The sequence below is a fragment of the Rhodococcus sp. 66b genome (genome assembly GCF_002076325.1).
GTDB classification, from domain to species: domain Bacteria; phylum Actinomycetota; class Actinomycetes; order Mycobacteriales; family Mycobacteriaceae; genus Rhodococcus_F; species Rhodococcus_F erythropolis.
Window position 1 is genome coordinate 114279 of sequence record NZ_MUZB01000013.1, and the last position, 57527, is coordinate 171805.

The following is a 57527-nucleotide window of genomic DNA, read 5'->3' on the forward strand; positions in this document are numbered from 1 at the left end:
AAGACGCTGGTCGAAGAGCGCTTTCGACTGCTCAGATTCAAACCAGATGCCCAGACAGATACCAAGCCCGAAGCCCAGGAGGTAATCGCATGAGCGAGACTGGCTCCCGCCACACCGCGGTGCCGAGACTCACCGTCACCGACGACAACGATTTCTTCTTCTCCGCGGCCAAAGAGGGTCGCCTCGAGATCCAACGGTGTGCGGATTGCAAGACTCTGCGCCACCCGCCAGCGCCCGCCTGCCCGGAATGCCGCTCGTTCAGTTGGGACACAGTCGAATCCACGCGGCGATGCACGTTGCACAGCTTCACGGTCATTCATCACCCGAAGGATCCTGCCTTCGAGTACCCGCTCGCCGTCGGACTCGTCGATCTCGAAGAAGGCACGCGTCTGGTTGCCGACATCGCGGGCATCGATCACGAGGAACTCGAATTCGGTATGGAACTCGAAGTGGCGTTCTCCGAGCACGCTCACAGCGAGATGCTGCCGCAACTGAGGCGACGGGGATCGGTGCAATGACGAATCTTTCTGATTACGAGGTAGGTTCGACCCTTCCCAGCCTCGAACTGCCGTTGGACCGAACGCTCATCGTCGCCACGGCGATCGCTTCTCAGGATTTCGAGGACGTGCATCACGATCCGGGCAAGGCGCAGGATCGCGGAACTCCCGACATCTTCATGAGCATCAACACCACCAACGGGCTCATCGACCGCTACATCACCGACTGGTCAGGCCCGGGATCGCGAATCGTCAAAACATCACTACGGCTTGGTGTTCCGAACTTTCCCGGAGACGCCATGACATTGACCGGCAAGGTGATCGACTCCGACGGCCGGGCGCTCACCGTGACGGTTCTCGGCAAGAACGCTCGCGGAACGCACGTGACAGCCGACGTGACTCTCGAACCGGCGGAAAGGGTAATCGCATGACACGAGGATTTTCGAGGCAAGCCGCCATCGCCGGGATCGGCGCCACCGAGTTCTCCAAGAACTCCGGCCGCAGTGAATGGCAGTTGGCGTGCGAATCCGTGATCGCCGCGCTCGACGACGCTCACATCGAGGCAGAAGAGGTGAACGGATTTGCACTGTTCACCATGGAGAACAATCCCGAGATTGCGGTCGCACGCGCTCTCGGGATCCCGGAACTGACGTTCTTCAGTCGTATTCCACACGGCGGCGGCGGTGCCTGCGCACCGGTTCAACAAGCCGCGCTTGCCGTCGCCAGTGGTGTCGCCGACGTTGTGGTCGTCTACCGTGCCTTCAACGAAAGATCAGGTCACCGATTCGGCGCCGGGCCACCACCCTTTGCGTACAACGCGTCGACGGACCAGGAGTATCGGAACTGGATCAACCCGTACGGGCTTCTGACGCCGGCGCAGCAGGAAGCCTTCCTCGCCAAGCTCTACATGCACAAGTACGGGGCAACCAGCGCCGACTTCGGTCAGATCTCGGTTCTCTCACGCAAGCATGCCGCGAACAACCCGAAGGCCTGGTTCTACGAACGCCCGATCACTATCGAGGACCATCAGAACTCGCGCATGATCGCTGACCCCATCCGTCTGCTCGACTGCTGCCAGGAAAGTGACGGTGGACAGGCGCTGGTCATCGTCAGCGCAGAGCGCGCCCGCGACCTGCCGCACAAACCTGCGATCATCAGCGGTGCTGCGCAAGGTGTAGGTCCACAACAGATTTCGATGAGCAGCTACTACCGCGACGACATCGACAGCATGCCGGAAGTCGAACTCGTGGCGCGCCAACTGTGGGACCAGGCCGGTATCGGCCCGGACGACATCGATGCCGCAATTCTCTACGACGCCTTCACTCCGATGGTTCTGCTTCAACTCGAGGAGTACGGATTCTGCGGTCGAGGTGAGGCAAAAGACTTCATCGCCGACGGGAATCTCGAGCTGGACGGTCGCCTGCCGATCAACACCCACGGTGGCCAACTCGGTGAGGGATACATCCACGGCGTCAACGGCATTGCCGAAGGTGTACGCCTGATCCGCGGCACTTCCACCAATCAACCCACCAAAACTCTGGACAACGTGCTCGTGACCGGCGGCTCTCCCGTCCCGCACAGTGCGCTCGTCCTCTCGGCAGATCGCTGAATCTGCCGCCAATTCGAGAAAGCAGGAACCAGATGAGTGAGCGGATCACCTACGCCAGGGCTACGCACGGCGAGGAAGAAATACAGGCGGTTATCGACGTCTTGCGCAGCGGGCATCAAGGATTGCGCATCGGCAAGAACGTCTTCGAGATGGAAGAACGTATCGCGGCCTTGGCAGGCAAGAAGTTCGGCGTCATGTGCAACTCGGGATCCTCGGGTTTGTACTTGGCAGTCGAGCTGCTCGGACTGCCTGCGGGAAGCGAGATCATCACGTCGCCGTTGACGTTCTCCACCGATATCGCACCGATCGTGCGTGCCGGTCTGGTGCCGGTGTTCGTGGACGTGGAACCCAACACGTTCAACGTCGACGTCACCAAGATCGAGGCAATGGTCACCGAAAAGACCGGTGCCATCCTGATGCCGAACCTCGCCGGCAACTGCCCGGACTGGGACGTCATTCGTGATATCGCTGATCGCCATGGACTCAAGGTGATCGAGGATTCGTGTGACGCGATCGGCGCCACGCTCCGCGGTACTCCCACCGGGTCTCGCGCGGACATCGTCGTCACCAGTTTCTCGATGGCACACATCATCACGTGCGCGGGAACCGGCGGAATGGTGTGCGTCGACGATGAAGCCAGCCGCGACAAGGCTTTGCTGCTTCGCCGCTGGGGCCGTCGCAGCGAGCCGAATCTGTTCGGTAGTACCAAGTCCGGCCGAGTCTTCCGTGAAGAACTCGACGGCGTCGACTACGACAACGACTTCATCTTCGAGCTCATGTCATGGAACTTCGAGCCCTCCGAACTCGGCGCAGCCTACGGTGTCGTGCAGCTCGACAAGCTGGAAGAGAACTACAAGACGCGTAAGGCAACGTTTGCGGCCTTCACGGCGGCATACGGCGCCCATCCCGAATTCTTCACGACGCCGGTAGAACTCGACGGTCTCGATACGGCGTGGCTGTGTTACCCGGTGATGATCAACGAGAACGCCCCCTTCACGCGCAGCGACCTGCAGGAAGCCATCGAGGCCGACGGTATCGACACACGAACTGTGTGGAGCGGCAACGTCACTCGTCACCCGATGATGAACAACATCGAGTTCCGTCAGCCGGCCGAAGGATTGCCGGAAGCCGACGCGGTTTTCGCCCGAGGAATGACACTCGGCATGAGTCACGGCCTGCGTGAAGACGAAGTTGCACGGATCGCGGAGAGCATCAATCGCTTCGCCTCGAAGTTCAAATAGCATGACGAGGCGCTTTGACGGCCGCCGAGCGCTTGTCACCGGTTCCAGTCGCGGAATCGGTGCGGGCGTCGCAGAGCGACTGGCAGCCGAGGGTGCCGACGTCGCCCTCGTGGCTCGGACGCTCGGCACGCATGCAACCCTGCCGGGCAGTCTCGAAGAGACTGCGGCTCGAATTGCCAAGTACGGAAACAAAGTCGAGATAGTTGTCGCAGATCTGACGGACGAGCAGCAGCGCGACACGGTGGTGCCGCTGGCGATCGAGAAGCTTGGCGGGACGATCGACATCCTGGTGAACAACGCGGCAGCGGCGATCTATCAGCCGCTGTCGGATTACCCACTGCGGCGGCGACGTTTGATGTTCGAGGCAAATGTCCATGCACCGCTCGATCTGATGCAAGCCGTGGTGCCGGGGATGGTGGCAAACGGATACGGCTGGATCGTGAACGTGTCCAGTGGCACCGTCAAACCGTGGCATGGCCCGCCGTTCACGTGGGTCGAACCGGGAACTGCCATGACCGTGTACGGCGCGTCCAAAGCAGCGCTGAACAGGATGAGCAACGGCATGGGCGTGGAACTTTACGGCCAGGGGGTTCGCGTCAACACGGTTCAACCGCGGGCAGCGGTGCTCAGTGAGGGCGCCAGAGTCCTGGTCGGTGAGACTATCCGGCCGGATCAGGTCGAATCTATGGAAGAAATGGTGGAAGCGGTCACAGCGCTGTGTGATTGCGACACCGAGTTCACCGCGCGCTCGATCGTCAGCTTGGACCTGATCGACGAGTGGTCCCTGACCGTACGCGGTCTGGACGGAACGGCACTACGAACCGAGGAGTTGGCATGAAGCCCGTCATCGTGGACGCAGCACGAACGCCGTTCGGCAAGCGTGAGGGTTGGCTGTCCGGAGTCCACGCGGCGGAACTGTTGGGTTATGCGCAGAGAGGCGTGCTGGATCGGGTGGGCGTGGATCCTGACGCGGTCGACCAGGTCATCGGCGGCTGCGTGACGCCTCTCGGTGAGCAGTTCGGAAACATCGTGCGTACGTCCTGGATGCATGCGGGCCTTCCGTTGAAAGCGGGTTGCACCACGATCGACGCGCAGTGCGGCACAGCGCAGCAATCGGTGCAGTTGATTGCCGGGCAGATTGCCATCGGTGCAGTCGACGTGGGTGTGGCGTGCGGTGTCGAGTTGATGTCCCGCGCTCCGTTGACGTACAAGGTGGGTACCGGTCTGGGAACACCACGTCCGGAGTCGTGGTCACTCGATACCGTCGACCAGTACACCGCGGCCGATCGGATTGCTGTCAAGCGCGGTTTCAGCCGCGAGGATCTCGACGCCTTCGGGCTCCGCTCGCAGCAGCGGGCGGCGGCGGCGTGGGAGGCAGGACGCTTCGACTCGCACATCATCGATGTGGTCGCTCCGGGCTCTGACGTTCCGGTTCATCGGGATCAGGGTCTGCGCGAATCGAGTCTCGAAGGGCTCGCGAAGCTGCGCACCGTTCAAGAGGGCGGATTGCACACCGCTGGAACGTCTTCGCAGGTCTCGGACGGTGCGAGTGCAGCTCTGCTGATGTCAGAGGATCGAGCCGAGGCCCTCGGCGTGCGGCCGCGCGCAAAGATACTGGCGCAGTGCGTCATCGGCGGTGACACCGAGTTCATGCTCGACGGTCCCGTCGACGCGGCAAACATCGTGCTCGGACGCACCGGGCTGACAATCGACGACGTCGATCTGTTCGAGGTCAACGAGGCATTTGCTTCGGTACCGATGTCGTTCGCGCAGGTTCACGGCGTCGATCCCGAATTGCTGAACGTCAACGGTGGTGCAATCGCACTGGGCCACCCGGCCGGTGCAACCGGAATCAGACTGTTGGCCAATGTCATCGACGAATTGGAGCGCCGGAACAAGTCCATCGCACTGATCGCGATCTGCGCGTCCGCCGCAACCACCTGCCTGATTCTCGAACGCATCTGACAAGAACCGAAGATTGAGGAACCTGCCATGGCACTACCCCTGCTCGAAGATCACCGTGACCTGGCGGAAGCGGTAGCCGCATTCGCGAACCGCTTCGGTGGAATCGCCGATACGCGGAGCAACGTCAAGCGGTACGCCGCCGGTGATCGGCCGGACTCGTGGGATGGGTTGGTCCGTCAGGGCCTGCACGCAGTGCACCTGCCGGAGCAGTACGGCGGTGACGGGGCGGGTCTTGCCGAACTTGCAGTGGTAGTCGAGCAATTGGGTGATGCGCTCTATCCGGGACCGTACGTTCCGACGGTCATCGCCAGTGGGATTCTCGCAACAGCTGCGGGCCCGGCTGCGGAAACAATGCTGACCGAATTGGCCACCGGTGCAACCGGAGCAGTCTGTACAGGCGCGGGATTGCGCGCTGCTCGAAGCGACGCTGGGTGGACAGTGAGCGGTTCTGCCGACCCAGCTCTAGGTCTGCCCGGAGCTGATGTCGTTCTCGTGCGGGCGAACAGCGAAGACGGCGAGTTGTGGTTCCGACTCGAACCGTCGACTTCCGCTGCGGTGGTGATCGAAGACGGGGTGGATCTGACACGGTCGATCGGAACACTGACGTTGACCGATCACCAGGTCGAGGCTGGGCTGATCGTCGACGGCCTCCAGGCGCACCGAACCGAACTGATCGTCAACACGGTGTTGGCTGCGGAGGCGAGCGGTATCGCCGGGTGGGCGCTACGGACCGCAGTCGACTATGTGAAGTCCCGGCAGCAGTTCGGCCGTCCGGTCGGAAGCTTCCAGGCAGTTCAGCACAAGGCGGCCATGATGCTGGTCCGCTCCGAGATTGCCTGTGCCGCAGCGTGGGACGCCGGTCGATCCGAAGACCACGACGAGGATCAGCAGAAACTTGTCTCGGCTCAAGCTGCGTTGGCCGCTTTGCCCGTCGGCATCGAGAACGCCCTCGAATGTGTAACTTTGCTCGGCGGAATCGGATTCACCTGGGAGCATGACGCGCATCTGTACTGGCGCCGGGCGATCAGTATCGCGGCAGTGGCGGGTTCCGAGGTGAAGTGGGCACACACGTTGGGAGACCGGTCTGCCGATTCGGAACGGGATTTCTCCTTTGTCGACCCGGAAATGCTGCCGGAGTTACGAGAGCAGGTTCGTAGGGTTCTGGACGAGGTTGCGCTGCTGCCCGACGACGGAACCACTAGCGCCAGTTGGGCGCCGGCCAAGGGGAGCGCTCGACGCGCCCGATTTGCCGACGCCAAACTGGTTGCCCCGCACTATCGGGCGCCGTACGGGCTGGGAGCGGGACCGAGGGAACAGGCCGTCATCGCACATGAATTCGCGATGCGAGGTTGGGCTCAACCGTCCACGGTGATCGGGGAATGGGTGCTGCCCACGATTCTCGAACACGGCAACGCCGAGCAGCAGGACAGGTTCGTCGAGCCTTCGCTGCGCGCCGACATCATCTGGTGCCAGCTGTTCAGTGAGCCGGGCGCGGGATCAGACCTGGCCGGTCTGAGCACGAAAGCGCGCAAGGTCGACGGTGGCTGGGTCCTGTCTGGTCAGAAAGTGTGGAACTCGGGTGCGCACGAGGCAGATTGGGGAGTATGCCTGGCGCGTTCCGACGCGGACGCTCCGAAACATCGTGGGCTGTCGTACTTCCTGGTCGACATGACCTCGAAGGGCGTCGACGTACGTCCGCTGAAGCAAGCCACCGGCAAGTCGGAATTCAACGAGGTATTCCTCGACGACGTCTTCGTCCCGGACGACTGCCTGGTGGCCGAACCGGGGCAAGGGTGGAAACTTGCTGCGACAACGCTGTCCAACGAACGCTTGAGCATGGGCAGCACGCTGCACCACGGTTCGAGTCGGTTGTTCCGTCAGGTGATTGCCGACGCGAGCCACGACTGCCCCCGCGAAGATGCAGTGGAAGGCCTCGGCCGCAGTCTCTCTCGTGAGTTGGCACTGTCCGCGATGAATCTGCGTGGGGTGTCGGCGCGGCTGGCGGGTCAGGAACCGGGCGCCGAGATCAGCGTGTCGAAGGTGTACAACGCCCTGGCGCAGCGCGAGGGCTCGCGGGACCTGTTGCGACTGCTCGGACCGCGCGCCGCAGTTGTCGACCCGTCGGCGAATTACGCGATAGACCACATCGGACTTCCCTCGATTCTGTTCGGCGGCGGAACCGTCGAAATTCAACTCAACGTCATCGCGCAGCGCGTACTCGGCCTGCCGCGTTCGTAGATCTTAGGAGCTTCACCATGTACTTGGATTTGTCGGAGGAGTCGAAGACTCTGCGCAAGGAATTGCGCGCATACTTCGCAGAGATCATCAACGACGAAGACCGCCGTGCTCTCGTGGATCAGACCGAAGGCGGCCCCGTCTTCGATCGCATCCTGCGCCGGATGGGTAAAGACGGTTGGCTGGGCTTGGGGTGGCCGGAGGAATTCGGCGGTCGGGGTGAGAACCCCGAAGCTCTGTATGTGTTCTACGACGAAGTGATTCGCGCGAATGCGCCGCTGTCACTGGTCACGCTGAACACCGTCGGACCCGCTCTGATCAAGCACGGGACGCAAGCTCAGAAGGACTTCTTCCTGCGTCCGATCCTGGCGGGTGAATTGATCTTTGCCATCGGCTACACCGAACCCAATGCGGGCACCGATCTCGCGGCACTCGAAACACGCGCCCGCATCGAGGGCGACGAGCTTGTCATCAACGGCAACAAGATCTTCACCAGCGCCGGTGTGTTTGCCGACTGGGTCTGGCTTGCCGTTCGCACCGATCCTGACGCGCCGACGCATCAGGGCATTTCCGTGGTCCTGGTACCGACCAATTCGCCGGGGTTCTCGGTCACCGAAATTCACACCGTGGGCGGAATCAGCACTTCGGCAACCTATTACGAAGATGTTCGGGTGCCGATCAGCAATGTCGTCGGTGAGCTCAATCAGGGGTGGAAGCTCATCACCAACCAGCTCAACCACGAACGTGTTGCCCTGGCAGCACGCGGTGGCATCGCCAACGAGCTCTTCGCCGAGGTGGTCGAGTGGGCAAAGACAGAACCCGCCGGTGACGGCCACGTCTACGACATCGGCTGGGTACGTGAGAAATTGGCGGAAGTCTACGCGCTGCTCAGCGCCGCCGACCTGATGAACCTGCGACTGGTGGCGGACGTCGCCGCCAACACCTTGGGCGGCGGGGATTCGGCCGCGGCCAAGATCTTCGGTACCGAAGCCGTCGTCAGTGCGTACGGCATGCTGCAGGAAGTGCTGGGTGCCAAGGGCTTACTGCGCCCCGGTACACCCGGAGCGGTACTGGAAGGGCGGGTCGAGAACCTGGGTCGGCGCGCCCAGAACAACACCTTCGGTGGTGGTACCAACGAAGTGATGCGTGAAATTGTCGCCGCAAAATGCCTGGGCATGGCGCTTGCTGCGCGTCGCCGGCCCGCTGCACAGAACGAAAAGAGCTGACATGGAATTCGAATTCGACGACAACTTGTCCGCCGTGCGGGATCTGAGTGAATCGATCTTCTCGGCGAAGTCCGGAGTGGACCGACTGCGGGAAGTGGAGAGCACCAGCGGTTTCGACGCCGAACTGTGGAAGCTCCTCGCCGACTCCGACGTTCTGGGAATCGCTCTGCCGGAAGAGGTCGGGGGAGCAGGACTCGGAATGCTCGGCCTGGCTGCGGTGCTCGAACAACAGGGCCGCCGGGTCGCCCAGGTGCCGCTCTGGTCGGTGATTTCCACGGCGGCGCTGCCGATTTCCGAGTTCGGCAGCACGGAGCAGAAAGCGTCGTGGCTTCCGGGACTGCTCGACGGCTCGGTAATCGTCACCGGCGCATTCGACACCGGCTACAACGCCGAGAAAGCGGTTCGCGCCGAACCGGCGCCTGACGGTTGGGTTCTGTCAGGCCACGTCGACTCCGTGCCTGCCGCGGAGTTCGCGGCCGCGCTGGTCGTTCCGGTGACGATGCCGGACGGCAGTGCCAGCGTCATGATCGTGCCCACGGACCGGGACGCGCTGGTGCGTACACCGCTTGCGGTGACGAACCGCGAGAGCAACAGCGCTGTGCAGTTCGACGGGGTTGCGGTTACTGCAGCTGACGCACTTCCCGCAGACGGCGCGGTGGTTCGAGACTGGACGTTGCGGCGTGCACGGGTGGCTCTCGCGGCCCTGGCTACCGGCGTCTGCGAGGAAGCGCTGGGGATGACGGCGAAATACACCTCCGAGCGAGTGCAATTCGGTCGTCCACTCTCGACCAACCAGGCAGTTGCCGTCCGGGCCGCCGACGCGTACCTCGACACCGAGAGCACAAGGTTGACCACGCACCGCGCTGCCTGGCTGATGGACAGCGGAGTCGAGAGCGAAGCGGAAGCAGCGGCGCTGGTCGCCAAATGGTGGGCCTCGCGCGGCGGCCTGCGTGTGGTGCACGCGACCCAGCACCTGCACGGCGGAATCGGCGCGGACGTCGACTACCCGATTCACCGCTATTTCCTGTGGGGACGGCAGATCGCCTTCACCTTGGGGAGCGCGGGGGCGATAGGCGCCGAACTCGCCGATCAGTTGGAAATCCGAGCCCAGATCGGGGCGTCGGCGTGAATACCTGAGACGACAGGTTCCAGTCACGGGCAGCGCGTCGGCAATCATCGCGCTACTCTGCCCTTCGTGAATCGCACCAGTTCGTTCATCCGGCCGTTGGTTCCGCGGGATCCGCACGAGCCGCATCGGGTGGCGACGCCGCTCGAGCTGCTCACCGACCTCTGCTTCGTCGTGGCGGTCGCTCAAGCGGCCACCGGTCTGCACCACGCGATCAGCGAAGGGCACGCGGCTTCGGGCGTCGGGCACTTCGCGATGGCATTCTTCGCGATCTGGTGGACGTGGCTGAACTTCACGTGGTTCACCTCGGCGTACGACAACGACGACGGAATCGCCCGGCTGCTGACCATCTTCCAGATCCTCGGATCGCTGGTCCTTGCAGCCGGCATCGTCCGCTTCTTCAACGACGACGCCCTGCTCATCATCGTCGGCTACGTCATCATGCGAATAGCCCTGGTCATCCAATGGCTCAGGGTGTCGCGGAACGACCCCGAACATGCGCTCACGGCTCGTCGATACGCTCTCGGAATCGTGTTGGTCCAGATCGGTTGGATCGGTTTCTACTTCGTTCCATCCGCCATTTACGTCCCGACGTTCCTGGTGTTGGTTCTGTGCGAATTCGCGGTACCGATCTGGTCGGAGAAGCCGGGCATGACGCCGTGGCACCCGCATCACATCGCGGAGCGGTACTCGTTGTTCTTCATCATCGTTCTGGGCGAGACGATCCTCTCGACAACCATCGCGATTCAGGACGCGGTCGACGGTGAGCATCCGGCAGCGCAGGTCACCTACGTCGTGATCGGCGGCATTCTGATTGTCTTCAGCCTGTGGTGGCTCTACTTCCAACGCAATGCAGGCGAAGTGATCGGCGGTGACAACGTCTCACCCTTCGTCTGGGGGTTCGGTCACTACTTCATCTTCGCCGCCGCTGCCGCCATCGGTGCGGGGTTGGCTTCGCGCGTCGACTTCTGGACTCATCACGGTGACGGCAGCGCGTTGGTGACGGGTGCTGCCGTCACCGTTCCGGTCGCGGTCATCCTTGCCGCCCTGTGGTTCATCCACATTCGACTACATGACTCCTCGGTACGCACCCTCATGCCGTTCTCGGTCGCGATCGTCGTCGTGCTCGGTGGTACCTACACCGCGGTGCCCGAACTGGTTGCGGGACTGGCCTGCGCCGCGCTGTTGGCCGTGGAACTGGTTCTGACCGAGGGGAAATCCGAAACCGTCTGAACCGGGTCAGCGAATCGCGAGCCGCTCCTTGCGGAGCTTGTCGACCTCGGGCAGATGCAGGGGTTCGAGCTCGTTGACGCCCAAGGCCCGCATGAGCAGGAGGTCCGCGAGTTCCGGATTCCGGGCCAAGGCGGGTCCGTGCATGTACGTCCCGATCACCGAACCCTGCACGACGCCTTCGAATCCGTCGCCGACGCCGTTTCCGACACCATGGGTGACACGTGCGAATCCAGAGGCTGAGGTACCCAGAGTTGTTCCGCCGCGGTGATTCTCGAAACCTGAGAGAGGCGCGGTGAGCCCGTCGATCAAGGGCTTCGTGATGACCTCGCCGATGGAACGCTTCTCCTGCGGAGAGGTCGTGACGTCGAGCATCGAGACACCGTCGACGCGTTCGCCGCTGGAGGTTTCGTACCAGTTGCCGAGCACCTGAATTGCAGCGCAGACGGCCAGAACCGGTGCGCCACGCTCGGCGGCGCGTTGCAGGCCAGGGTATTTCGCGAGATGGCGCGTTGCGAGTCGCTGAGCGGAATCCTCGGCGCCACCCAATGTGTACACGTCGAGCGAATCGGGGACCGGATCGCTCAAGGTGATGTCCACGATTTCGGCGTCGTAGCCGCGCATCCGCAGACGCTGACGCAGGATCAGGGCGTTGCCGCCGTCGCCGTAGGTGCCCATGACGTCGGGGAGAACCAGTCCGATGCGAATTGTCGAGTCAGACATTGCGAGATTCCTTCGCGATGGCGGTGTTGAGGTCACGGAAGGCTGTGTAGTTCGCCAGTACCTCCACGCGTCCGGGAGGGCAGGAAGCGATGGCGCGCAACGGATCCGGATCGAGGGTGTGCTCGACGCCTGCGTACGTGAGGCGAACGGCGAGATCGGTTCCGCGTTCGCCGGCGGCCACTACCTTGACGCCTTCGAAGTGTTCGAACTTCACGTCCCACAGCCAGGAGAGGTCCTCGCCGTCCGGCACCTGACCGTTCACCGCGATCACGAGTCCGTCCACCGTGGGATCGATCATCGACAGCGCTTCCTGCCAACCGGCGGGATTCTTCGCGAGCAGCATGTGGACGGAGTGCGGTCCGACCTCGACGGTGCTGTAGCGGCCGGCGACTTCCTGGACCGTCGACGCGGCGGCAACTGCCCCGACCGGATCTGCGCCCAAAGCAGCCGCAGCAGCTACGGCCTGAGCGGCGTTACCGCGGTTGGCTTTTCCGGGGAGAGTCAACGTCATCGGAATCTTCAGGCCGTCGGGGCCGTAGAGATTGTCGTCGTCGAGCCACCATGTCGGCTCGGGCCGCGCGAAGTCGGAACCGGTACTGCGCCAGTGCTTTCCCTCCCACACGATGGGTTCACCGGTGCGCGGGCAGCTGACGGAATCGCCGGCCCAGCCGCCGCCGGCAGCAACCCACACGACGTTGGTGGCGTCGTATGCCACGGAGGTGACCAGTACGTCATCGCAGTTGGCGACGATCACCGCGTTCGGATGCGCATTGACGCACGCGCGGAGCTTCCGCTCGATCATGTTGATCTCGCCGACCCGGTCGAGCTGATCGCGGCTGAGATTGAGCAGCACGATCACTTCCGGGTTCACGGCGTCGGCTACGTGGGGGACGTGCAGTTCGTCGACCTCGAGTGCTGCCAGCGTTGCGTCCGTACGCGCGGCCAGAGCGGCCACGATCCCGGCATCCATGTTGGCGCCGTCGGCCTGCGTGGCGACGTCACCGAGTGTCGCGAGCGCTGCGGCGGTCATACGCGTGGTCGTCGACTTGCCGTTGGTGCCCGTGACCACGACGGTGCGCTTGCCGCGTCCGAGCTGAGTCATGAGCGTCGGGTCGATCTTGAGGGCGATCAACCCGCCGATCATCGAACCCTTGCCGCGACCGGCCTTCTGCGATGCCCAAGATGCTGCTGCGGCAGCTCGCATGGCGAGCTTTCCGCGCACTGTGATCGATAGTCCAGTTCCCACGGCCCGAGTTTGGCACAGGGCATCGTCAGACGCCGAGTCGCGCCGGTGGTGAGGCTGCAGGTGTGTCCGAGAAAACAGTGTTCGCGGGCTTGCGCCTCATCTGTGCGGCACTCGCTCCGGCGATCACGATGACTGCCCCGACCAGGGACAACGGGCTCGGATCCTCGTGCAGGAACAGCCAGGATGCGCCGATTCCCACTACCGGTACCAGCAAGGAGAGCGGCGCCACCATGCCGGCGGGATAGCGGCCCATGAGCATCGTCCAGAGCCCGGATCCGGCGATGGTGCCGAGCAGAATGATGTAGGCCAGCCCGACCAGTGACGGCCAGGCGTCGGCGCTGAACGCGGTGCCGAGCGCGTGCCATCCGGCGGTGGGGCCTTCGACCACCGCTGACAGGGCGAGCATCGGCAACGGCGGGATGACGCACATCCACAGCATCAAGCGCATCGGTGCGGGCTCGCCGACGGTGTTCGCCGCGGCCAAGCGGCTGCCGAGATTGCCGAACGCCCAGGACAGGCCGCCGAGGAGCGTGAGGATCACGGGCAGCAGTGCCGCGTGGTGTGAACGGTCCCAGCCGATCAACGACATACCGACTACGGCGACGGCGATCCCGGAGACCTGCCAGACGCTGAGCTTCTCGCGGAGCAGGAACGCGCCGAGTAGGACGGTGAACGGCGCGGACGACTGCAGGACCAGTGATGCGAGACCTGTCGGCATCCCCGAATGCATCGCCCAGAAGAGGAAGACGAACTGGCCGAATCCGAAACCGAATCCGTAGAGCAGCAACCAACGGAGCGGTACCTGCGGACGCGGCACGAAGATGACCACCGGAATCGCGATGATCAGAAACCGGAGTGCAGCGAAGAAGAACGGCGGGAAATGATCCAGGCCGACGCGAATGGCCAGGAAGTTCAGACCCCACAAGACGATCACGGTCAGGCCGAGGAGACGGTCGCGGGGAGTCATGACGTTAATCGTGAGCCGTACGAAGCATCAGAACAAGCGAATATAGATGCACTATCCATGTAGTTTTGCTACATGGATATTCGTCACCGTATGGATGCCACGCGCTTGCGGATTCTCCGCGAGCTCGCCGACCGAGGAACCGTCGGCGCTACTGCTCTCGCTCTCTCGATGACACCGTCCGCCGTCTCGCAACAACTCAAGATCCTCGGCCGAGAGGCGGGGGTCTCGCTCCTCGAACCGGACGGGCGCACGCTGCGCCTCACCGACGCTGGTCGAGCGCTGGTGCTCCGCGCCGACGACGTGGTGGCGGCGCTCGACCGGGCAGCGGACGAGATGGCGTCGTACCGAGGCTCGCCGCGCGGCAAGGTGCGAGTCGCGTTCTTTCCCTCCGGAGCAGCTCTCCTGCTGCCCGGTGTCCTGACGGCGCTGAAGAACTCGGACGTGGACATCGACGCACACGACGTCGACAAACCGGCGTCGGCCGTCCCTGGACTGTTGGCCGATCACGATGTGATCCTCACTCACCGTGACGAACGCGGCGCCGAGACCTCGTTTCCCCGGGTCAGCGTGCAACCGCTGATGCGTGAACCGATCGATCTGGTGCTGCGGCCTGATCATCCACTCGCCGAGCAGGATTCGGTCCGGTTGGAGCAATTGGCCGACGAGAACTGGATCAGCGTGCGCGGCGGGTTTCCGGTCGACGACGTTCTGTTGTCGGTTGCGTCCGTCACCGGGGTCCAACCTCGAGTCGCTCATCGGATAAACGATTTCCGAGTTATCGAAGAGTTGGTGGCGGCGGGCCACGGTGTGGCTTTGATGCCGCGTTACGCGATCACACATCCTGGAGTATCGAGGAAACCGGTGGCAGGCGTGCGCGCTGCTCGCGTTTATGAATTGGCAACTCGATTACACATCGACCGCAGCCCGGCTATCGGAGTGGTTCTCGACGCTTTTCGCGACGTCGCCCGGGCGGTCGGTGAATGAACGGCTGTCGGTGCATGAACGGCGGATGGTGAATGAATACGAAACGGGAGCGACACGATTAGTGTCGCTCCCGTTTCGGTAGTGCAATCCTCACTGATTAGTGAGGGCCTGAATCAGGCGAGGGCCTTGGCCTTGAGCGCTGCGAATTCTTCTTCGCTGATGGTGCCGGCGTCGAGAAGCGCCTTTGCATCTGCGATGGACTCGGCCGGGGACTTTCCGGCAACCTCACGGATGTAGCTGTCCTGTGCATTCTTGACCTGCTGAGCAGCCTCCATGGAGCGCTGGGCCATTCCGTCGCTTCGGACGATCAGATAGACGAGCGAGGTGAGCAGCGGAATGAAGAACAGGAAGACGATCCAGATTGCCTTTACCCAGCCGGAAGTCTTGTGATCACGGAATAGGTCGGTGATGATCGAGAAGAGCAGGATCAGGTACGCGATGAACGCGAAGCTGATGATGATCAGCCAGAGGAAGTCCCAAAAGGAATCCATTGTCGAGCCCCATTTCACAAGTCGGATTTGTCTGAGGTGACTATCTCACGTGCCGGGGTCGGCTGCATCATCCTCGATGGGTGAATCCTGTTTGTTAACTTCGCTAAGCGACTCTTTCGGGACCTATGTCATGCCGAAGCGAAAACACGGACCGAAGAACTTCTGTGCCGTGAAAACAACCCTGGTCTCACCTGAAAATCAGGTGAGACCAGGGTTTGTTCAAGAGCCGGGTTCGTATTGCGTGAGTGTCAGCTCGCGCGGTTCACTGCCGAAACCACGGCGCGCAGCGACGCCGTCGTGATCGACGTGGCGATACCCACACCCCAGACGACGGTGCTCTGACCGTCCGGGCCAGTCACTGCGCACTCGACGTAGGCCGCCGCTTGGGCGTCGTCGCCGGCGGACATTGCGTGCTCGGAGTAGTCGAGGACACGGACGTCGAAGTTGATGCTTCCCAGCGCGTCGACGAAGGCAGCGAGCGGGCCGTTACCGGTTCCCGAGATCTCCTGCTCCTTGCCGTTCACCTTGACGATGGCGATGATGGCGTCGGTGCCGCCGTCCTCCTCGGAGGCGGTGACCTTCTGCTTCATGCGCTCGAGCGGGGTGACGGGGGCGAGGTACTCCTCGTGGAAGACGTCCCACATTTCCTTCGGCGAGACCTCGCCGCCTTCGCCGTCGGTGATCTTCTGGACCGACTGCGAGAACTCGACCTGCAGACGACGCGGCAGCACCAGACCGTGATCGGCCTTCATGATGTACGCGACGCCGCCCTTGCCGGACTGCGAGTTCACGCGGATGACGGCCTCGTAGCTGCGGCCGACGTCCTTGGGGTCGATCGGCAGGTAGGGGACCTGCCAGAGAATGTCGTCGACGTCCGAGTCCTGGTTGTCGGCGTCGACCTTCATGGCGTCGAGGCCCTTGTTGATCGCGTCCTGGTGGCTGCCGGAGAACGCGGTGTAGACCAGGTCGCCGCCGTACGGATGACGCTCGTGGACGGGCAGTTGGTTGCAGTACTCGACCGTGCGACGGATCTCGTCGATGTTCGAGAAATCGATCTGCGGGTCGACGCCGCGCGTGAACATGTTCAGCGCGAGGGTGACCAGGCAGACGTTGCCGGTGCGCTCACCGTTACCGAACAGGCAGCCTTCGATGCGGTCTGCGCCGGCCTGGTAGCCCAGCTCGGCTGCAGCGACGCCGGTGCCGCGGTCGTTGTGGGGGTGCAGCGACAGGATGACCGAATCGCGGCGGGCCAGGTTGCGGTGCATCCACTCGATGGAGTCGGCGTACACGTTGGGTGTCGCCATCTCGACGGTGGCGGGCAGGTTCAGGATGACCGGGTTGGCAGGCGTCGCACCCAGGGTTTCGGTGACGGCGTCACATACTTCCTTGGCGTACTCGAGTTCGGTGCCGGTGTAGGACTCGGGCGAGTATTCCCAGCGCCAGTTCGTGTCCGGGTACTTCTTCGACTCGGCCAGGACCAGTTCGGCGGCGTCGGTGGCGATCTTCTTGATCGTGTCCTTGTCGGCGCGGAACACGACGCGGCGCTGCAGAATCGAGGTGGAGTTGTAGAAGTGCACGATCGCGTTCTCGGCACCTTCGCACGCCTCGAATGTGCGCTTGATCAGTTCGGGCCGCGACTGCGTCAGCACCTGGATGGTGACATCGGATGGGATCGCGCCGTCCTCGATGATCTCGCGAACGAAGTCGAAGTCGGTCTGGCTCGCGGACGGGAATCCGACCTCGATCTCCTTGTAGCCCATACGGACCAGGAGATCGAACATGCGACGCTTGCGCGCCGGGCTCATCGGATCGATCAGCGCCTGGTTGCCGTCGCGCAGGTCAACGGCACACCACTGGGGTGCTCGGTCGATGATCTTGTCCGGCCAGGTGCGGTCGGGCAGCGTGACCGTCTCGACCTCTTCGGCGAACGGGCGGTAGCGGAACGTCGGCATCGACGAGTTCTTCTGCGTGTTCCACGCAGGCTGGTCGGAAGGTGCCGGCTTCGTGGGCGGGGTAATGGTGCGAGTGCCGGTGGTGAATGCGTCAGCGGGGGACATTGGTGTGATCTCCAGGATTGTGGACCTGGCCTGATGACCTGTTGGTCAAGACCATGAGTCCGGAAGGCTTGGTCGACCGGCGCACAAAAACCCCGCGGCGGGAGGCCAGTCTGGATCAGACCCCGTCGCGGCAACCAAGAAGGAGTGCGCGCTGCATGCACAGCACTCTACTCCTGGATTTCGCGAGAAATCGGTGGGGTTCGCCCTCATGTCCAATTTGTCGCCGAATTGTGCTGCCGTTTCGGCCTCGAAAATGGTGGACTGTCGTCCATGGATCCCCGAATCGCCGTGGCGAGCACGTACCTCGACGCGCTCCGTAGTCACGATGGCAGTTCCGTACCGCTGGCTCCGGACGCGGTACGTCACGAGGTCGGGTTGAAGACCGGATTTTCGGGGAATCATTTGCGGCGCAGCCTTTCCGGAGGTCCTCAGTATCGCGTGATCCGCGACATTCGTGAGGTGGAGTGGACGGTCGACGGGGACGACCTGACGGCTGACTACCTCCTTGACGCCGGGTTGTTCGGGCGCAACCTGATGACCGTTCGGGTTACCGAGACCTTCCGGATACCCGCTGACGATCACCGCATTCACCACATCACCGCGAAGATTCGACCGGCGCGCGCCAAGCACGCGTGATGCTCTCGATCCGCTGGATCGTCTGTTCACTACTGATCGTTCTCGCTGGTCTCGGTTTTGCCGGCTCGGTGCTCGCGCTGTTCGTTCACACCCAGGTGAACGACACCGACAGCTATGTCGAGTCCGTTGCCCCGCTGGCTGCCGACCCCGCTGTCCAATCGGCGGTCGTTGATCGGCTGACCGAGGAATTGACGCAGCGGTTGGACGGGTTTCCGCAGGTGGTGACGAGACAGGCCGAGAGACTTGTTCGTGAGGCCGCTCAGTCGTTGGTCTCGAGCGACCAGTTTGCGACGCTCTGGACCGCGGCCAACCGTCGAGCGCACGCGCAACTTGCCGCGATGGTGACCGGCCGAGCCGCCGACGGCATAGTTCGGGCCGACGACAGCGGAACGGTCACCGTCTCCCTCGCACCGGTCATGACAGAACTGAGGACGAACCTCCGCGATCGCGGATTCACCGTGATCGATCGCCTCCCGGCGCTCGATCCGCAGTTCGAGATCCTGCAATCCGACGAGTTGGTGCGGGCTCAGGATTTCTCGAACATGCTCGACCGAGCAGCGACCTGGCTGCCGTGGGCGTCGGTGGCCTGCGCGATTGCGGCCGTCGCAGTTGCACCGGGGCGAATGCGCGCGCTGTCCCTGGTCGGGCTGGCGACGGCGGTGGCGATGATCGCCCTGCTGGTGGCGCTGGCCGTCGTGCGCCGGGTCTATTTACAGAATTCAGACATACCGTCGTCCGAGGCGGCTGTGGCGGTGTACGACGCGCTGGCAGTTTCCCTGGTCAGCAGTATCCGCGTGCTTCTCGCCTGCGGAGTTGCCGTCGCGGTGGTCGGTTACGTTGCCGGTGGTTCGCGTTCTGCGACGTTGATGCGAGCGCGGATCTCGCAACTGATCCCGCGCGGATCTGAGGCGAACAGCAGTACGCATCGGGAAGTCCCAGGACCACCTCGGTAAGCTCGACCTCTGGTATCTGTAAACAATTTCGACCTGGAGGTAGAAACGCGTGGCTCTCGTCGTCCAGAAGTACGGCGGATCCTCGGTGGCAACCGCCGAGCGCATCCGACGAGTCGCTGAACGGATCGTCGAGACCAAGAAGGCCGGCAATGATGTCGTCGTCGTGGTGTCAGCGATGGGCGATACCACCGATGAGCTGCTCGACCTGGCTCAGCAGGTGTGCCCTTCCCCGCCGGCCCGTGAAATGGACATGCTGCTGACCTCGGGTGAGCGCATCTCCAACTCCTTGGTAGCGATGGCAATTCACTCCCTCGGCGCCGAAGCTCGTTCGTTCTCGGGCTCACAAGCCGGAGTCATCACGACCGGCAGCCACGGAAACGCCAAGATCATCGACGTCACGCCGGGCCGTGTTCGCACCGCCCTCGACGAAGGCTCGATCGTTCTGGTCGCCGGATTCCAAGGCGTCAGCCAGGACAGCAAGGACATCACGACGCTCGGACGCGGTGGCTCCGACACCACCGCCGTGGCGTTGGCAGCTGCACTCAACGCTGACGTCTGCGAGATCTACACCGACGTCGACGGCGTCTTCTCCGCCGATCCTCGCATCGTCCCCGACGCTCACCGCCTCGAGACGGTTTCCTTCGAGGAAATGCTCGAACTCGCAGCGTGTGGTGCCAAGGTGCTCATGCTCCGGTGCGTCGAGTACGCCCGTCGTTACAACGTGCCTGTGCACGTCCGTTCGTCATACACCACCAAGCCCGGAACAATCGTGTCCGGATCGATGGAGGACATTCCTGTGGAAGAGGCCCTGATCACCGGAGTCGCGCACGATCGCGGCGAAGCCAAGATCACCGTTGTCGGATTGCCGGACACACCGGGACATGCTGCCAAGGTGTTCCGCGCTGTCTCCGATGCCGAGATCAACATCGACATGGTGCTGCAGAACATCTCCAAGGTGGAGACCAACAAGACGGACATCACCTTCACGCTGCCGACCGCCGACGGCCCCCGCGCCGTCGAGATCCTGACCAAGCGTCAGGAAGACATCGGCTTCACACAGATCTTGTTCGACGACCACATCGGCAAGGTTTCCCTGGTCGGTGCCGGAATGCGGAGCCACCCGGGCGTCACGGCCACGTTCTGTGAGGCACTGGCCAAGGCCGACATCAACATCGATCTCATCTCGACCTCCGAGATCCGCATCTCCGTGCTGGTCAAGGACACCGAACTCGACGACGCCGTGCGCGTTATCCACGCCGCTTTCGGTCTCGGCGGCGACGAAGAAGCTGTAGTACACGCAGGAACAGGACGGTAATTTCTGATGACAACAATCGCTGTTGTCGGTGCGACCGGTCAGGTCGGCATCGTCATGCGCACTCTGCTCGAAGAACGTAACTTCCCCGCGGACAAGGTGCGGTTCTTTGCATCGGCACGCTCCGCCGGTAAGAAGCTGACGTTCCGCGGCGAAGAGATCGTTGTCGAGGATGCCGAAGCAACGTCCGACGAGGATCTGAAGGGCATCGACATCGCCCTCTTCTCCGCCGGTGCGACGCTGTCTCGTGCGCAGGCTCCGCGCTTTGCCGCGGCCGGTGCGACGGTTGTCGACAACTCTTCCGCATGGCGCAAGGATCCCGAGGTTCCCCTCGTGGTCAGCGAGGTCAACCCGCAGGACACGAAGAACCTGGTCAAGGGCATCATCGCGAACCCCAACTGCACCACCATGGCAGCGATGCCGGTGCTCAAGGTTCTGCACGACGAAGCCGGTCTGCAGCGTCTGATCGTTTCCAGCTACCAGGCTGTGTCCGGTAGCGGCATCGCCGGCGTCGAGGAACTCCTCGGCCAGGTGCGCGCCGTTGTCGGTGACGCCGAGAAGCTGGTTCACGACGGCAGCGCCGTCGACTTCCCGGCTCCGAACAACTACGTCGCCCCCATCGCGTTCAACGTCCTGCCGCTGGCAGGTTCGCTGGTCGACGACGGAAGCGGCGAGACCGACGAGGATCAGAAGCTCCGTAACGAGAGCCGCAAGATCCTCGGACTTCCTGATCTGCTGGTTTCGGGCACCTGCGTGCGCGTTCCCGTCGTGACCGGACACTCGCTCGCGATCAACGCAGAGTTCGCGAACCCGCTCTCGGTCGCTCGTGCGAAGGAAATCCTCGCCGACGCTCCCGGAGTGGAGTTGGTCGAGGTTCCGACGCCGCTGGCCGCTGCCGGCGGCAACGCGTCGCTGGTCGGTCGTATCCGTCAGGATCCGGGTGTCCCGGAGGGACGCGGACTCGCGCTCTTCGTTTCGGGTGACAACCTCCGTAAGGGCGCCGCTCTCAACACGATTCAGATTGCCGAGCTGTTGGTCGGCTAGATCTTTCCTTCGGTACCGGCCCCGCACCTAGGTGTGGGGCCGGTGTCGTTTCAGCAGGAGCTCTAGTCGAGTTCGGAAATGGCGACCAGGCCGCCGAGGTACTCGGCATCCGAATACGCTTTGGCGAGAAGCACTCCGAGTTCACCAAGAGCTTCGTTGTCGCTGCCGTACGCAACAAACATGCCCGCTTCGGGATCGGTGCCGAAGCGGCCGTCCAGATGCGGTGCATCGCGGCCTACCACTGCGTGGGCGACCGACGCCCAGTCGTAGCCGGAGCCTTCGAAACCCTCTACCTGCTCGAATACCGCTGCTACCTTGCCGAAATGCTGGTCGGTGAGCATCAGTGACCAGTTGCCCGGAGACGTTTCGAAAAGCTGTAGCGGTTCGATCGATGGTGATGTCATGCGTGTATTGAAGCAGATCCGACCGACAGGTTTCAGTCGGCAGCTAACGTCCGACCGATTGGGCGAGGGCCACGGCAAAACTGGAAAGTCTTTCTCGGGTATAGGTTTCGGGGTCGCTGACGGCCAGTCGTCCGAGCATTTCGGCAAACGACATCATGGTGTGTGCGAGGAGAACCGGATCAAGGCCTTCGAGCTTCGGTTCGAGGGCAATCCCGGCACGCGCCAGTTCTTCGGCGCGGGCGAAGACAGCTCCGCGAGAGAGCTTCAGCAAGCCGTGATACTCGCTGGGGGCGTTCTCGACAGACGTCAGAATCAGGCGCCAGCGCGTCGGGTTCTCCAGTACGGCGTCGACGAAGGCGCCAACGGTTCCGGTGTATGACGCCGCTGGGCCGAGTTCGCTCAGATCCGTCGGCATGGTTTCGAGCACCTGGGCGATGGCTCGCTCGTGCTCGCGGCGCAGGAGTGCAGCGACGAGATCGGTCCTGGTATCGAAAATTGTGTAGAGGACGGGCTTGCCGACGCCGGCTTCGGCGGCGACGGATTCCATGCTGAGGTTGTGCAGGCCTACGCGGCCGGTGACCTCGAATGCTGCGTCGAGCAGCTGTTCGCGTCGTTGCTCGGGCGCCATACGAGGGGCGTATTTGCGTCGCGGTGTATCCGTTGCGTCAGCTTGTGACCTGGTCATCGTGTACCTCACCTCCGCTCCCACCCTAATCTGCCTGCCAATTCTTCGTGAATCATACGCAACCGTTGTATTCGTCGTCATCAATTGTTACGGTGGCGTTGTATTCGAAGAGGCGGTCAGTGAGGCGCCTCTGCCGAGATCTCTAGGAGAACAACCGCGATGACAGCGTCGACCTCTTTGGTGCCGAATGATCTGTTGCTCCATCCCTCCACTTACGATCGGCCGGAATTCGACGCGACCACGCGGAGACTGCTGGGCGCGACCGTCGACTGGTTCGAGGCGCGTGGAAAGAATCGACTTCTGGCCGACTATCACGACAAGACCTTTTACTCCGACTTCCTCGACTTCGCGGCAAAGGAAGGCCTGTTCGCGACTTTCCTGACCCCCGCCCGCGACAGCGGCGGTGACTCCGACAAGCGCTGGGATACCAGCCGTATCGCCGCGCTGTCCGAGATCCTCGGTTTCTACGGACTCAACTACTGGTACCCGTGGCAGGTGACCATTCTCGGCCTCGGGCCGGTGTGGCAGAGCGACAACGAGACTGCAAGGGCGCGAGCAGCTTCCGCTTTGGTTTCCGGAGGCGTTGCGGCATTCGGATTGTCCGAGAAAGAGCACGGCGCCGACGTCTACTCCACCGACATGGTCTTGACGTCGAACGGCAGCGGCGGGTACCTGGCCAGCGGTTCGAAGTACTACATCGGAAATGGCAACTGCGCCAACACGGTCTCTGTCTTCGGTCGCGTCGACGGAGTGGAGGGCGCCGATCAGTACGTCTTTTTCTACGCCGACTCGGACCATCCGGCATTTACCGTGGTGAAGAACATCGTTCCGGCCCAGATGTACGTAGCGGAGTTCTCACTCGTCGACTATCCCGTTGCGGCAGAGGATATCCTGCATACCGGCGAGGAAGCATTCAGTGCCGCACTCAACACCGTGAACATCGGAAAATTCAACCTGTGCTTCGGCGGAATCGGTATGTCGACTCATGCCTTGTACGAGACGATTACCCACGCGCACAATCGAATCCTGTTCGGCAATCCCGTCACGGCGTTCCCACACGTACGACGTGAATTCGCCGACGCGTACGCGCGCCTGCTGGCGATGAGGCTCTTCTCGGATCGTGCGGTGGACTACTTCCGCACCGCATCGCCCGAGGACCGCCGCTACCTCTTGTTCAATCCCGTCACCAAGATGAAGGTGACAACCGAGGCACAGAAGGTGATCGGACTGCTCTCCGACATCGCTGCGGCAAAGGGCTTCGAGAAGGACAGCTACCTCGCGGTGGCCAAGATGGATGTCGACGGGCTGCCCAAGCTCGAGGGGACCGTCGCCGTCAATCTCGCCCTGATCGCCAAGTTCATGCCGGCGTACCTCTTTGCCCCCGAGTCATTTCCGGCGATTCCGACGCGTAACGACGCAGCCGACGACGAGTTCCTGTTCCGTCAGGGCCCGGCACGGGGGTTGTCCAAGGTTCGATTCGACGACTGGCGAGCGGTGTACGCGAAGTTTGCGGATGTTCCCAACGTTGCACTGTTCGTGGAGCAGGCAGAAGCGCTCGTGACCCTCCTTGCCGAAGCTGCACCGGATGCGGCGCAGCAGGTCGACTTGGACTTCGGCCTGGCGATCACCGAACTCTTCACCCTCGTCGTCTACGGCCAGTTGATCCTCGAACAAGCCGAGATCTTGGGATTGGACGAGGGGCAGCGGAGCGATGGGGTGCTGGATCAGATCTTCGACGTCCTGGTCCGCGACTTCAGTGCTGCAGCGGTGGAGTTGTACGGAAAACCCAGCGCCAGTGAAGATCAGCAGCGGTTGGCTCTCGCATCTATTCGGCGCCCCGCGTTCGCGGCCGAGCGATTCGAGTACGTCTGGCAGCAAGTAGTCGCCTTGTCTGGTGCCTACGAAATGAACGGTGCAGGGTCAACGAACGGGGAGGAATGAAATGTCTGAACTGACGATGAATCGACCGCGTGAGGATTACGGCTTCTTCGGCCCAGGATCACCCAGTTGGAAGATCTGGGCGGCTCCGACAGCATTGATCGGTTTCCAGCGGTCAGTGGTGCTCGAGCACTTCGACCCCTTCCTTGCTGCCGCGGTGGCAGATATGAGCGGGATCTACAGCGATCCCGCCGGGCGACTCGACCGAACCTTGGCGTACTTCCTGACCGTCGCCACTGCCGACGGGCGGACGGCACTGGCGTTGTCCGACCATCTCATGACGGTTCACGCTCAGGCCACGGGTATCGAACCGATCACCGGAACTCGTTACAGTGCAAACAATCCGGCGTCACAACTGTGGATCCACGTGACCGGTTGGCATTCGGTGCTCAAGTGCTACGAGATGTACGGGCCGGGCCCACTCTCCGCCGTCGAAGAGCAGCGGTACTGGGAAGAATGTGTGATCGCTGCCGAACTGCAGACGTGTAAGGCGTCCGACGTTCCGCGCTCGCGAGACGAGGTACGGGAGTACTTCGCTGAAGTCAGGCCCAGATTGTGTACCTCCGAACGTGCCAACCGCGCGATGCACTACTTGCTGAGAACACCAAGAGCACAGGGGAAGACGAAGTTCGCGGCGTTCAGCCGATTGGTCGCGCCGGCCACTATCGCAACATTGCCGGGCTGGATGCGAACCATGGGCGGCTTCGATCAACCCGCTTTGTTGGACAGGGCAATTGCGCCCGCGGTGCGAACTGCGGTCCGGGTCGGCAGTTCACCGAAGAACATGACCACTGCTCTGAAGGTCATCGCGCCGATGACTGGCAAGGTGTTGGAGCACCACCTGCGTGACGAGCAACCCCTCGACCCGAGAGTTGTCACCCCGGCGGAGATTCGGGAGCGATTCCCACGCACCACCAAAGTTCCGCAGGCGGTCTGACGGAAGTCACGGCTTTCGGCACCGCATCGAGATCTGCTCGATGCGGTGCTGGCACGTGTTCTGTTGTGCCTGAGGAGTACTACCTCAGGTTTTGAAGGTGGTGTTCGCCGGTCGCGGGTGCTGTTGCGGGTCGATCGAGGGTGGTGGGATGAACCACGGTTTGTTGTCGACCCCGATGCGGATCATCCACTTCCCGACGAACCCGGCTTTGCGGTGCATCAATCGATGATGCGAACGGCACAGCAGGACAAGGTTGTTCATCACCGTCGGGCCACCGTTGGCCCAGTGCCGGATATGGTGCGCATCCGTCCAGGCCGGTACACATGTGCAGCCGGGGAATGCGCAGCCTTTGTCGCGGGCGATCAGCGCCACTCGCTGCTCCGCGGACACTAATCGCTTTCCGGGTTTCGCATCCAACGGCGCGCCGTGATCGTCGAGCAGCACAGTCGAGAGGAAACAGTCGCACCCGAGGAGTCTGGTCTGCGATACGGACAGTGGTCCGAGCCACGGCATGTGCCCGACATCGAGATCCGACACAGCCACTCCACCACCAGGAGCAGCGGATGTTGCGGCGCAGTCCCGGTGCTCCGCCAGATCACGGGCGTTGATGTGCACGTTCACGTGCGGCCGCTGACCACCGTCGGTGCCGGTCTTGGCGCAGTCCAGATACCGCCGGATCAGTTCCGTGAACCCATCCGCGGTCCGCTTCGCCGCCGACCGAGAATCCGGGGTTCCATCGGGTGCTGGGGTGGGCATCGTCAGATTCGACAATGCCGACAGCAACATTTCGCCGGTGAGAGCGTCGAAATCCCCGCGCACCACCACCCGACCGTTCAATGTCGACGCGATCCGGAGCTCGTTCCGATCGGTATCTTCGGCGGGTGGAATGTCATCGGACTCGAACACTCGCTCCAAGGTCGCGATGACGTTCCGGACCTTCGTCGTCGTGGCCTCCACTCCGGACGCGGCAGCCAACAACAAGTCGATACAGCGAGGGAGCGCTTCCTCCGGCATCCCCTTCGGTGGTGACTCGCAGAACGCCACGATCAACACCGCGTGCTCGAACGAGCAATCCCCGACATCGAACCGGGCAGCCACCGCCGGAAACGGCCGCAGCGCAGCACCCAACGCGGCGATCTTCTTCCCGTCCCGAACCTGCAGCATCGTGTTCGCCGCCAACCAGCAACCCACCCCGCGGCTCGCGATCACCTGATCATCCGGCCGCAACGACAACTCGTCCACCACCGCCACCCGAACAGCCTCGAGACGCAGAATCTCCGCACTCGCCGACACCGCAGCCGCACGCAACTCAGAAGCAGACAACCGCCACAGGCGTCCGCGCAACCCCACCGCAGAACCAGACACCACATCCGACAACAGAACACTCATTGAATCCCCCGATCCCCTACACCTAAGAATACTCGAACATGCGTTCGAGTCAAGAGTGTTTTCGAATCCTCGATTCGATCCCGTCAAGGAGGATCTGTAGGCCCTGAGTAAATGACTCTTCGGTTTCTCGTTCGAGATAGAAGTCGCCGCCCGGTACCGGTGGGGCCTCCCGACCCAACTGCATCGTGTGGGGGAAGTCGTCCGCGAAATCCGGTGCAGCATCGGCCAGTGCAGCAGAAGACTCTGCCCACCAATGAGATTCGGAATCTCCGATGGTCGAGGCGCTCCGGATCTCAGCTAGGGTCCGCGCGGACCCCCGGATGAAATGGAAAATCATGCTCACCGATCTGCGGATGGTCGGAGCGTCGAGACCCGTGGAGTAGAGAATGGACAGGAGTGATTCGAGTCCTGCCTGCTCGTGCGGACCCAGGACGGGGCGCGCCAACGAGACATCCAATGTCCACGGATGGCGTGTATGTAGGGCGAAGAGTGCGGCGGCCCAGTCGGACAGTGCCATGCGCCAGTCGCCGGTGTCTGCGATCGGCGGTAGCTCGGCATGCACCCGGTCGTACATCAGGTCCAGTAGTTCGTCCTTTCCCGGTATGTAGGTGTACAGAGACATCGCAGTGCGGCCGAGGTGGTCGCCGATCATGCGCATCGACAACGGTGTCGTGGGGTTGGCGTCGGCGACTTCGATCGCGGCGTCAACGACTGAGTCCGTGGACAGCGCGGGCTTCGGTCCTCGGCGGCCGGAAGGCGTCTCGGGTTGACGCCACAGAAGTGAAATCGTGCGTGCGATATCGCGTCGGCCTGCCTGTTTATTCATCTTGTCGCTTTCGTGGAGTCGCGCTATTCTTAATTACTTTACAGCGTAAAGATTTGGGAGTGGGCATGGTTGAGGCAAGACTTCACGACGGGACAACTATCGATGTCGAGGTTCTCGGACATGGCCCCGCCGTGCTGATGCCCGTGAATCCGATTTCGGCTACCGGCATCAAGGCTGACGAACTGCGCGCCTGGGGCGTTGACCCCTCGCTCGGTCGAACGTTCATGGAAGGGTTGGCGTCGAACTTCACTGTGGTTGCCTTCGACTACGAAGGGCACCGGATGGCGTCGCCCGCTCCGGACACGCTCACTCCCGACAACATCACGTCCGACATTCTGGCTGTGGCGAATTCGGCTGGGATCGACCAGTTCGCCTACTACGGATACTCCTGGCTGGCTCTGTGCGGATTGCAGTTGGCGCTGCGCACCGATCGTCTGACCGCACTGGTCATGGGTGGTTTCCCGCCGGTGGATGGGCCGTACAAGGCGATGCTCCAGGTTACCGAAGCTACACACCGCATGACGAGTGAACCGCCCCAGCGCACATCACAACCCACGGCATCATCAGACGAGTTCGATTGGAACTCCATCGACATTGCGTTGACCGGAGCGCAGACCCGGCAGTTCGTGACGCTGTACCGCGCACTTGGTGAATTCGACGATCGAACAATTCAAGGGCGCATCCTTTGTCCGCGAATGTGTTTCGTCGGTTCGCAAGACGTCATCGAATACGGTGACCGATGGGGTGGGGTACGGGTCGCGCCGGCCGATCTCGACCTCGACGCCGCTCGGTCAGCAGGGTGGGATATCGAGGTACTAGACGGTCTGGATCACACGCAGGCAATGCAACCGGCTCATGTTCTACCCATTCTCAAACCTTGGTTGGAGAAGGTGGTCGGTGTTTGACCGTGCGAGCACACGGGTAACCCGCTCCGGATGCCGTCAGCGTGAGGGGGCCGTGAGTGGACGAGTCACACAAGATCCGTCGACGATCGTTTGTTCAAGGGCTTGGCTTGCTGGCCGGCCTGAGTGCATTGTCCGCTGGATCAGCGACAGCTCGGCCCCCTGACATCGATCCGCTACGCCCATTCCAACTTCCGTCACCCCGGCTGGAACCGTTTCGGGAGACCCTTCCTGTCCTGCCGGGCATTTCGGGTGGCAACCTGGAGCTTCGCGCGGCTTCGTCGATGCACCGTTTCCATCCGGACCTACCGTCGTCGCCGTCGCTGGGTTACGGCGGAATGGATTATCTGGGCCCCACCATCGAAGCTCACGTCGATCAGCTCGTCACAGTCCGATATGCCAATGACATTTCTGCGTATCCGCTTGCCGCGGATGTCGATCCGGGTCTGCACGGCGTCAGCGACCTCGACCGCACACAGGTCCCCACCTCGCTTCACCTGCACGGAGGAGTTACTGCACCACAGTTCGACGGACATCCGGAGTTGATCCAGCGTCCGGGCGAAGGTTTGGTCCACGAATACACGAATGGTCGTGCCGCCGGCAATCTCTGGTACCACGATCACGCCATGGGAATGACGCGCCTCAACGTCTACGCCGGATTGGTCGGGATGTATTTTCTCCGTGACGACGTTGACACGGGCGCCGCCGGGAATTCTCTCGGCCTGCCGACCGGTGAGTTCGAACTCCCGATGATTCTGCAGGACAAGGTATTCACTTCCGACGGTCAGCAGAGTGTCCGTTCCACGTGGCTCACTCCGCAAGGTTCATGGGATCCGGCGACCCCCGGTGACGTTGGCGTGGTGAACGGCGTCGTGTGGCCGAAAGTGGAGGTTGCCCGCGGCCTGTATCGATTGCGACTGCTCAACGCCGCAACCTATTCGGTGTGGAATCTGCATTTCGCAAATCGTATGCGGTTCTGGGTGATCGGGTCCGAAGGCGGTTTACTGGCCGCTCCGGCGCCGACGGATCACGTCCGGTTGAGTCCGGGTGAACGCGCTGATCTGCTGGTCGACTTCAGTATGCTCGAGCCGGGCACAACGGTGGAATTGCGCAACGACGAACCGGTACCCCTTGCGGTGGCTCAACGCGGCACGCAGGTGATGCCGGTGTTCTGTCGGTTCGACGTGGGCAGCGCAAAGGGATTCACCGGCTCGATCCCGCAGCAGCTGAATTCCGTTGCCGCCGAACCGGCGTCCCCGGATGTGGTGCGAAATCTCACGATCATGCAGCTGTCGCGTCCCTCGGACTACCCGTCGATCACTATGTCGCTCAACAATTTGAGGTTCACCGATTCGGATATCGAACTGCCACGTCAGGGAGCCGTCGAGCAATGGAATCTGATCAACATCACCACGGAACCACATCCGATTCATCTGCACCTGGTGGCGTTCCGCGTTGTGGGACGCCAGAGCCTCGACACTGCAGCACTGATGCAGCGGTATCCGGTGCCTGACTTGGGGGTCCGGTGGACGCCGTCGGCGGAGGAATTCGTGACCTCCTCGCTGCGGCCTCCCGAAGTGTGGGAAACGGGGGAGAAGGACACGGTCATCGTGGATGCCAACTCGATCACCCGCGTGATCGTGCGCTTTCCGACGGCCGACGAGTTGGGCTTCGATCCGGATGCAACTTTCGCGAGAGGTTCCATGGCAGATCACTCGGCGCACGGAGAAGCTGGCATGGGGGACTTGCAGGGGTACGTCTGGCACTGCCACATGCTCGATCACGAAGACCACGACATGATGTTGCGATACCGGGTGGTGACGTAGCCTTCAAAGGGAGAAAAGTTCCCAGAGGAGGCAGCTGTGTCGGAAGGTGCGCCCACCGGGCCCCTGGACGGATATCGGGTGATTGAACTCGGAACCTTGATCGCCGGGCCCTTCGCCGGGAAATTGCTCGGCGACATGGGAGCCGACGTGATCAAGATCGAATCACCGGACCGCCCAGACCCGCTTCGTACCTGGGGTCAGGCAGAGCAGGACGGTCATCGATTCTTCTGGACGGTTCACGCCCGCAACAAGCGGTGTGTGACGTTGGACCTTCGCGTCGACGCGGGCCGCGACCTGTTTCTGAATCTGATCGAACATGCCGACGTGGTGGTCGAGAACTTCCGGCCGGGCACCCTCGAGAAGTGGGGTCTGGGATTCGACGTGCTCAGCGCGCGCAATCCGAAGTTGGTGTTGGCCAGGGTATCCGGCTACGGGCAGAGCGGACCGCAAGCCAAGAGCGCCGGCTACGCCTCGGTTGCCGAAGCAGTCAGCGGATTTCGGCATCTGAACGGTTATCCAGGGCAGGCACCCCCGCGTATTGCCCTTTCACTCGGAGATTCTCTCGGTGGGATGTTCGCCGTTCAGGGAGTGCTGGCGGCGTTGCTCTCGCGAGAGCGGACCGGCCGTGGTCAGGTGGTCGACGTTGCCCTCACGGAATCCTGTCTGGCGGTGCAGGAATCCACGATCCCGGATTACGATCGGGGCGGGATCATCCGGCAGCCCTCGGGAACGAGGTTGGAGGGTATCGCACCGTCCAACATCTACCAGACCTCTGAAGGAAACTGGGTGGTGATCGCGGCCAATCAGGACACGCTCTTCGTGCGTCTGTGCACCATCATGGGTCGACCGGAACTAGCGCAAGACGACCGATTCTCCAATCATGTTGCGCGTGGCAAACATCAGGACGAGCTCGACGAATTGATCAGCGCCTGGGTTGCGCTCCAAGATCCCACCAGTCTCGTGGAACGCCTCACCGAAGTGGGAGTTGTTGCCGGGCCGATCAATACGGTTGAAGATGTGGTCAAGGATCCGCAGCTGATCGAACGGGGGATGCTCGTCGACCACTACGACGAGCGGATCGGGGAAAACGTTCTCGGTCTGGGCGTCGTGCCTACATTCAGTGAGACACCCGGATCCGTTCGCAACGCGGGAGCAGCGTCGCCGGGGTACGACAACGCTTCGGTCTGGGGTGGGCTCCTCGGACTCTCGGGCGACGAGCAGACAGAACTGAAGAAGAAGGGCGTGATCTGACGTGTCGGTACCTGAAGCAGGTGTTCCCGCGGTCAGCATTCGTGAAGTCGGGCCACGGGATGGGTTGCAGATCGAAGACCCGGTCTCGCTGACGGAGAAACTTCGTCTTGTCGAAGCTCTGGCTGCGACAGGTGTTTCGCGCATCGAGGCGACGTCGTTCGTGTCACCGCGTGCGGTGCCGGCACTGGCCGACGCGGAGTTGTTGGCCGCAGAGTTGCACCAGTGGCCAGGCATCGAGTTCTCGGCATTGGTCGCCGGAATCGGTGGAGCGAAACGGGCCGTTGCTGCAGGAATGAAAACCGTCGAATATGTGGTGTCGGCATCGAATAGCCACAGCGAGGCCAATACTCGGTCGACGACGGAGCAAGCGACCGAACGTATCGGAGAGGTCGTCCGGATCGTCCACGAGGCTGGTGGACGGGTGGAGGTCATCGTGGCCACAGCCTGGGACTGTCCGTTCGACGGTCCAACCGATCCGGACCGTGTTCTGCGGATTGCGGAGCAGGCCAAAGAGTTCGGCGCTGATCAGTTCTCGATCGCGGATACTATCGGCACTGCCACACCGGGACGCGTCGGACGGTTGATCGACGCTGTCGGCGAAAGAGTGGGTGACTTCGGCTTGGGTGTGCACTTCCACAACACGCGTGGCGCTGGTCTTGCCAGTGCGTTGGCGGCTGTGCAGCACGGAGTTCGAAACCTGGACGCATCCACCGGAGGTCTGGGTGGTTGCCCGTTTGCTCCCGGTGCCAGTGGCAATATCGCGACGGAGGAACTGGTCTACATGCTCGAAGACATGGGCATTGCTACAGGTATCGACCTGGATGCGAGCATTCGTGCCGCTGCCGTTGCAGAGGAGATAGTGGGTCATACGGTTCCCAGTAATCTTCTCCGCGCCGGCGACCGGAAGCGGTAGGGGCCTTTACTCTTCTCGGTTGGGTGATGCCAGCTGCAGTTTGACCAGTTGCTCGTGTGCCGCCGGCGGCCAACCGATGCGCTGTTTCTCCAGATACCATGCACCGGCGGCACATGCGATCGCGAGGACGATCCAGATCGCTACGCTTCCGATCTGAGAGCCCAGGTCGCTCGATGAGGATACTTCGCCCGTGCTGTAGTCGTATTCCGTTGTCGTGGTGATTCCCTCGACTGCGAAGGTCCACAGAATCGGAAGGGCACACAGTGCGGCAAGGGCGCGTGCAACATGTGCTGGACGCAGTTCGAAGATCATTCATTTCTCCTGGTGATCGACGCGGTGAATCTCACTCTCCTCGAAAGCTATTCGGGATAGACGGCGCTGTCTGTAGTCGGATCGACGGACATGGACGAGGCGCCGAGTTCCCTCTGATCTCCCTGCCGTAACAGCTGCATTCCGTTGTGATCGAACTCGATTCGTCGAACGTCTTCAGTGTCGACCAGCATCGTGGCCATAGCGGTGCGCCGAGGTGGAAGGATCCGAATGGTCACTTTGCCTCGCGTGATCGCGGTGAGTTCCCGGACGATGCTCGCGTGGATTCGGTCGCGCACGGCGGGGTCAGCACCATCCATTCCGTGGTCGTCGAGCAGGACTACCTCGACGCCGCGGTTTCGAGTGGCATGCACAGCATCGATGACATCTGTCTGTTGTAAGCCAGGCGCCCTCAGCGAATCTCGGAGTTGCGCCTCGAGGAGTTCGCATTCTTGCCGCTCGGCGGTTGTCAGCGGAATCCCGGAAGCGACCCGTTCGAGGAGTGGGCGCGCAAGTAGATCGAGCCTGTCGAGTTGCGCGTCGCGTTCCTCGAGAATCGCAGCGCTAGCGGATGCGGAGGCAATTCGTTGGGTGGACTGCTCCCGAAGTTCGTAGATAACCCTGGCTTGAGGACGGATGGTGTACGCGAAGAAGGTCGACATCAGAACAGGGCCCGCGTTGATGACCGTCAACGACACTCCGTACATGGCCCCCTGGCCGGTAGTGGAGGACCAGATGGCGGTCACCAACACCATGAGCCCAAGCCCGAGCCACGCGAGTGCTGTACGCCCACGAACGCACATGAAGGTGAAAACGGCCGTAGACATCCCGAACATCCACAATTGAGTCATGTCGTTGACGGGCACTGGAACCACTGACAACACAAGGCCACTCGTGACGGCGCCAGTCAGAGACACCAGAACGCTCTGCCCCAGCGGCATCGGGTCGCCTCGGCTCAGAACGAGTGTGAAAGCCGCAGTTGAGCACACGATAATTGCCAAGACCATCGGCCAGACTGCGCGGACGTCGGAGGAGGTGTACGCGACCGAGATCACGCAGGTGAGCGCGAAGCATGCAGCCATGAATCGAGCAGCACGGCTGTGCATACCGAGGAGATCGCGGACATCTCGTCCGTCCGGTCTGGTCATGCCATCACCGCTGCGGGCAAGCTCAGGGTCAGAGTCACCGAAGTGCCGCGGCCGGGTGACGATCGAATGGTTGCCGATCCGCCGTCGAGTTGGCGCATTCTGCCGCGGATGCTGACAGTGATTCCGAGGCGATGCGTCTCGACGGAGCTCGGATCGAAGCCGACGCCGTCGTCCGCGACGACTACTTCGAGGTGGGTGGTGGTTGCCGTGACCGTGACCGAACGCCGTGCACTGCTTCCGGCGTGCTTGACGCTGTTGCGCAGCGCCTCGGCCATCGCACCGGCCATCGCACGAATCGAGTCGGGCGCGTATCCGCTCGGATCGGACCCGACTGACAGGGCGGCCTCGAACGTGATGTTTTCGTCCACTTCCGAAGCGGCTGAACGCAACTGAGCGAGGATTCCGTCGAAGTCGAAACTCGTCTCGTGATCGGTTCCGGAGCGGAGTTCGTCAAGCCTCTCGACAGTCCTTCGTGCCTGAGCGATGACCGAGGGATCGGCATCGTTTCTCGAAGCAGCGAGCAGGGTGGACATCACGGTGTCGTGGATGAGTGCGTCGAATCTCTCGCGTTCGACGGACTTGGCCTCGGCCGCGGCGGCGCCTGCCGCAGCGGCATGAGTGGTGGCGATAGTTGCATCCAGCACTCGACCGGTACGCAAGGCCATGACGGCCGCTGCGACGAATACCGCGCAAAATGTCCAGGCGAAGGCGAGGTCGGGAACAAGCAGGTGCGTCGTGGGACTCGTCCGGATTATGTGATTGGTCAACTGTGCGAGTGTTGCCGCCACGAAAAGGTGCACGACGGCAGCGGCCGGTCGCCAAGCCGCAGCTGCCGCAAGGCTGGCGACGCCGGGGAAATTGGAAATCCACAAGGTGAAATCCGTGACGTGCTCACCATTCCAGGCCGGCCACCACAGGAGGATGACCACGACGTAGAGGAGCGCATTTGCACTCGCGGCTCGTTTCACCCACCGGGTGTCTGCGTGAAACGTCGATGCTCCCAATACCAGTCCACTACCGAAAGTTGCGACCACTGCCAGCGGGGTCCACCAAGACGCGGACATCGCAGTGGCTTCGGCAATGGCAGGGGCGAGCAATATCAGATAACAGACATAGCCTGCGCCGATGAAACGGCCGAAGAGCCTGAGAATTTCGTCCGAAGCAGTGGCTGTTTTGTCGAAAGCAACTTTGTCGATCAGAGTTCGTCGATCGTCACTATCTGATCTTGTATCGCTCGCACGAGTAGTTCGCATTTCGTCGGTGCGTTCCTTCCAACGTCGGCATACTTCTCGCGAATCCGGGACAGGTGGGTTCCCACCGTTCCCACGCTTATGTAGAGGTTTTGAGCGACGCGTGATTTCGAATCACTCAGTAGCCATTCCCTGAGAACCTCGACTTCGCGCTCCGAAAGGTGCGGTCCGACAGGGTCTTGTGTCATGCAGTTTTCCACAGTGACGGTCATGAGTTTCGTCTTTCTTTCGTCTAGCGGAATGACAGACTCCCCGACAGCGCCGTCTTCTTACCAGGTGAATGTAAGTCGAAGTTGGCCATTTTTCCCAGACATCAATTCCTCTGCCCATATTTCCAGGGGCAGCCTCAGCGAAATCAATCGTTACCGAACTTTTTCATTACTGAAGGTCATTGTTAGTCAAGGTCAGATTTCTACCGAGATTCCTGCGTTCCGGAATCGGTAACACCCCGTCCTCGACCGCGCGTTTGTACAGATCTGTCTTTGTGGGGGCCGGCCGTCCGGCAGCCGCATATTTCTGCCTGATGCGTTGGAGGTAATCGTTGACCGTCTGCGGCGCCAAACCGGTGAGTCGCGCAACGCGATCTGCCTTCTCTCCGGATGCGTAAAGTTCGAGGACCTCGAGTTGTCGAGGGCTCAGACCCACCTCGTCGAGACCTGGATCCCCGTCGATTGCGGCAGCCCACTCTGTCGTCACCACCTGCCTTCCCGACGCGGCGGCGCGTATTGCATCAATCACGACGGCAGTCGGTTCGGACTTGCGCACGACGCCCAGCACACCGGCACGGGCAGCCGAGCGAACGAGGAACGGGTTTTCCGCCCCGGTGAAGATCAATGTCTCGAGCCCCGCGGCCCGCAGTTCCTCGACGTTGCTCTTGGGCGATGAACCGTCGGCCAGTCGGAGGTCGAGAATTGCCAGATCCAAGCTGACGTGCTGAGCGAGCATCTCGGACACAGTGGTCGCGATGCACACCAACTCGATATCCGGCTCGTCCTTCAGCATCACGGACAAGCCGATAGCCACCGACTCGTGGTCTTCCACCAGTCCGACACGGCGGTGTGGAAATGCAGTTTGCTCTGGCATAGCGATTGTTTCCCTCCGCTCGATGCGAGGACGTTATCAGGCAGAGCTGACTGATCGGTATGTTACGTATCAAGATTTGAAGTCAGCCTGGACTGTTTTACGTTTCGGCTCTACAGTTGTCTTGTGACCGAGACCACTTCCGATGCGAAAGTAAGCCGTACGCAGGCCGAACGAACTGCCGCGATGCGTGGGCGCCTGCTCGACGCCGCCGTCGAATCGCTTGTCGAACTGGGCTACGCCCGGACCAGCACCCAGGAGATCGCCCGTCGCGCAGGCGTCTCGCGAGGTACGCAACTGCATCATTTTCCGACCAAGGAATCGCTGGTCGTTGCCGCCGTCGAGTATCTGGTCGACAAGCGACTGGAAGAAATCCTCACCGCTGAAGTGGATCGCGGCCGAGGTCTCGAGGTCCTGGCGGACGCGTTCTCCGGGCCGCTGTTCTACGCTGCGCTCGAATTGTGGGTCGCGGCGCGAACCGATCCTGTTCTGCATGCGGCGACGGTGCCCCTCGAACGCAAGGTCAGTGAGGCACTCGAGTTCGGTAGCGCCGAGTTGTTCGGCGATCGATTCGATTCCGAGTCGGTCGAACTCACCATCGAACTCGTCCGCGGTCTTGCAGTCTCAGCCCTTTTCCGTACACCCGAAGCCGACGACGCGCTCAGAGCGCGACTGTTGCCGGCCTGGCAATCCCGAGTGGAGAAGAAGTGAAGCTTCCCGAACATGTCGAAACGCTGATCGTCGGTGCCGGATTCGCCGGTATGGGCTTGGCAGCCAGAATGCTTCGCGACAATCGCGCTGCAGACGTCGTGTTGATCGAGCGTGGAGCTGACATCGGCGGCACTTGGCGCGACAACACCTATCCAGGCTGTGCCTGTGACGTGCCGACGGCGTTGTACTCGTATTCTTTTGCACCGAGCGCCGATTGGAGTCATACCTTTGCTCGTCAACCCGAGATCTACAACTATCTGAAGAAGGTGGCCGCAGACACCGGCATCGTGGAACGCGTAGTCCTGAACTGCGAACTCGAAGCTGCTGTGTGGGACGAGGATGCGGCGCTGTGGCGTATTCGGACATCTCGAGGGTCGTTGACGGCCAAAGCTCTGGTCGCCGCGACCGGAGCGTTGTCGACGCCCAAGATCCCGGATTTTCCCGGTCTCGACCAATTCTCCGGGACCACTTTCCATTCGGCGACGTGGAACCACGAACACGAACTGCGCGGTGAGCGCGTAGCCGTGATCGGAACGGGAGCGTCGGCGGTTCAGTTCGTTCCCGAAATTGCCGACCCTGCTGCCCATGTCACCGTGTTCCAGCGAACTCCGGCCTGGGTGATTCCGCGGATGGATCGCACCCTGCCTGCCGCACAGAAGGCCGTGTACTCGCGGATTCCCGTTACACAGAAGGTGATTCGAGGGTGGGTTTACGGCTTCCGCGAGCTACTCGGTGCCGCGATGTCGCACGCGACGTGGGTGCTGCCTGCCTTCGAGGCGGCCGCGCGCCTTCATCTGCGCAGACAGGTGAAAGATCCGGAGTTGCGCCGGAAACTGACTCCCGATTTCACGATCGGTTGCAAGCGCATGCTTCTGTCCAACGACTGGTTGCGCACCCTTGACCGCGCGGACGTGAGTCTGGTCGACAGTGGGCTCGTCTCGGTCACCGAAAACGGCGTGGTCGACGGACGCGGAGTCGAGCACAAGGTCGACACCATCATCTTCGCCACGGGGTTCACGCCGACGGAACCGCCTGTTGCGCATCTGATCACCGGAAAACGTGGCGAGACGCTGGCCGCACATTGGAACGGTAGTCCCAACGCGTACAAGGGTACTGCGGTCAGCGGGTTCCCGAATCTGTTCCTCATGTACGGTCCGAACACCAACCTCGGACACAGTTCGATCGTGTACATGCTCGAGTCCCAGGCCGAGTACGTCAACGACGCCTTGAACACCATGAAGCGAGAGCGGATCGATGCCCTCGACGTGAACGAGACGGTGCAGGTGCACTACAACAAGGGAATTCAGCACGAGTTGCAGCACACGGTGTGGAACAAGGGCGGATGCTCGAGTTGGTACATCGATCCGGAGGGGCGCAACTCGGTGCAGTGGCCGACGTTCACTTTCAAATTCCGTTCGCTGCTGGAGCATTTCGATCGGGAGAACTACTCCGCTCGCAAGATCGAAAGCGTCGAGGCATGACCGCGACGCACTACGACGTGGTGGTTATCGGTTCGGGATTCGGTGGCAGTGTCGCCGCTCTTCGCCTGACGGAGAAGGGCTACCGTGTCGGGGTGCTCGAAGCCGGTCGACGGTTTGCCGACGACGAGTTGCCTGAAACCAGTTGGAGACTTCGAAAGTACCTGTGGGCGCCGTGGATCGGATGTTATGGGGTTCAGCGCATCCATCTTCTTCCGGATGTGCTCGTGATGGCGGGGGCCGGCGTCGGAGGTGGGTCGTTGAACTACGCCAACACGTTGTATCAGCCACCCAATCGGTTCTTCGAAGACCGTCAGTGGGCGCACATCACTGACTGGCACGACGAACTGGCGCCGTACTACGACCAGGCCAAACGGATGTTGGGTGTTCGCACCAATCCGTCCTTCACTCCTGCCGATGCGGTGATGAAGGACGTAGCCGAAGAGATGGGCGTGGGGGAGACCTTCACGTCCACCCCCGTCGGTGTTTTCTTCGGGGAGGCAGGAGTTTCCGTGCCGGACCCGTTCTTCGGCGGAAAAGGACCCGAACGCACAGGTTGCACGGAATGCGGGGGATGTATGACCGGCTGCCGAGTCGGTGCGAAGAACACGCTGGTCAAGAACTACCTCCATCTCGCCGAGCAAGCGGGCGCCAGGGTTCATCCGCTCACGACCGTCACCGACCTTCGGCCGGCGGCAAGCGGTGGTTACCGCCTGCTCGCGAGGCGAACGGACGGCGTCCGCCGGCGAGAAGTTCGGTTCACCGCCGATCAGGTGGTGGTTGCCGCCGGAACGTACGGAACGGCGAGGCTGCTGCTCGGTATGAAGGAATCCGGTGCCCTGCCGGGCCTGTCGGATACTCTCGGCACCGTCGTACGTACCAATTCCGAAGCCGTACTGGCCGCAACGTCGAAGTCGCGTCGACGGAACTTCACGCAGGGCGTAGCCATCACGTCGTCCTTTCACCCGGATGATCACACGCACATCGAGCCGGTGCGATACGGCAAGGGCAGCAATGCAATAGGACTTCTGCAGACCGTCCTGAGTGACGGCGGTGGGCGAACTCCCCGGGTGCTGAAGACTCTGGCGGTCGCGGCCCGACACCCAGGAGCGTTCTTGCGGTCGTTATCGGTACGGAACTGGTCCGAGCGAACCGTCATCGCGCTGGTGATGCAGACCGACGACAACTCCCTCGAACTTTCCAAGAACACCAAACGATTCGGGCGCTCCCTCACCAGTAGGCCGGGACCGGGTGATCCACCTCCCCAGTGGATTCCGCAGGGCCATACAGCTATTCGCAAGGTCGCCGAGAAGATCGACGGCGACCCGGGCGGTTCCATCGCCGAGATCGTGAATATCCCGATGACGGCGCACTTTCTGGGTGGCTGCGCAATCGGTGACAGCGCGGCGAGTGGCGTCGTGGATCCGTATCTCCGTGCTTACGGGCATGCCGGCCTGCACGTCATGGACGGTTCGGTCGTGAGCGCGAATCTCGGCGTGAATCCTTCCCTGACCATCACTGCGCAGGCGGAACGAGCGTGCGCGATGTGGCCGAACAAAGGTGCCGCAGACGCCCGCCCGAAGACCGGCGAACCATACGTACGTATCGATCCGACGTTGCCGTCCAACCCGGTGGTACCGACGCATGCACCAGGTGCTTTGCGGCTTCCCCTGACCGTTCGAGCTGAGAAGGTGTCCGATGTGGAGCGTGCCTGAATCGACAAGTGACCGCGTCGACTGGCCGGTGAGCGATCCGCCGCCGTGGCCTGCTTCCGTTCGCGCAACACTGTGGTGGCACCGCAGTACGCCGGCGGCGCGGGAACTCGGGCCAGACGATCGAACGATTCCGGTGACGGTGGCCATGATGGTGGACTACCTCGATTCGCCGGTCGGCCCGTATCGCGAGATCCTCGCCAGTCCGGTCTTGCATGCGCCAGGGAAACGGATCGGGCCTATGCCGCGGATGGCGGTCCCTTTCATCGCGGTGGATTCGGAACCGTCGGTGCACGGCGGACGGTTCCACTGGCAACTACCCAAGGTCCTGGCCGAGTTCGACGGAGATGTGCAGCAGAAATTCATTGCAACCGGCGACGGATGGCGGGTGCGTTCGGACACGCGGATGCTCGGGCCGCGTCTGCCGATTGTCGGGGCGTTGGGATTTGCGCAGCCGGAATCCGGTGGAGGTCTGGCGATCGCGTCGGCCAGACTGACGGGGTCGTTCCGATATGCGCGCGTGAGCGTCGAGGCAGAGGGGCCGACACTGCCGAACTGGTTGGCATCGGGCACTCATCACGGCGTCGTGATTCTGGCCGGAAAAATGACTACGGGAGCAGCCAAGCACCGATAGCAGGGGGTTGACCTGCGAAAGAACGAGCAAGGCCGCCCAGTCGGTGATTGGGCGGCCTTGCTCGTGTTGTGTAAAAAGTTAGGTGTCGACGTCCCACAGGCGCCTCTCGGCGGGTGGTCGCTCGCAGCGACAAAAGGGGTGGGGCCCGGGGCTTGTTCGGACGCCGACAGGGTGTTCAACGGTGGTCGCCCCGGATTTGTTCCCGGGGATCGCTAAGTAGTTTCCGACAGGGTGTGCAGCGAATTCCAGCAGGGCCGACGAGTTCAGGCAGGGCCGAGATGGGCGAGTTCCTTTTTCAGTCCCACACACAGATCCGATCCCGCCGGCCCACTCAGAGCTGATCGCAATCGGTTGTAATACGTCCGCGGCGACAGACCGAAAGTGACGAAGATGTCCTCGGCAGTGGCACCGTTCCACGGTCGCCACAGGATTGCGAAGTCGACGAGGTCGTCCGCGTACGATCCACGATTTCGCGAGCGTTTGGCGCGTCGAACCTGGCATTCGTGGGTGTTTGCGACGCTCGTCGCTCCACAGAGCTGAGGTGGCATCTTCGTCACTCGGTTCACGAGAGTCCCCTGAACTGGTCGGGCACTCACATGACCAGGACGCCGCCGTCCACGGGCAGCGCGACGCCGGTGATGTAACGCGCTTCGTCGGAGGCGAGGAATTTGACGGCGTTGGTGACGTCGTCGTTTTCTACCCACGGGATCGGGTAGAGGATCATGTCGCCGGAGGCCTTGGCGAAGTCGTCGCGACCCGGATTGTCGGTGCCGGGAACGAATTGGTTGTACATCGCCTGGTTCTGCACCATCTCGGTGTCGACCTGCGTCGGGTTCACGGTATTGACGCGAATGCGATGCGGAGCGAGTTCCTGGGCGAGGGTCTTCATCAATCCCACGACGCCGTGCTTGGCCGAAACATAGTGTCCGACACCCGTGTACGCGCGCAGACCGGCAACGGAGGCGGTGAGGACGATCGCGCCGCCGGTGCCCTGTTCGATCATGTGGGGGATCGCGGCCTTGACGGTGCGCCACACGCCGCTGAGGTTGACGTCGATCATTTCGCCCCACTTCTCCTCGTCCAATTCGTGCGCGTTCCCGAAGGAGAGGATGCCCGCGTTTGCGATGACGATGTCGACGTGGCCGAAGCGATCGAGCCCGGCTTCGAGGGCCAGCTTGACCGAGTCGAAGTTGCGCACGTCGGCGTGCGAGAAGATGATCTTGCCGCCTGCTTCTTCGACGAGGCGGATTGTTTCCTGGACGTCGTCCTCCGTGGCCAAGGGGTACGGCACGGTGTCGTTGTCCTTGACGGAGTCGAGAGCGATGATGTTCGCGCCCTCCTGCGCCAGCCGCAATGCGTGATTACGCCCTTGCCCGCGAGCAGCACCCGTGATGAATGCGACCTTGCCTTCGAATCGTCCGGTCATGGGGATCCTCCTGTTGCTGAAATTGTTGTGTACGTGGGTGATCGGAGAGCTATTTGACGAGTACGCCTGCGTCGACGGGCAGTGCGACGCCGGTGATGTACCTGGCTTCGTCGGACGCGAGGAAAAGCACGGCATTGCTGACGTCGACGGATTCGACCCACGGGATAGGTAGCGCATTCATCGCTTGCGACAGCGGGGCGAAGTCCTCACGAGTCGGTTCGTCGATGTCGGGACAGAACAACCTGTACATGGCGTCGTTCATGATCATCGGAGTGTCGACCTGGGTGGGGTTCACGGTATTCACGCGGATTCGGTGGGGAGCCAGTTCCTGCGCGAGAGTTTTCATCAATCCGTTGACGCCGTGTTTCGCGGCTGTGTAGTGCGCGATGTTGCCGTATCCCTTGAGCCCCGCCGCCGAACTGGTCAGGATGATTGCGCCCCCGCCCCCTTGTTCGATGAGGTAGGGGATCGCAGCTTTGGCGGTTCGCCACGTGCCGCTGAGATCGATGTCGACGACAGTGCCCCATTGGCTTTCGGTGAGTTCGTGTGTAGGTGAGGGGATGTTGATACCGACGTTGGCGCAGACGATGTCGACATGACCGAACTGGACGACCCCGCGGTCCAGGACACCCTTGACCGCGGTGAAGTCGCGAACATCGGCCACCTCGGCCAGAATTCGCCCGCCGACGGCCTCGACCGACCGGACGGTCTCGGCGAGGTCGGCTTCGCTTGCCAGCGAGTACGGAACACCTCCGATGTCGGAGCAGATGTCGAGCGCGATGATGTCTGCGCCTTCCTCGGCCAAGCGGATCGCATGTGCCCGGCCCTGGCCGCGTGCTGCGCCGGTGACGAACGCGACCTTGCCCGAAACCCTTCCGGTGGTGCGTGCTGTGGTGGTCACTTGATCACTCCGTATCGGCGTCGGTCGATGGTCAGTGCAACTGCGGCAATCACCACGATGCCCTTGATGACGAGTTGTGTGTAGGGGTCGACGGACGTCAGGTCCATTCCGGCGCTCAGCAACACGATCACGAGTGCACCGAGGATCGTGCGATGTGGGCCACCGACGCCACCGGACAGCGCGGTGCCGCCGACAACCACGGCCGCGATGGAATTGAGCAGGCTGGGACCTGCGCCCATCGGGACTCCGGTGCTGGCCTGGCCGGTGAAGATGATTCCGGCGATCGCAGCGACGGCTCCGGCTACGGCGAAGACAGCAAGTTTGGTCCGTCGTACGCGGACACCGACGAGGGCTGCGGCGCGCTCGTTGCCACCGACCGCGTACATGTGGCGACCGAATGACGTACCGAAGGCAAGGACCGTCGCGCCGATGGTCAGCAGGATTGCGATCAGTGCCCCGTTGGGGACGTTGGGAATCATCGACTCGTTCACCAGGCTCTGGAGAAGATTCGAATTGTAGGAAACAGGACCGCCTTTGGAGACGGTATTGGAAATGCCGTCGAGTACGGACATCATTCCCAGCGTCACGAGGAACGACGGCACCTTGAGCATTGTCGTGATCAACCCGTTGACCAGTCCGACAACCGCCCCCGCGACGATCACCATGACTATCGCCAACGGGCCACCGAATTTGTCGATCCATGTGGCGATCAGAATTCCGGCGAGAGTGGCCGTCGCCGCGACCGACAGATCGATACCGCCGATCAGGATGACAAACGTGCCGGCGAGCGCAAGCACGGTCAGGAAAGCCATCTGGTTGAGAATGTTCTGCGCGGACGTCGCAGTGATGAAACTTTCCGTGCGCCACTGGAAATAGATGATCAGTATCAGCACCGCAACCGTCGGAACAACTATGTTGCGGTGCTGATCGAGTCGACTCAGCAGACCGCGCGCGCCTGACGGCGCTGCGGCATCGCTGGCCGGCGATTGCTTCGAGAGTGTCTGGGTCACTGCATTCCTCACATCATGTGCTTGATCACGTCGACTTCGGCGGGCTTGCGCTCTGCAGGGGCCGCCAACTCTGCGCTGATGACCCCGTCCTTCATGACCACGATTCGGTCGGACATTCCGATCACTTCTTCGAGGGATTCGGCGCACAGCAGCACACCGACCCCTGACGCAGCCATCGATCGGACCAAACCGTAGATCTCCTCTCGCGTTCCGACGTCGATTCCACGCGTCGGATCGCTGAGGACCAGCACTTTGCATTCGCGACCTTGCCACCGAGCGAAGATCGCCTTCTGTTGGTTTCCGCCACTGAGTTCCCCGATAGGCGTCGACAACGACGGGGCTTTGACCTGCAGCGCGCGGGCCAACTGCGTCGTCCGCTCCCTTTCGGTCCGTAAACGCAGTAGCCGCGTCCACGGGTGGCGGAGGAGATCGAGGAAGCCGATCGAGATGTTGTTTCTGATGGACGCGCTGCGGAACAGGGAGTCCTGGGCACGCTCCGGTGGGACGTACAGGACTCCGGCTGCCACGGCGGCGGGAACCGACCAGTGCTCGTGCGCAGTACCGTCGACGTGAATCGAACCCGTCGACAACGACTCCGCACCCGCGACTGCTGCAGCCACCGATGCTTTCCCCGAACCGATGACTCCGGCCAATCCGACTACCTCGCCCGGTCGGACAACCAGATCGACCGACTCGAACTCGCCTGCGCTGCTTGCATCTCGGAGTTCGATCAAAGGCTTCGGAGACAACGCTCCGGTCTGTTCTCCTTCTCGGTAGTAGTCGGCGCTACGCTCGCTACCCACCATCAACTCGTGCAGTCGCTCCGCAGTGACGCCGTCGGCGGAGAGGGTTTCGATGGACCTCCCGTCGCGCAGTACGAGGAGCCGTGTGCTGATCCGCAAGACGTCCTGCAGGATGTGGGACACGAAGATGAACGACACCCGATCGCGCCACCCTTCGATCAACGCGAAGAGAATTTCCACCTCGGTCTCGGTCAACGCGCTGGTCGGCTCGTCGAGCAGGATCACCGGAGCTTCGGTGGCGTCGGTGATCCGCGAGAAGGCGCGCGCAATCTCGACCAGTTGCCTTTGTGGGTACGTCAATTCGGCGACGACGGCATCGGCGCGCAACCCCTCGATGCCGAGTGTGTCGAGGAGGGATTGGGCGGCGTCGCGCATTCTCCGACGCCGGCCGGGGCCCCAACCACCTATCTCGCCCTCACGTCCGAGATAAATGTTCTCGTACACGCGCAGTGCATCGACCAACGACTGCTCCTGGACCACCACGGAGATTCCGAGTTCGCGGAGAGTGCGCGAGTCGCCGAGTTCGACGTGAGTTCCGTTTACGTCGAGGCTGCCGGCATCGGGACGTACCGTTCCCGTCAAAACACCGATCAGCGTTGACTTTCCGGCACCGTTCTCGCCGATCAAGCCGAGAACATCACCTCTGCTGACGTCGAGTGAAACGTCCTGGAGGGCGTGAACGGGGCCGTAGCTCTTGCAGACCCCGCGCAAGCTGATGGTTGCTGTGTCGCTCACCTTCGTATGACTCATTCTCAGGCCACGAGTTGATCTTTGTACTGCAGCAACGGGCCCGAGCGGAACGCGGAGGCGTACTCGGTGCGTACTCCGGTGATGTCTGCGGAGTTCCAGGCGCTGTTCAGCGTGTACTGGTCCTGCGATACACCGGCGTAGTACTCCCGCGGGTCGATCGGGTTGAGTACGGTCTGCGGGTCCCAGTCGTCAGGATGCAGGGCCTTGCTCATTTTTGCCCAGTCGAACGGAAGTGTGGGCGCGTACACAGTTTTCAGTACGTCGTCGGCGATCTCCGGAGTCACCAGGAGTGCTCCCTGCGAAAGGAAGCGCTCCGGCAGAGACAGGTCGACGCCGTTGAGCTGATCGAAGATGGTGACACCGAGAATTCCTGCCGTGAGTCCGCCGACCGTTGCACTGGTCAGGTATTGCTTTCCCTGCGCGATGTATTCGACGTTCTGCTTGTTACCGTCGAATCCGACCACGATCTTGCCCGTGATCTTCGCGGCGTCCAGTGCCGCAATGACTCCGGCGGCTTGACTGTCGTTCTGCGCGAAGACTCCGACGAAGTCCGGCACCGAAGGCAGGATGTTCGTGAATGCCTTTCTCGCGTCTTCGGAAGTCCAGTTGCCGGGCGAGGCGGTGACGATCTTGATTCCCGGGTAGTCCTTGGCCGCGGCGTTCAGGCCAGCTGTCCGTTGATCGTCGGAGGACGAACCCTTCTGTCCCGGAACATGAATGATGGTTCCGCTGCCGCCGACCTTGTCGAAAAGAGCCTTGGCGGTTGCGACGGCGATCTTGGTGGAGGGCGGCGTGATGAAACGGACCCACTTGTCCGCGTCGGCCGGTGTGTACCAGGCGGGTGCCGTGTACGAGCTGGCATACAGAATCCCGGCCGCCTGACAGGCTTTCGTGACGGCTGCCGCCTGAGCTTCGGTGGCGGGAGTGCCGAAGATCGACTTGCCGCCCGAAGCGCGGACGTTGCCTACCTGTCCCAGTGCGGTGTTGACGTTGCCCTGATCCTCCACCGAGGACATGCTGACGCCCAACGCGTCCATCGCCTGCTTGCCGCCGTCCGAGAAGGCAACGAAGTAGTCGTTGGAGAGTGTTGTCACCTGGCAGAGGGTCTTTTCCTGGACTTTGCCCGCGCCGGCGCCACCGCCGGCAGCGGTACTGGTGGAACTGCCGCCTGCTCCGCAGGCCACTGCGCCGAGGGCGATGCCTGCTGCGCCCATTGCGGCGAAGAAGGAACGTCGGGTCAGTGGATGAGAGAACGTCGCGTTCCGCGCGACGTCCACGATCTTCGATTCGATCGAAGGCATGATCACATCCTTGGTCTCGCAAGAGTAGGTTCTCGAGAGGTCTTCTCGAGATGTGGGAAAACGGGAGATTTCGCTACTTCGCCAGCAGATGCGTTGTGAACCAACGGGAAGCGTGTTCGGCCGCCACTGCGAGCTTGGACTGGTCGCTGTAGAGCGTCATGTGCGACGTGTGCGGCAGGACGACAAGTTCTTTCTTCGGAGTCGGGATGCTGTTGTAACTCTCGATCTCCAAGTCCCACAACGTGAGGTCGTCACCTTCGGCGACGATCATCATCGACGGTGTGTCGAGGATCCTGGGCACGAAATAGTTGACGTCGTAGTCGAGCAGGAGATCGACGGATTCCATAGTCGAACTGTTTTGGTAGAGAGGAGCTTCGGTGGCTTGAAGAGCTGCGAAGGTCGTCTTCGTCTCGGGGAACGGCCAGGAAGACAGTTCTTCCTCGGGATTCTCACTGGCGTGAGCGATGTGCAGTCGCTGATCCGGATCGTCGAAGCGGAGTCGGCGATCTTCGAGGATCGCGTCCCACAGCTTTCGATAACCCATGGTCCCGTGGATCCGACGCATGTTGCGGAACCCGTCGATCACCGGAATCTGAGACACGATGGCCTTCACCCGAGGATCGGTCGCGGCGAGAATCATTACGTGGCCGCCGGAGTAGGAGATGCCCCAGGCTCCGAGACGGTCGTTGTCGACGCCGGGAGTGCGCTCGAGAAAGCTGAGCGCGTTCTGATAATCACGAATCTGTTGCTTCGGGTCCAGGTGTTGACGGGGTTCACCGTCCGACACGCCCAGGTTGCGGTAGTCGAAGACCAGCGCAGCCATACCGGCCGTTACGAAGGCCTCGGCGTAATAGGGCATGACCAACTCACGGACGTAGCACCAACCGCCTGCCAGTACGACGGCCGGTACGTCTTCGTCGGTGTCGGGTCGGTACAGCCAACCGCGGACGGTGACTCCGTCGCTGGAGAATTCGACATCTTCACGGCGCATTGCGCGACTCCTCATGTAACGAGTGAAAGCTGAATGGAAGTAGGTGCGAAAGAAAACGGACGGTCTTGTCGCCGTGCGTATTACGGCATCGACGCGGTTCGCTCGTGTCAACTGCCCCGAGCGGATCGTCGCGGATCCGAAGTACCCCGTAATCGTGAGTCACCTCACAGCCTTTGTCAAGTGTCACTGGACAGCAAGGAAAATCCGTCGGTATAGTCCTGCTCACCCACTGCGCATGTATTCGTAACGAGCGCAGCATTATTGGAGGTGTTCCGGCTCGTGAACGGCGAAGAAGTTCTGTGTGCCTACGAAAAGATGTTGTTGATCCGTGTGATGGAGGAGCGCATCTCGGCGCTCTACAAGGGCGACATCATTCCCGGATTCGTTCACACCTCGATAGGTCAAGAGGCATGCGCGGTGGGGGCTCTCACTCATGCGCGGGTCAGTGACGTCATCACCTCGACGCACCGCGGGCACGGCCACGTTCTCGCCAAAGGCCTCGAGCCCGATCGGATGATGGCCGAGTTGATGGGCAAGGTTACCGGGGCCAACAACGGCCGGGGTGGTTCGATGCACGTCGCCGATCCCCGCCTGGGGATCTTCGGCGCGAACGGGATCGTGGGCGCGGGGTTGCCGATCGCCGTCGGTGCTGCCTTCGCTGCCAAGGATCGCGGTGAGGGCGATCTGGTGGTGGCGTTCTTCGGTGACGGGGCGATCGCGACCGGCGCGTTCCACGAGGCGATGAACTTGGCTGCGCTGTGGAAACTTCCGATCATTTTCCTGTGCGAGAACAACGGATTCTCGGAGTTCTCCTCGACGGTGGATCAGCATCCGGTTCCGATCTCTGCGCGCGCAGCGGGATACGGAATGGAATCGATCACGCTGGCAGGCAACGACGTCGAGGCAGTCGCCGACGGTATTCGGCCGGTGTACGCGCAGGTGCGAGGCGGCAGTGGTCCGGTGTTCGTCGAGGTCACGACCCTGCGGGTGCACGGGCACTACGAGGGCGATCCGCAGGTGTACCGCGACAAGGACGAGATGACCCGAGACATTCTCGCGGCCGATCCACTGACGGTGACGCGGGGCCGACTCCGGGAGCGAGGCATCGGGGACGATGTCCTCGATCTGGTGGACAAGCGGGTGAGGGCGGTGGTCGACGAGGCGGAGCGTTTCGCGCGGGCGTCGCCGCAACCGGAGGCGTCGAGCGTGATGGAGTACATCTATTCACCGCGACGTGTCTATCCGCCGGGCCACCTCGACGTGAGTGTCGACGCGGGTGGTGCGGCGGTGTCCCAGTCCAAGATCATCAAAGCGGCGCTCGACGACTCTCTGGCAGCCGATCCGGATGTGTTTCTTGCTGGCATCGACGTTGCCGGCGGAAATGTTTTCGGTCTGACCAGGGGATTGGCCGCGGAGTATCCGGGTCGAGTGCTCGATACGCCGATCTCCGAATCGGCAATCATGGGTCTTGCCGTCGGCTCCGCGATGGCGGGCCGTAGGCCCGTCGTGGAACTGATGTACCTCGACTTCCTCGGGGTGTGCCTGGATCAGTTGATGAATCAGGCGGCAAAACTTCGGTTCATGACGGGCGGCGCAGTGAGTCTGCCGTTGGTGGTGCGGACGCAGTTCGGTTCCGGCAGATCGTCGGGTGGGCAGCATTCGCAGAGTCTCGAGGCGCTGTTGGCGCACATACCGGGACTGACTGTGCTCATGCCGAGTTCGGGCGCGGATGCATACGGGTTGTTGCGGGCAGCGATCGAGGACGACAACCCGGTCATGTTCATCGAGCATCGACTGCTGTACGAGAAGAAAAGTTCGTTGCCGAGCAAGGATTTTCGGGTTCCGATCGGAAAGGCAGCGGTGACGAGACCAGGTTCGGACGTCACCATCGTCTCGTGGTCGCGTATGGCAATGCACGCTTTGGTTGCGGCGCAGACGTTGACAGAGGAAGGGATCGATGCGGAGGTCATCGATCTACGAACGATTGCTCCGCTCGATCGGGAGACGATTCTCGAATCCTTCGGTCGGACCAACAGGATGGTCGTCGCCCAGGAAGCGGTGGTGGACTTCGGTGTCGGAGCCGAGATCGCAGCCATGGCGGTGGATTCCGGTTTCTATTCTCTGGACGCGCCGGTGGTGCGGGTGGGAGCACGGTACGCGCCCGCGCCCTATGCGCCGGTGCTCGAACGTGAGTGGGAAGTCGGACCTGACGACATCGTTGCAGCCGTTCGGCGGGTGATGTCGTGCTGAGCGCTACCCGTCCGCGGGCAATGACCGGTGGCGGGGTGCTGCCCGAGATGCTTCTCGACGCACTGCGTCGAGATCCCGAAGCACTGGCCCTTGTCGACGAGAGTGTGCGGTGGACTTACCAGGAATTGGTGGACGCTGCAACGAGCTTTGCAGGCGCACTGCATAAATCGGGATTCGAGCCTGGAGAAGTGGTACTCGTTCAGCTGCCGAACTGGTGGGAATCCGTGGTTGCGGCCTGGGGCACGTGGCTTGCCGGCGGCATTCTCCTGCCGGTGGTCCCGATTTACCGCGCACACGAGCTGTCCTTCATCATCGAGCAAGCTGAGCCGTCGGTGATCGTCGCCCCGCAGGAATACCGCGGATATCGTCACGTCGAGCAACTCGGGACTGTGCTCCGTGATCTGGGCCGAGAGGTTCTTCTGGTGGAGGCTCGAGGCGAAGGTGGGTTGCGGCGCACCACGTTCGACGACTTCCTGGACTTCGGGATGGAGGCGAACCGGCCCGACCACCGCGCGGATCCCGACGACGTCGCCCTCGTTCTCTACACGTCGGGAACCACTTCGGCTCCGAAAGGCGTTCTGCACACTCATCGGACCCTGATGGCCGAGAGTTCGAGCATGATCGCGCATTGCGGCGTGGATTCGCAGGACCGAATCTTCATGCCTTCGCCGTTGCCCCACATCACCGGAATGTCGTATGCGGTCGTTCTTCCCGCAGCGGCAGCCTGCTCGACGGTTCTGATGCAACGCTGGAATCCCGCGGAGGCAGTTGCGTTGATCGAGCGCGAACAATGCACGTTCACCGTGAGCGCGACACCGTTTCTCCGCGGTCTTGCCGACGCCTACGAGGAGGACGGATATCGACGATCCCATCTGACTCGATTCGTGTGTGGTGGGGCCGGGATTCCGCCCGAGCTGGTACGTCGAGCCCACCGCGTGATGGGGACAGCGGTTGTTCGTACCTACGGATCGACGGAACTTCCGACCCTCGTGATGGGTGATCCTTTCGGTGACATCGGTCTGCAGGCCGAGGACGAAGGAGCTGTGATCGGCGGAAACGAGTTCCGGCTCGGCGAAGACGACGAGCTGTTGGTGCGTGGTCCGGAACTGTTCGTCGGCTACGTCGACAGCTCGATCAACGCGGAATCATTTACCGAGGACGGCTATTTCCGGACTGGCGACGTTGCCACCGTGGACGGGCCAGGTCAGATCCGGATCACTTCGCGGATCAAGGACATCATCAACCGGGGAGGGGAGAAATTCAGTGCTGCCGACATCGAGTGGGTCCTCGAGGCTCATCCGAATGTGGCAGAGGTGGCAGTGGTCGGGTATCCGGACGAGGAACTGGGGGAGCGCGCGTGCGCCTTTGTCGTTCCGCACGGTGAACCACCAAGCGTTCGAGACCTGCGGATCTTCCTGCTGTCCGAAGGATTTGCTGTTCAGAAGGCTCCGGAGAGAGTCGAGACCGTTGCGTCGCTTCCTCGGACGGAGAGTGGGAAGGTTCAGAAGTTTCTCCTGCGTCGAGCGTTAGGCTTGGGCTCCGCACAGGCGGTCCCCGAGACCTACGGAAGCGAGTTCGGACATGACGGCAACCGGCGCAAAGCCACCTCGTAAGGCGGCTGAGTCGACAGCGGCTGCATCGAAGAAATCGCAACCGCGCAAGACGACTCCCCAAAAGACGACGGCCCAGAAGAAGACGGCGCCGACCAAGGCGGCGGCGCGCAAACAGAAGGCGGAGGACAACGGTTTGGGGACGTCGGTAGGTAAGACGGTTCGTGCCGAACGCACGCGACAGGGAATCCCGGTTCGCGAACTGGCGAGGCGACTCGGCGTATCACCGTCGTTCCTGTCCCAGTTCGAACTGGGACAGAGTCAGGCGGCGGTCAACACGCTTTTTGCGATCGCGACCGAACTCAACCTGTCGTTGGACGTATTGCTCGGCAACAGCGTCGATCCGGAACGTGAATCCGAGTCCGAATCGAAGACCCACGAGCCGCGCATTTCCGACTGCCTCACATTCCGATCGGGTGTCCGCTGGCAACGGTTGGCGAATACTCCTGAGAACCATCACGTCCAGTTCCTCCTCACGGAGTACGAGCCCGGCGCCGACTCTGCGCCGGGCGACGCACCGCAGACCCACTCGGGTGACGACTACGGGTACGTGCTGGAAGGGACTCTGACTATCGACATCGACGGAATGCGTCGGCTGCTCAAGTCGGGCGAAGCGATCCACCTGGTCGGGAATGTTCCTCACCGATTGCGCAACGAGACAGATCAGACGGTCAAGGCGATCTGGTTCGTCCTGGGGTGAGTCGCTGCGTGCGACGTATTGGATGTGATGTCACCGGGTGTGACGCCGGTCTCGATTCAACTTAGGCAATCCTTTTCTTGACTAATTCCAGAAAAGCGGCATACTGGGAAACATGCGAGACGGAGAGCATGACTTCGACCCCCGAGCGCAACTGCGCGCCGTCGGGTTGAGGATCACTGCTCCGCGCCTCGCCGTGCTGGATGCGGTTACAGCCCAACCGCATTCAGACGCCGATTCTGTTGCAGCACTCGTGCGGCAGCAGCTCGGATCGGTATCCACACAGGCCGTTTACGACGTGCTCAAGGCATGCGTGAACGCAGGATTGCTGCGACGCATCGAGCCGGCGGGTTCACCCGCACGGTTCGAGACGAGAACTGGTGACAACCACCATCACCTCGTCTGTCGCGGCTGCGGCAAGGTCGTCGACGTCGATTGTGTTGTCGGCCAAGCTCCCTGCCTCGAACCTTCCGATAATCACGGCTTCGAAATCGACGAAGCCGAGGTCGTGTTCTGGGGCCGTTGCGAAGATTGCCTGAAGAATTCTGCCGAATCCGACACCGCGTCGGACACGGTCTCGCAGAATCGAATTGATGCGTCCAGAACCTCCGAGCCGGCCCCTTCGCATGCAGCCCATGCGTTCGGCTCGGATGCAGCCCCGCTCCTCTGACGCCCAGCCCACAACGCTAGGAGGCTTCGCCATGACCAAGCCCACCACCAACAATTTCGGTATCGCGGTCGCAAGTGATGACGAATCGCTGACCGCGGGTATTCAGGGGCCGGTGCTCCTTCACGACCACTACCTGATCGAGAAGCTCGCGCAGTTCAACCGCGAGCGTGTCCCGGAGCGCATCGTCCACGCCAAGGGCGGCGGCGCTTTCGGTGAACTCGTCGTCACACACGACGTCAGCAAGTACACCAAGGCCGCGTTCCTGCAGCCGGGTAAGAAGACCGAGTCGCTCGTCCGCTTCTCCACCGTCGCCGGTGAGCAGGGCAGCCCGGACACCTGGCGCGATCCGCGCGGTTTTGCGATGAAGTTCTACACCGAAGAGGGAAACTACGACCTCGTCGGCAACAACACCCCGGTGTTCTTCATCAAGGACGCCATCAAGTTCCCCGACTTCATCCGTTCGCAGAAGCGACTGCCAGGCTCCGGTCTTCGTGACCACGACATGCAGTGGGACTTCTGGACGCTGCGTCCCGAAACGGCTCACCAGGTGACCTGGTTGATGGGTGACCGCGGTATCCCGAAGACCTGGCGCAACATGGACGGCTTCGGATCGCACACCTACCAGTGGGTCAACGCTGCGGGTGAACGCTTCTGGGTGAAGTACCACTTCAAGACCGATCAGGGGATCGAGTTCCTGACGCAGGCAGAAGCAGACAGCCTCGCCGGTAGCGATCCCGACTACCACCGCGCGGATCTGTACAACGCCATCGAGGCCGGTAATTTCCCGAGCTGGACCCTCAAGGTTCAGATCATGCCGGTCGACGAGGCCGAAGGCTACCGCTTCAACCCGTTCGACCTCACCAAGGTCTGGTCCCAGAAGGACTACCCGCTGATCGAGGTCGGCAAGTGGACGCTGAACCGTAACCCGGAGAACTTCTTCGCGCAGATCGAGCAGGCATCCTTCGAGCCGTCGAACGTGGTGCCCGGCATCGGATTCAGCCCGGACAAGATGCTTCTGGGTCGCGTCTTCTCCTACGCCGACGCGCATCGTTACCGCATCGGCACCAACTACGCCGACCTGCCGGTCAACGCCCCGAAGAACGAGGTGAACTCCTACTCCAAGGAGGGCGCCATGCGTTACAGCTTCAATTCCCCGTCGACGCCGGTGTACGCACCCAACTCGTACGGCGGACCTCACGCCGATCCGTCTGTTGCCGGTGACGAAGGCCTGTGGTCGTTCGACGGCAAGGCAGTGCGCGCCGGATACATCGAGCACGCCGAGGACGGCGACTTCACGCAGGCCGGAACGCTGGTCCGTGAAGTTCTCGACGACGCAGCTCGTGAGCGCCTGGTGAGCAACATCGTCGGCCACGCCCTTGCCGGCGTCAGCGAAGAAGTTCTACTGCGTGTCTTCGAGTACTGGAAGAACGTCGACGCAGATTTGGGCAAGCGCGTCGAAGAAGGTGTACGCGCAGGTCAGTGACCCGCTGACATGAGCATCACCTAGGTTTACCGAATGCGGACCGCTGCAAGGGAAATCACTTCCCGGCAGCGGTCCGTTTTTGTCTGCCCAACTACAGCAGTGCGAACCAGTAGACGAAGCATGCCAGAAGGAACACAACCACTGACTCCATGACGACACCCCTGTTCGACGTGCACTTCTGCTGTCCGCACTCTCCATGATCCGCTTCTCGAGCGGAGAATGCTCGGGGCACAAGTTTCGCGAACCGAGGTGTTGGGCAGTCAATTCCCATGGCAACAGGTGCAGTTCTCTTCGACATCGACGGAACGCTCGTCGATTCCAACTATCTGCATGTAGAAGCGTGGTCGCGAGCCTTCTTCGAGGTGGGTCGCCCGGTTGACGCGTGGCGGGTGCACCGCTGCATCGGCATGGACGGAGACCAACTACTGGAGACGTTGCTCGGCGAAGACATCGACGGGTGCGGGCCACGGGCCAAGGAACTTCACACCAAGTACTACCGGCAGTCGGCTGACCGTCTCCGAGTACTGCCGGGAGCGCGAGAGTTGATCCGCCGAGTTCACTCGCTCGGACTGCACGTCGTGCTCGCTACCTCGGCGCCCGACGACGAACTGGAATTGTTGCGCCAGACGCTCGACATCGACGAAATGATCTACGCCGCCACCTCTTCGGAATCCGTCGACGAGGCCAAGCCTGATCCGGACCTGATCGAGATCGCGCTCGCGAAGGCAGGTGTCGACGCTGGCGATGCGGTCATGGTCGGAGACGCCGTCTGGGACATGAAGGCTGCGACATCGGCGGGCGTTGTGGCTGTGGGAGTGCGCAGCGGCGGCATGTCGACCGACGAACTCGACGGCGCGGGTGCGGCGGAGGTGTACGACGACGCCCGCGACCTTCTCGACCACCTCGACGGCAGTGTGATTTCCGAACTCGTTTCAGGCCAAGATACCGGGAGTTGATCAGTGATGGCACGATTCGGCTATACCTTGATGACCGAACAGGCCGGCCCGAAAGAACTGGTCCGCCATGCAGTTCGGGCCGAAGAAGTCGGCTTCGACTTCGAAGTGATGAGTGATCATTACTCGCCGTGGCTGACCGAGCAGGGGCATGCGCCTTACGCCTGGTCGGTGCTGGGAGCAGTTGCCCATGCCACCGAGCGAGTCGGGTTGATGACGTATGTGACTTGTCCGACCGTCAGGTACCACCCTGCCGTGGTCGCGCAGAAAGCCGCGACGATCCAGATCCTCGCGGACGGGCGCTTCACACTGGGATTGGGAAGTGGCGAGAGCCTTAACGAGCATGTGGTCGGCGAGGGGTGGCCGTCCGTCGACACCCGGCACGACATGCTGCAGGAGGCAGTGAGCATCATTCGCGCACTGCTTGCCGGGGATCTGGTGAGCTGGAAGGGGGAGTACTTCGACGTTCAGTCCGCGCGGATCTGGGATCTCCCGGAGAACCCGGTTCCCCTGGCGCTGGCCATGTCCGGCGACAAGTCCGTCGAGCGTTTCGGTCCGATGGCCGATGACCTGATTGCCGTGCAACCGGATTCGGATCTGGTGCACCAGTGGAAGCACGTTCACGGCCGGGCGTACGGGTTGGCTCCAGCAGGCCGGACCATCGGTCAGATTCCGATCTCGTGGGATCCTGATCGCGACACGGCCATCGCTCGCGCTCATCAGCAGTTCCGGTGGTTCGGTGGAGGGTGGTCTGTGAACTCCGAACTACCCACACCGGCGAGTTTCGCAGGTGCGACTCAGTTCGTGCGCAAAGAGGATGTGGCGGAAAGTATTCCGTGTGGCCCTGATCTCGATGTCATCGTCGAGGCAGTCAAGGCGTACACGGACGCCGGGTTCACCGATGTGGCGTTGGTACAGATCGGTGGAGATACCCAAGACCGATTCTTCGACGAGGCAGCCAAGCCACTGCTCGAGGCTCTGCACGTCGAATTGGGTTGATCGAGAAAATCAATCGAGTTCCGCCGAGGGGGCTCGCGTCGAGGCGCGCGCTACCGCCGTGCAGTCGCGCCTGCTGCGCGACGAGGGCCAACCCCAAACCGCTTCCGGCGTCGCCGGCGCCGGTACCACGAACGAATCGTTCGAACATCGCTTCGCGTTCCGACGGCGCGATCACGGTGCCGTTGTCGTCGACGTATACCGTCGCCGAACCGGTGGCAGCCCCTGATCGGACGGTGATCTCGACTTCGTCGGCATTGCCGTGCCGAACGGAGTTGGTGACGGCGTTGGTCAACACCAGACGGATGCCAGCGGGAAAGGCCTGAACCGAAAGTTCTTCCGGTGCTTTCAAACGAACGTCGACCTGAGGGTGCAGACGGCCGGCGTCAGCGACGGCACGATCGGCAACCTCCACGAGATCGACGTCGGCACAATCCTCCGGATCGGCCACTTCACCCAGGGCGAGCGTCTCGAGATCGGTCAGGGTGCGCTCGATCTGGCGCTGCGCCTCCAACAACTCGCTGGAGAGTTCGCGGCGTTGGCTTTCCGTGAGATCCAGTGTTGCGAGAACTTCGAGATCGGTACGCATCGACGTGAGAGGTGTGCGTAGTTCGTGGGCGGAGACGCGAGCGAAATCGCGCGCCGACTCCAACGCCTCTTCGGTGCGGCTTCTATCGGTTTCGATGCGACTGAGCATGCTGTGGATTGCCTCCGACAGTTCTTCGGCTTCGCGCGTTCCACGAACCGACGG

General features: G+C 62.0%; 55 protein-coding genes (2 of these 55 cut by a window edge). 33 read left to right on the forward strand and 22 right to left on the reverse strand.

The window, feature by feature from the left end; translation table 11 throughout:
• The 11 genes from B0E55_RS23575 to B0E55_RS23625 all read left to right on the forward strand — a co-directional run.
• Window positions 1–93: the final stretch of an FAS1-like dehydratase domain-containing protein gene (locus B0E55_RS23575; protein WP_080910569.1), read on the forward strand. 486 nt of this gene lie to the left of the window's left edge; the window shows 93 of its 579 coding nt (coding positions 487–579); the start codon falls outside the window, past its left edge; its stop codon occupies window positions 91–93.
• A complete protein-coding gene (locus B0E55_RS23580; protein ID WP_047888075.1) occupies window positions 90–518 on the forward strand; it encodes a Zn-ribbon domain-containing OB-fold protein in 429 nt (142 codons plus the stop codon). Before B0E55_RS23575 ends, B0E55_RS23580 begins: the two co-directional genes overlap by 4 nt.
• Entirely contained in the window at window positions 515–928 is a 414-nt protein-coding gene (locus B0E55_RS23585; RefSeq protein WP_080910570.1) for an acyl dehydratase, read from the forward strand. Before B0E55_RS23580 ends, B0E55_RS23585 begins: the two co-directional genes overlap by 4 nt.
• Window positions 925–2106: a lipid-transfer protein gene (locus B0E55_RS23590; RefSeq protein WP_029254298.1), complete on the forward strand. Its 1182-nt coding sequence runs from the start codon at window positions 925–927 to the stop codon at window positions 2104–2106. The genes B0E55_RS23585 and B0E55_RS23590 overlap by 4 nt, the downstream gene beginning before the upstream one ends.
• A gap of 32 nt (window positions 2107–2138) precedes the next feature.
• Window positions 2139–3347 carry a DegT/DnrJ/EryC1/StrS family aminotransferase gene (locus tag B0E55_RS23595; RefSeq protein WP_021332910.1) on the forward strand — a complete coding sequence of 403 codons (1209 nt, stop codon included), beginning with the start codon at window positions 2139–2141 and terminating at the stop codon, window positions 3345–3347.
• 1 nt (window position 3348) lies between these two features.
• Window positions 3349–4185: an SDR family NAD(P)-dependent oxidoreductase gene (locus tag B0E55_RS23600; protein ID WP_080910571.1), complete on the forward strand. Its 837-nt coding sequence runs from the start codon at window positions 3349–3351 to the stop codon at window positions 4183–4185.
• Window positions 4182–5312 (forward strand): steroid 3-ketoacyl-CoA thiolase, encoded by a 1131-nt coding sequence (locus tag B0E55_RS23605; RefSeq protein ID WP_080910572.1) that lies wholly within the window; start codon window positions 4182–4184, stop codon window positions 5310–5312. The genes B0E55_RS23600 and B0E55_RS23605 overlap by 4 nt, the downstream gene beginning before the upstream one ends.
• Before the next feature lie 27 nt (window positions 5313–5339).
• Window positions 5340–7550, forward strand: coding sequence for an acyl-CoA dehydrogenase (locus B0E55_RS23610; RefSeq protein WP_080910573.1), 2211 nt, complete (start codon window positions 5340–5342; stop codon window positions 7548–7550).
• Between the two features lie 17 nt (window positions 7551–7567).
• Window positions 7568–8773, forward strand: a complete 1206-nt coding sequence (locus B0E55_RS23615; protein ID WP_020905915.1) for an acyl-CoA dehydrogenase family protein — start codon at window positions 7568–7570, stop codon at window positions 8771–8773.
• A gap of 1 nt (window position 8774) precedes the next feature.
• The gene (locus B0E55_RS23620) at window positions 8775–9902 is read left to right on the forward strand and encodes an acyl-CoA dehydrogenase family protein (protein WP_047888080.1); all 1128 of its coding nucleotides are present in this window, start codon (window positions 8775–8777) and stop codon (window positions 9900–9902) included.
• 66 nt (window positions 9903–9968) lie between these two features.
• The gene (locus B0E55_RS23625; protein ID WP_020905917.1) at window positions 9969–11132 is read left to right on the forward strand and encodes a low temperature requirement protein A; all 1164 of its coding nucleotides are present in this window, start codon (window positions 9969–9971) and stop codon (window positions 11130–11132) included.
• Window positions 11133–11138: 6 nt separating this feature from the next.
• Here the strand turns inward: B0E55_RS23625 and B0E55_RS23630 are convergent, their stop codons facing one another.
• From B0E55_RS23630 to B0E55_RS23640, 3 genes are read right to left on the reverse strand one after another with little or no spacing between them, the layout of a single operon-like run.
• Window positions 11139–11852 (reverse strand): type 1 glutamine amidotransferase, encoded by a 714-nt coding sequence (locus B0E55_RS23630; protein ID WP_080910574.1) that lies wholly within the window; start codon window positions 11850–11852, stop codon window positions 11139–11141.
• Window positions 11845–13098 (reverse strand): Mur ligase family protein, encoded by a 1254-nt coding sequence (locus B0E55_RS23635; protein ID WP_021332917.1) that lies wholly within the window; start codon window positions 13096–13098, stop codon window positions 11845–11847. Before B0E55_RS23635 ends, B0E55_RS23630 begins: the two co-directional genes overlap by 8 nt.
• Window positions 13099–13123: 25 nt before the next feature.
• Window positions 13124–14065 carry an EamA family transporter gene (locus tag B0E55_RS23640; protein ID WP_020968225.1) on the reverse strand — a complete coding sequence of 314 codons (942 nt, stop codon included), beginning with the start codon at window positions 14063–14065 and terminating at the stop codon, window positions 13124–13126.
• Window positions 14066–14155: 90 nt separating this feature from the next.
• Here B0E55_RS23640 and B0E55_RS23645 point away from each other — a divergent pair, with 90 nt between their 5' ends.
• Entirely contained in the window at window positions 14156–15049 is an 894-nt protein-coding gene (locus tag B0E55_RS23645) for a LysR family transcriptional regulator (protein ID WP_020905920.1), read from the forward strand.
• A 113-nt stretch (window positions 15050–15162) separates the two neighbouring features.
• Here B0E55_RS23645 and B0E55_RS23650 read toward each other — a convergent pair whose 3' ends face one another.
• Together B0E55_RS23650 and leuA are read right to left on the reverse strand one after the other, a co-directional pair.
• On the reverse strand, window positions 15163–15540 hold the full coding sequence (locus tag B0E55_RS23650; protein ID WP_020968226.1) for an SHOCT domain-containing protein: 378 nt from the start codon (window positions 15538–15540) through the stop codon (window positions 15163–15165).
• A gap of 248 nt (window positions 15541–15788) precedes the next feature.
• Entirely contained in the window at window positions 15789–17597 is a 1809-nt protein-coding gene (leuA, locus tag B0E55_RS23655) for a 2-isopropylmalate synthase (RefSeq protein ID WP_080910575.1), read from the reverse strand.
• A gap of 270 nt (window positions 17598–17867) precedes the next feature.
• On the opposite strand from leuA, the gene B0E55_RS23660 reads away from it, so the two are divergent.
• Genes B0E55_RS23660 through B0E55_RS23675 form a run of 4 tightly spaced genes read left to right on the forward strand, consistent with a single transcriptional unit; the run spans window position 17868 to window position 21542 of the window.
• Window positions 17868–18233 (forward strand): hypothetical protein, encoded by a 366-nt coding sequence (locus B0E55_RS23660; protein ID WP_070796482.1) that lies wholly within the window; start codon window positions 17868–17870, stop codon window positions 18231–18233.
• A complete protein-coding gene (locus B0E55_RS23665; RefSeq protein WP_080910576.1) occupies window positions 18233–19186 on the forward strand; it encodes a hypothetical protein in 954 nt (317 codons plus the stop codon). Before B0E55_RS23660 ends, B0E55_RS23665 begins: the two co-directional genes overlap by 1 nt.
• A 49-nt stretch (window positions 19187–19235) precedes the next feature.
• Window positions 19236–20501 (forward strand): aspartate kinase, encoded by a 1266-nt coding sequence (locus B0E55_RS23670; protein WP_019746567.1) that lies wholly within the window; start codon window positions 19236–19238, stop codon window positions 20499–20501.
• 6 nt (window positions 20502–20507) lie between these two features.
• Window positions 20508–21542 carry an aspartate-semialdehyde dehydrogenase gene (locus B0E55_RS23675; RefSeq protein WP_019746568.1) on the forward strand — a complete coding sequence of 345 codons (1035 nt, stop codon included), beginning with the start codon at window positions 20508–20510 and terminating at the stop codon, window positions 21540–21542.
• A 62-nt stretch (window positions 21543–21604) separates the two neighbouring features.
• Here the strand turns inward: B0E55_RS23675 and B0E55_RS23680 are convergent, their stop codons facing one another.
• Together B0E55_RS23680 and B0E55_RS23685 are read right to left on the reverse strand one after the other, a co-directional pair.
• Window positions 21605–21946: an Imm51 family immunity protein gene (locus B0E55_RS23680; RefSeq protein ID WP_080910577.1), complete on the reverse strand. Its 342-nt coding sequence runs from the start codon at window positions 21944–21946 to the stop codon at window positions 21605–21607.
• Between the two features lie 43 nt (window positions 21947–21989).
• Window positions 21990–22631, reverse strand: coding sequence for a TetR/AcrR family transcriptional regulator (locus B0E55_RS23685; RefSeq protein ID WP_020905924.1), 642 nt, complete (start codon window positions 22629–22631; stop codon window positions 21990–21992).
• A 159-nt stretch (window positions 22632–22790) separates the two neighbouring features.
• Between B0E55_RS23685 and B0E55_RS23690 the strand changes: the two genes are divergently transcribed.
• The gene (locus tag B0E55_RS23690) at window positions 22791–24572 is read left to right on the forward strand and encodes an acyl-CoA dehydrogenase (RefSeq protein ID WP_080910578.1); all 1782 of its coding nucleotides are present in this window, start codon (window positions 22791–22793) and stop codon (window positions 24570–24572) included.
• A 1-nt stretch (window position 24573) separates the two neighbouring features.
• Window positions 24574–25506 carry an oxygenase MpaB family protein gene (locus B0E55_RS23695; RefSeq protein ID WP_080910579.1) on the forward strand — a complete coding sequence of 311 codons (933 nt, stop codon included), beginning with the start codon at window positions 24574–24576 and terminating at the stop codon, window positions 25504–25506.
• 84 nt (window positions 25507–25590) lie between these two features.
• On the opposite strand, the gene B0E55_RS23700 is transcribed toward B0E55_RS23695, so the two are convergent.
• Window positions 25591–26895: an HNH endonuclease signature motif containing protein gene (locus tag B0E55_RS23700; protein WP_080910580.1), complete on the reverse strand. Its 1305-nt coding sequence runs from the start codon at window positions 26893–26895 to the stop codon at window positions 25591–25593.
• 49 nt (window positions 26896–26944) lie between these two features.
• Complete coding sequence (locus tag B0E55_RS23705) at window positions 26945–27721, reverse strand: TetR/AcrR family transcriptional regulator (RefSeq protein ID WP_047888088.1); 777 nt, start codon at window positions 27719–27721, stop codon at window positions 26945–26947.
• A gap of 65 nt (window positions 27722–27786) precedes the next feature.
• Here B0E55_RS23705 and B0E55_RS23710 point away from each other — a divergent pair, with 65 nt between their 5' ends.
• From B0E55_RS23710 to B0E55_RS23725, 4 genes are read left to right on the forward strand one after another with little or no spacing between them, the layout of a single operon-like run.
• Window positions 27787–28626 (forward strand): alpha/beta fold hydrolase, encoded by an 840-nt coding sequence (locus B0E55_RS23710; RefSeq protein ID WP_020968234.1) that lies wholly within the window; start codon window positions 27787–27789, stop codon window positions 28624–28626.
• Between the two features lie 56 nt (window positions 28627–28682).
• Window positions 28683–30449, forward strand: a complete 1767-nt coding sequence (locus B0E55_RS23715; RefSeq protein WP_020905930.1) for a multicopper oxidase family protein — start codon at window positions 28683–28685, stop codon at window positions 30447–30449.
• A gap of 36 nt (window positions 30450–30485) precedes the next feature.
• Window positions 30486–31700 (forward strand): CaiB/BaiF CoA transferase family protein, encoded by a 1215-nt coding sequence (locus B0E55_RS23720; protein ID WP_019746577.1) that lies wholly within the window; start codon window positions 30486–30488, stop codon window positions 31698–31700.
• A gap of 1 nt (window position 31701) precedes the next feature.
• Complete coding sequence (locus B0E55_RS23725) at window positions 31702–32613, forward strand: hydroxymethylglutaryl-CoA lyase (RefSeq protein WP_080910581.1); 912 nt, start codon at window positions 31702–31704, stop codon at window positions 32611–32613.
• Window positions 32614–32619: 6 nt separating this feature from the next.
• On the opposite strand, the gene B0E55_RS23730 is transcribed toward B0E55_RS23725, so the two are convergent.
• The 5 genes from B0E55_RS23730 to B0E55_RS23750 form a co-directional block, all read right to left on the reverse strand.
• Entirely contained in the window at window positions 32620–32925 is a 306-nt protein-coding gene (locus tag B0E55_RS23730) for a hypothetical protein (protein WP_019746579.1), read from the reverse strand.
• 47 nt (window positions 32926–32972) lie between these two features.
• Complete coding sequence (locus B0E55_RS23735) at window positions 32973–34070, reverse strand: hypothetical protein (RefSeq protein ID WP_021334222.1); 1098 nt, start codon at window positions 34068–34070, stop codon at window positions 32973–32975.
• Window positions 34067–35323 carry a sensor histidine kinase gene (locus B0E55_RS23740; protein WP_241896129.1) on the reverse strand — a complete coding sequence of 419 codons (1257 nt, stop codon included), beginning with the start codon at window positions 35321–35323 and terminating at the stop codon, window positions 34067–34069. Before B0E55_RS23740 ends, B0E55_RS23735 begins: the two co-directional genes overlap by 4 nt.
• Window positions 35266–35532, reverse strand: a complete 267-nt coding sequence (locus tag B0E55_RS23745) for a response regulator transcription factor (RefSeq protein ID WP_020905934.1) — start codon at window positions 35530–35532, stop codon at window positions 35266–35268. The genes B0E55_RS23740 and B0E55_RS23745 overlap by 58 nt, the downstream gene beginning before the upstream one ends.
• A 166-nt stretch (window positions 35533–35698) precedes the next feature.
• Window positions 35699–36403 carry a response regulator transcription factor gene (locus tag B0E55_RS23750; RefSeq protein ID WP_047888091.1) on the reverse strand — a complete coding sequence of 235 codons (705 nt, stop codon included), beginning with the start codon at window positions 36401–36403 and terminating at the stop codon, window positions 35699–35701.
• Window positions 36404–36586: 183 nt separating this feature from the next.
• Between B0E55_RS23750 and B0E55_RS23755 the strand changes: the two genes are divergently transcribed.
• From B0E55_RS23755 to B0E55_RS23770, 4 genes are read left to right on the forward strand one after another with little or no spacing between them, the layout of a single operon-like run.
• Entirely contained in the window at window positions 36587–37111 is a 525-nt protein-coding gene (locus tag B0E55_RS23755) for a TetR/AcrR family transcriptional regulator (protein ID WP_020968240.1), read from the forward strand.
• Window positions 37108–38592 (forward strand): flavin-containing monooxygenase, encoded by a 1485-nt coding sequence (locus B0E55_RS23760; RefSeq protein WP_007732326.1) that lies wholly within the window; start codon window positions 37108–37110, stop codon window positions 38590–38592. Before B0E55_RS23755 ends, B0E55_RS23760 begins: the two co-directional genes overlap by 4 nt.
• The gene (locus B0E55_RS23765; RefSeq protein ID WP_080910582.1) at window positions 38589–40304 is read left to right on the forward strand and encodes a GMC oxidoreductase; all 1716 of its coding nucleotides are present in this window, start codon (window positions 38589–38591) and stop codon (window positions 40302–40304) included. Before B0E55_RS23760 ends, B0E55_RS23765 begins: the two co-directional genes overlap by 4 nt.
• Window positions 40288–40935 carry a hypothetical protein gene (locus B0E55_RS23770; protein WP_080910583.1) on the forward strand — a complete coding sequence of 216 codons (648 nt, stop codon included), beginning with the start codon at window positions 40288–40290 and terminating at the stop codon, window positions 40933–40935. The genes B0E55_RS23765 and B0E55_RS23770 overlap by 17 nt, the downstream gene beginning before the upstream one ends.
• A gap of 263 nt (window positions 40936–41198) precedes the next feature.
• On the opposite strand, the gene B0E55_RS23775 is transcribed toward B0E55_RS23770, so the two are convergent.
• The 7 genes from B0E55_RS23775 to B0E55_RS23800 form a co-directional block, all read right to left on the reverse strand.
• The gene (locus tag B0E55_RS23775; protein WP_042950475.1) at window positions 41199–41501 is read right to left on the reverse strand and encodes a hypothetical protein; all 303 of its coding nucleotides are present in this window, start codon (window positions 41499–41501) and stop codon (window positions 41199–41201) included.
• 26 nt (window positions 41502–41527) lie between these two features.
• Entirely contained in the window at window positions 41528–42361 is an 834-nt protein-coding gene (locus tag B0E55_RS23780) for a mycofactocin-coupled SDR family oxidoreductase (protein WP_020905939.1), read from the reverse strand.
• Between the two features lie 49 nt (window positions 42362–42410).
• Window positions 42411–43262: a mycofactocin-coupled SDR family oxidoreductase gene (locus tag B0E55_RS31375; protein WP_020905940.1), complete on the reverse strand. Its 852-nt coding sequence runs from the start codon at window positions 43260–43262 to the stop codon at window positions 42411–42413.
• On the reverse strand, window positions 43259–44272 hold the full coding sequence (locus B0E55_RS31380) for an ABC transporter permease (protein WP_169801348.1): 1014 nt from the start codon (window positions 44270–44272) through the stop codon (window positions 43259–43261). Before B0E55_RS31380 ends, B0E55_RS31375 begins: the two co-directional genes overlap by 4 nt.
• A gap of 8 nt (window positions 44273–44280) precedes the next feature.
• Entirely contained in the window at window positions 44281–45810 is a 1530-nt protein-coding gene (locus B0E55_RS23790) for a sugar ABC transporter ATP-binding protein (RefSeq protein WP_024488271.1), read from the reverse strand.
• Window positions 45811–45827: 17 nt separating this feature from the next.
• Complete coding sequence (locus tag B0E55_RS23795) at window positions 45828–47126, reverse strand: sugar ABC transporter substrate-binding protein (protein WP_127159959.1); 1299 nt, start codon at window positions 47124–47126, stop codon at window positions 45828–45830.
• A 73-nt stretch (window positions 47127–47199) separates the two neighbouring features.
• On the reverse strand, window positions 47200–48117 hold the full coding sequence (locus B0E55_RS23800) for an alpha/beta hydrolase (protein WP_080910584.1): 918 nt from the start codon (window positions 48115–48117) through the stop codon (window positions 47200–47202).
• A 279-nt stretch (window positions 48118–48396) separates the two neighbouring features.
• Between B0E55_RS23800 and B0E55_RS23805 the strand changes: the two genes are divergently transcribed.
• The 7 genes from B0E55_RS23805 (at window position 48397) to B0E55_RS23835 (ending at window position 56779) form a co-directional block, all read left to right on the forward strand.
• Window positions 48397–50367, forward strand: coding sequence for an alpha-ketoacid dehydrogenase subunit alpha/beta (locus tag B0E55_RS23805; RefSeq protein ID WP_029254315.1), 1971 nt, complete (start codon window positions 48397–48399; stop codon window positions 50365–50367).
• On the forward strand, window positions 50361–51980 hold the full coding sequence (locus B0E55_RS23810) for an AMP-binding protein (RefSeq protein WP_020905947.1): 1620 nt from the start codon (window positions 50361–50363) through the stop codon (window positions 51978–51980). The genes B0E55_RS23805 and B0E55_RS23810 overlap by 7 nt, the downstream gene beginning before the upstream one ends.
• Window positions 51949–52677: a helix-turn-helix domain-containing protein gene (locus B0E55_RS23815; RefSeq protein ID WP_029254317.1), complete on the forward strand. Its 729-nt coding sequence runs from the start codon at window positions 51949–51951 to the stop codon at window positions 52675–52677. Before B0E55_RS23810 ends, B0E55_RS23815 begins: the two co-directional genes overlap by 32 nt.
• Window positions 52678–52789: 112 nt before the next feature.
• Window positions 52790–53344 carry a Fur family transcriptional regulator gene (locus B0E55_RS23820; protein WP_019746588.1) on the forward strand — a complete coding sequence of 185 codons (555 nt, stop codon included), beginning with the start codon at window positions 52790–52792 and terminating at the stop codon, window positions 53342–53344.
• 31 nt (window positions 53345–53375) lie between these two features.
• On the forward strand, window positions 53376–54827 hold the full coding sequence (locus tag B0E55_RS23825) for a catalase (protein WP_020968244.1): 1452 nt from the start codon (window positions 53376–53378) through the stop codon (window positions 54825–54827).
• A gap of 269 nt (window positions 54828–55096) precedes the next feature.
• On the forward strand, window positions 55097–55783 hold the full coding sequence (locus tag B0E55_RS23830) for an HAD family hydrolase (protein ID WP_030535692.1): 687 nt from the start codon (window positions 55097–55099) through the stop codon (window positions 55781–55783).
• A 6-nt stretch (window positions 55784–55789) separates the two neighbouring features.
• On the forward strand, window positions 55790–56779 hold the full coding sequence (locus B0E55_RS23835; RefSeq protein ID WP_020723628.1) for an LLM class F420-dependent oxidoreductase: 990 nt from the start codon (window positions 55790–55792) through the stop codon (window positions 56777–56779).
• Here the strand turns inward: B0E55_RS23835 and B0E55_RS23840 are convergent.
• Window positions 56676–57527, reverse strand: the 3' portion of a protein-coding gene (locus B0E55_RS23840) for a sensor histidine kinase (RefSeq protein WP_080910585.1). 528 nt of this gene lie beyond the right edge of the window; the window shows 852 of its 1380 coding nt (coding positions 529–1380); its start codon lies off the right edge, out of view; it ends in the stop codon at window positions 56676–56678. The two genes, B0E55_RS23835 and B0E55_RS23840, sit on opposite strands and share 104 nt — an antisense overlap.

Bases quoted from the DNA above. Each gene is read 5' to 3' on its own strand.
- B0E55_RS23705 (WP_047888088.1), bottom strand. From the start codon at position 27,721: ATGAATAAACAGGCAGGCCGACGCGATATCGCACGCACGATTTCACTT.
- B0E55_RS23695 (WP_080910579.1), top strand. From the start codon at position 24,574: ATGTCTGAACTGACGATGAATCGACCGCGTGAGGATTACGGCTTCTTC.
- B0E55_RS23585 (WP_080910570.1), top strand. From the start codon at position 515: ATGACGAATCTTTCTGATTACGAGGTAGGTTCGACCCTTCCCAGCCTC.
- B0E55_RS23685 (WP_020905924.1), bottom strand. From the start codon at position 22,631: ATGACCAGGTCACAAGCTGACGCAACGGATACACCGCGACGCAAATAC.
- B0E55_RS23780 (WP_020905939.1), bottom strand. From the start codon at position 42,361: ATGACCGGACGATTCGAAGGCAAGGTCGCATTCATCACGGGTGCTGCT.
- leuA (WP_080910575.1), bottom strand. From the start codon at position 17,597: ATGTCCCCCGCTGACGCATTCACCACCGGCACTCGCACCATTACCCCG.
- B0E55_RS23580 (WP_047888075.1), top strand. From the start codon at position 90: ATGAGCGAGACTGGCTCCCGCCACACCGCGGTGCCGAGACTCACCGTC.
- B0E55_RS23830 (WP_030535692.1), top strand. From the start codon at position 55,097: ATGGCAACAGGTGCAGTTCTCTTCGACATCGACGGAACGCTCGTCGAT.
- B0E55_RS23600 (WP_080910571.1), top strand. From the start codon at position 3,349: ATGACGAGGCGCTTTGACGGCCGCCGAGCGCTTGTCACCGGTTCCAGT.
- B0E55_RS23665 (WP_080910576.1), top strand. From the start codon at position 18,233: ATGCTCTCGATCCGCTGGATCGTCTGTTCACTACTGATCGTTCTCGCT.
- B0E55_RS23750 (WP_047888091.1), bottom strand. From the start codon at position 36,403: ATGCCAGAGCAAACTGCATTTCCACACCGCCGTGTCGGACTGGTGGAA.
- B0E55_RS23765 (WP_080910582.1), top strand. From the start codon at position 38,589: ATGACCGCGACGCACTACGACGTGGTGGTTATCGGTTCGGGATTCGGT.
- B0E55_RS23835 (WP_020723628.1), top strand. From the start codon at position 55,790: ATGGCACGATTCGGCTATACCTTGATGACCGAACAGGCCGGCCCGAAA.
- B0E55_RS23815 (WP_029254317.1), top strand. From the start codon at position 51,949: ATGACGGCAACCGGCGCAAAGCCACCTCGTAAGGCGGCTGAGTCGACA.
- B0E55_RS23630 (WP_080910574.1), bottom strand. From the start codon at position 11,852: ATGTCTGACTCGACAATTCGCATCGGACTGGTTCTCCCCGACGTCATG.
- B0E55_RS23795 (WP_127159959.1), bottom strand. From the start codon at position 47,126: ATGCCTTCGATCGAATCGAAGATCGTGGACGTCGCGCGGAACGCGACG.
- B0E55_RS23710 (WP_020968234.1), top strand. From the start codon at position 27,787: ATGGTTGAGGCAAGACTTCACGACGGGACAACTATCGATGTCGAGGTT.
- B0E55_RS23825 (WP_020968244.1), top strand. From the start codon at position 53,376: ATGACCAAGCCCACCACCAACAATTTCGGTATCGCGGTCGCAAGTGAT.
- B0E55_RS23650 (WP_020968226.1), bottom strand. From the start codon at position 15,540: ATGGATTCCTTTTGGGACTTCCTCTGGCTGATCATCATCAGCTTCGCG.
- B0E55_RS23745 (WP_020905934.1), bottom strand. From the start codon at position 35,532: ATGACCGTCACTGTGGAAAACTGCATGACACAAGACCCTGTCGGACCG.
- B0E55_RS23820 (WP_019746588.1), top strand. From the start codon at position 52,790: ATGCGAGACGGAGAGCATGACTTCGACCCCCGAGCGCAACTGCGCGCC.
- B0E55_RS23615 (WP_020905915.1), top strand. From the start codon at position 7,568: ATGTACTTGGATTTGTCGGAGGAGTCGAAGACTCTGCGCAAGGAATTG.
- B0E55_RS23730 (WP_019746579.1), bottom strand. From the start codon at position 32,925: ATGATCTTCGAACTGCGTCCAGCACATGTTGCACGCGCCCTTGCCGCA.
- B0E55_RS23700 (WP_080910580.1), bottom strand. From the start codon at position 26,895: ATGAGTGTTCTGTTGTCGGATGTGGTGTCTGGTTCTGCGGTGGGGTTG.
- B0E55_RS23690 (WP_080910578.1), top strand. From the start codon at position 22,791: ATGACAGCGTCGACCTCTTTGGTGCCGAATGATCTGTTGCTCCATCCC.
- B0E55_RS23735 (WP_021334222.1), bottom strand. From the start codon at position 34,070: ATGACCAGACCGGACGGACGAGATGTCCGCGATCTCCTCGGTATGCAC.
- B0E55_RS23640 (WP_020968225.1), bottom strand. From the start codon at position 14,065: ATGACTCCCCGCGACCGTCTCCTCGGCCTGACCGTGATCGTCTTGTGG.
- B0E55_RS23595 (WP_021332910.1), top strand. From the start codon at position 2,139: ATGAGTGAGCGGATCACCTACGCCAGGGCTACGCACGGCGAGGAAGAA.
- B0E55_RS23800 (WP_080910584.1), bottom strand. From the start codon at position 48,117: ATGCGCCGTGAAGATGTCGAATTCTCCAGCGACGGAGTCACCGTCCGC.
- B0E55_RS23680 (WP_080910577.1), bottom strand. From the start codon at position 21,946: ATGACATCACCATCGATCGAACCGCTACAGCTTTTCGAAACGTCTCCG.
- B0E55_RS23610 (WP_080910573.1), top strand. From the start codon at position 5,340: ATGGCACTACCCCTGCTCGAAGATCACCGTGACCTGGCGGAAGCGGTA.
- B0E55_RS23755 (WP_020968240.1), top strand. From the start codon at position 36,587: ATGCGTGGGCGCCTGCTCGACGCCGCCGTCGAATCGCTTGTCGAACTG.
- B0E55_RS23620 (WP_047888080.1), top strand. From the start codon at position 8,775: ATGGAATTCGAATTCGACGACAACTTGTCCGCCGTGCGGGATCTGAGT.
- B0E55_RS23675 (WP_019746568.1), top strand. From the start codon at position 20,508: ATGACAACAATCGCTGTTGTCGGTGCGACCGGTCAGGTCGGCATCGTC.
- B0E55_RS23605 (WP_080910572.1), top strand. From the start codon at position 4,182: ATGAAGCCCGTCATCGTGGACGCAGCACGAACGCCGTTCGGCAAGCGT.
- B0E55_RS23740 (WP_241896129.1), bottom strand. From the start codon at position 35,323: ATGCGAACTACTCGTGCGAGCGATACAAGATCAGATAGTGACGATCGA.
- B0E55_RS23660 (WP_070796482.1), top strand. From the start codon at position 17,868: ATGGATCCCCGAATCGCCGTGGCGAGCACGTACCTCGACGCGCTCCGT.
- B0E55_RS23770 (WP_080910583.1), top strand. From the start codon at position 40,288: ATGTGGAGCGTGCCTGAATCGACAAGTGACCGCGTCGACTGGCCGGTG.
- B0E55_RS23590 (WP_029254298.1), top strand. From the start codon at position 925: ATGACACGAGGATTTTCGAGGCAAGCCGCCATCGCCGGGATCGGCGCC.
- B0E55_RS23645 (WP_020905920.1), top strand. From the start codon at position 14,156: ATGGATGCCACGCGCTTGCGGATTCTCCGCGAGCTCGCCGACCGAGGA.